Source organism: Arthrobacter sp. CC3 (genome assembly GCF_039907775.1).
GTDB lineage: Bacteria > Actinomycetota > Actinomycetes > Actinomycetales > Micrococcaceae > Arthrobacter.
Genome location: NZ_JARCCY010000037.1, coordinates 1 through 48,626, shown reverse-complemented (window position 1 = coordinate 48,626; position 48,626 = coordinate 1). Strand labels below are relative to the sequence as shown.

General features: G+C 67.2%; 46 protein-coding genes and 1 pseudogene. 24 read left to right on the top strand and 23 right to left on the bottom strand.

What is annotated here, in order from left to right:
* The 3 genes and pseudogenes from aspA to PV761_RS18755 form a co-directional block, all read right to left on the bottom strand.
* A pseudogene (gene aspA / locus PV761_RS18765) lies at positions 1 to 167 on the bottom strand (aspartate ammonia-lyase); the annotation flags it as partial.
* 45 nt (positions 168 to 212) lie between these two features.
* Positions 213 to 1,256, bottom strand: a complete 1,044-nt coding sequence (locus PV761_RS18760; RefSeq protein ID WP_347899085.1) for an asparaginase — start codon at positions 1,254 to 1,256, stop codon at positions 213 to 215.
* 68 nt (positions 1,257 to 1,324) lie between these two features.
* Positions 1,325 to 2,032: a FadR/GntR family transcriptional regulator gene (locus tag PV761_RS18755; protein WP_347899083.1), complete on the bottom strand. Its 708-nt coding sequence runs from the start codon at positions 2,030 to 2,032 to the stop codon at positions 1,325 to 1,327.
* A gap of 168 nt (positions 2,033 to 2,200) precedes the next feature.
* Between PV761_RS18755 and PV761_RS18750 the strand changes: the two genes are divergently transcribed.
* Together PV761_RS18750 and PV761_RS18745 are read left to right on the top strand one after the other, a co-directional pair.
* A complete protein-coding gene (locus PV761_RS18750) occupies positions 2,201 to 2,461 on the top strand; it encodes a type II toxin-antitoxin system Y4mF family antitoxin (RefSeq protein ID WP_347899081.1) in 261 nt (86 codons plus the stop codon).
* The gene (locus PV761_RS18745) at positions 2,458 to 3,687 is read left to right on the top strand and encodes a HipA domain-containing protein (protein ID WP_347899079.1); all 1,230 of its coding nucleotides are present in this window, start codon (positions 2,458 to 2,460) and stop codon (positions 3,685 to 3,687) included. Before PV761_RS18750 ends, PV761_RS18745 begins: the two co-directional genes overlap by 4 nt.
* A 12-nt stretch (positions 3,688 to 3,699) precedes the next feature.
* Here the strand turns inward: PV761_RS18745 and PV761_RS18740 are convergent, their stop codons facing one another.
* Entirely contained in the window at positions 3,700 to 4,317 is a 618-nt protein-coding gene (locus PV761_RS18740) for a uracil-DNA glycosylase (protein ID WP_347899077.1), read from the bottom strand.
* Positions 4,318 to 4,962: 645 nt separating this feature from the next.
* On the opposite strand from PV761_RS18740, the gene PV761_RS18735 reads away from it, so the two are divergent.
* On the top strand, positions 4,963 to 5,469 hold the full coding sequence (locus tag PV761_RS18735) for a hypothetical protein (RefSeq protein WP_347899075.1): 507 nt from the start codon (positions 4,963 to 4,965) through the stop codon (positions 5,467 to 5,469).
* A 97-nt stretch (positions 5,470 to 5,566) separates the two neighbouring features.
* Here PV761_RS18735 and PV761_RS18730 read toward each other — a convergent pair whose 3' ends face one another.
* Both PV761_RS18730 and PV761_RS18725 read right to left on the bottom strand, forming a co-directional pair.
* Entirely contained in the window at positions 5,567 to 7,159 is a 1,593-nt protein-coding gene (locus tag PV761_RS18730; RefSeq protein ID WP_347899073.1) for an amidohydrolase family protein, read from the bottom strand.
* A 78-nt stretch (positions 7,160 to 7,237) separates the two neighbouring features.
* A complete protein-coding gene (locus PV761_RS18725) occupies positions 7,238 to 7,534 on the bottom strand; it encodes a hypothetical protein (protein WP_028272410.1) in 297 nt (98 codons plus the stop codon).
* A gap of 281 nt (positions 7,535 to 7,815) precedes the next feature.
* On the opposite strand from PV761_RS18725, the gene PV761_RS18720 reads away from it, so the two are divergent.
* From PV761_RS18720 to PV761_RS18705, 4 genes are read left to right on the top strand one after another with little or no spacing between them, the layout of a single operon-like run.
* Positions 7,816 to 8,217, top strand: coding sequence for a hypothetical protein (locus PV761_RS18720; RefSeq protein ID WP_156037192.1), 402 nt, complete (start codon positions 7,816 to 7,818; stop codon positions 8,215 to 8,217).
* Positions 8,214 to 9,269 carry a zinc-dependent alcohol dehydrogenase family protein gene (locus tag PV761_RS18715; protein WP_028272408.1) on the top strand — a complete coding sequence of 352 codons (1,056 nt, stop codon included), beginning with the start codon at positions 8,214 to 8,216 and terminating at the stop codon, positions 9,267 to 9,269. The genes PV761_RS18720 and PV761_RS18715 overlap by 4 nt, the downstream gene beginning before the upstream one ends.
* A complete protein-coding gene (locus PV761_RS18710) occupies positions 9,266 to 9,709 on the top strand; it encodes a flavodoxin domain-containing protein (protein WP_347899070.1) in 444 nt (147 codons plus the stop codon). The genes PV761_RS18715 and PV761_RS18710 overlap by 4 nt, the downstream gene beginning before the upstream one ends.
* Before the next feature lie 41 nt (positions 9,710 to 9,750).
* Positions 9,751 to 11,514 carry a DUF4389 domain-containing protein gene (locus PV761_RS18705; protein WP_347899068.1) on the top strand — a complete coding sequence of 588 codons (1,764 nt, stop codon included), beginning with the start codon at positions 9,751 to 9,753 and terminating at the stop codon, positions 11,512 to 11,514.
* Positions 11,515 to 11,527: 13 nt separating this feature from the next.
* On the opposite strand, the gene PV761_RS18700 is transcribed toward PV761_RS18705, so the two are convergent.
* On the bottom strand, positions 11,528 to 11,893 hold the full coding sequence (locus PV761_RS18700; RefSeq protein ID WP_347899066.1) for a VOC family protein: 366 nt from the start codon (positions 11,891 to 11,893) through the stop codon (positions 11,528 to 11,530).
* Between the two features lie 122 nt (positions 11,894 to 12,015).
* Here PV761_RS18700 and PV761_RS18695 point away from each other — a divergent pair, with 122 nt between their 5' ends.
* The gene (locus PV761_RS18695; protein ID WP_028272404.1) at positions 12,016 to 12,798 is read left to right on the top strand and encodes an SDR family oxidoreductase; all 783 of its coding nucleotides are present in this window, start codon (positions 12,016 to 12,018) and stop codon (positions 12,796 to 12,798) included.
* Between the two features lie 40 nt (positions 12,799 to 12,838).
* Here PV761_RS18695 and PV761_RS18690 read toward each other — a convergent pair whose 3' ends face one another.
* From PV761_RS18690 to PV761_RS18675, 4 genes are all read right to left on the bottom strand, one after another.
* The gene (locus tag PV761_RS18690; RefSeq protein ID WP_028272403.1) at positions 12,839 to 13,498 is read right to left on the bottom strand and encodes a GntR family transcriptional regulator; all 660 of its coding nucleotides are present in this window, start codon (positions 13,496 to 13,498) and stop codon (positions 12,839 to 12,841) included.
* Positions 13,499 to 13,646: 148 nt separating this feature from the next.
* Positions 13,647 to 14,669, bottom strand: a complete 1,023-nt coding sequence (locus PV761_RS18685) for a transketolase C-terminal domain-containing protein (RefSeq protein ID WP_347899063.1) — start codon at positions 14,667 to 14,669, stop codon at positions 13,647 to 13,649.
* Positions 14,666 to 15,547 carry a transketolase gene (locus PV761_RS18680; protein ID WP_197025001.1) on the bottom strand — a complete coding sequence of 294 codons (882 nt, stop codon included), beginning with the start codon at positions 15,545 to 15,547 and terminating at the stop codon, positions 14,666 to 14,668. The genes PV761_RS18685 and PV761_RS18680 overlap by 4 nt, the downstream gene beginning before the upstream one ends.
* A gap of 23 nt (positions 15,548 to 15,570) precedes the next feature.
* Positions 15,571 to 16,908: an MFS transporter gene (locus tag PV761_RS18675; RefSeq protein WP_347899061.1), complete on the bottom strand. Its 1,338-nt coding sequence runs from the start codon at positions 16,906 to 16,908 to the stop codon at positions 15,571 to 15,573.
* 186 nt (positions 16,909 to 17,094) lie between these two features.
* Between PV761_RS18675 and PV761_RS18670 the strand changes: the two genes are divergently transcribed.
* The 4 genes from PV761_RS18670 to PV761_RS18655 all read left to right on the top strand — a co-directional run bounded on the left by PV761_RS18670 (position 17,095) and on the right by PV761_RS18655 (position 21,158).
* Positions 17,095 to 17,919 carry a sugar phosphate isomerase/epimerase gene (locus PV761_RS18670; RefSeq protein WP_347899059.1) on the top strand — a complete coding sequence of 275 codons (825 nt, stop codon included), beginning with the start codon at positions 17,095 to 17,097 and terminating at the stop codon, positions 17,917 to 17,919.
* Between the two features lie 100 nt (positions 17,920 to 18,019).
* Positions 18,020 to 18,796 carry an SDR family NAD(P)-dependent oxidoreductase gene (locus tag PV761_RS18665; protein ID WP_347899057.1) on the top strand — a complete coding sequence of 259 codons (777 nt, stop codon included), beginning with the start codon at positions 18,020 to 18,022 and terminating at the stop codon, positions 18,794 to 18,796.
* Positions 18,797 to 18,828: 32 nt separating this feature from the next.
* Positions 18,829 to 20,655 (top strand): dihydroxyacetone kinase family protein, encoded by a 1,827-nt coding sequence (locus PV761_RS18660; protein WP_347899055.1) that lies wholly within the window; start codon positions 18,829 to 18,831, stop codon positions 20,653 to 20,655.
* Entirely contained in the window at positions 20,652 to 21,158 is a 507-nt protein-coding gene (locus PV761_RS18655; RefSeq protein WP_347899053.1) for a ribose-5-phosphate isomerase, read from the top strand. The genes PV761_RS18660 and PV761_RS18655 overlap by 4 nt, the downstream gene beginning before the upstream one ends.
* Before the next feature lie 95 nt (positions 21,159 to 21,253).
* On the opposite strand, the gene PV761_RS18650 is transcribed toward PV761_RS18655, so the two are convergent.
* The 5 genes from PV761_RS18650 to PV761_RS18630 form a co-directional block, all read right to left on the bottom strand.
* Positions 21,254 to 22,363, bottom strand: coding sequence for a sulfite oxidase (locus PV761_RS18650; protein WP_028272396.1), 1,110 nt, complete (start codon positions 22,361 to 22,363; stop codon positions 21,254 to 21,256).
* A gap of 114 nt (positions 22,364 to 22,477) precedes the next feature.
* Entirely contained in the window at positions 22,478 to 23,380 is a 903-nt protein-coding gene (locus PV761_RS18645) for an SDR family oxidoreductase (RefSeq protein ID WP_347899051.1), read from the bottom strand.
* Between the two features lie 2 nt (positions 23,381 to 23,382).
* On the bottom strand, positions 23,383 to 24,387 hold the full coding sequence (locus PV761_RS18640) for an aldo/keto reductase family protein (RefSeq protein ID WP_347899049.1): 1,005 nt from the start codon (positions 24,385 to 24,387) through the stop codon (positions 23,383 to 23,385).
* A gap of 61 nt (positions 24,388 to 24,448) precedes the next feature.
* Entirely contained in the window at positions 24,449 to 25,522 is a 1,074-nt protein-coding gene (locus PV761_RS18635) for an aldo/keto reductase (protein WP_347899047.1), read from the bottom strand.
* Positions 25,523 to 25,673: 151 nt separating this feature from the next.
* On the bottom strand, positions 25,674 to 26,324 hold the full coding sequence (locus tag PV761_RS18630) for a hypothetical protein (protein WP_347899045.1): 651 nt from the start codon (positions 26,322 to 26,324) through the stop codon (positions 25,674 to 25,676).
* Between the two features lie 228 nt (positions 26,325 to 26,552).
* Between PV761_RS18630 and PV761_RS18625 the strand changes: the two genes are divergently transcribed.
* Positions 26,553 to 26,969 (top strand): YchJ family protein, encoded by a 417-nt coding sequence (locus PV761_RS18625; protein ID WP_347899043.1) that lies wholly within the window; start codon positions 26,553 to 26,555, stop codon positions 26,967 to 26,969.
* Here PV761_RS18625 and PV761_RS18620 read toward each other — a convergent pair.
* The 3 genes from PV761_RS18620 to PV761_RS18610 all read right to left on the bottom strand — a co-directional run bounded on the left by PV761_RS18620 (position 26,966) and on the right by PV761_RS18610 (position 30,312).
* Positions 26,966 to 27,802 carry a TIGR04086 family membrane protein gene (locus tag PV761_RS18620; protein ID WP_347899041.1) on the bottom strand — a complete coding sequence of 279 codons (837 nt, stop codon included), beginning with the start codon at positions 27,800 to 27,802 and terminating at the stop codon, positions 26,966 to 26,968. The two genes, PV761_RS18625 and PV761_RS18620, sit on opposite strands and share 4 nt — an antisense overlap.
* Before the next feature lie 157 nt (positions 27,803 to 27,959).
* Positions 27,960 to 29,945 carry an acyl-CoA dehydrogenase family protein gene (locus PV761_RS18615; RefSeq protein ID WP_347899039.1) on the bottom strand — a complete coding sequence of 662 codons (1,986 nt, stop codon included), beginning with the start codon at positions 29,943 to 29,945 and terminating at the stop codon, positions 27,960 to 27,962.
* Positions 29,946 to 30,009: 64 nt separating this feature from the next.
* The gene (locus tag PV761_RS18610) at positions 30,010 to 30,312 is read right to left on the bottom strand and encodes a hypothetical protein (protein ID WP_028272389.1); all 303 of its coding nucleotides are present in this window, start codon (positions 30,310 to 30,312) and stop codon (positions 30,010 to 30,012) included.
* A gap of 360 nt (positions 30,313 to 30,672) precedes the next feature.
* Between PV761_RS18610 and PV761_RS18605 the strand changes: the two genes are divergently transcribed.
* From PV761_RS18605 to PV761_RS18595, 3 genes are read left to right on the top strand one after another with little or no spacing between them, the layout of a single operon-like run.
* Positions 30,673 to 32,121 carry a DUF3375 family protein gene (locus PV761_RS18605; RefSeq protein ID WP_347899037.1) on the top strand — a complete coding sequence of 483 codons (1,449 nt, stop codon included), beginning with the start codon at positions 30,673 to 30,675 and terminating at the stop codon, positions 32,119 to 32,121.
* 2 nt (positions 32,122 to 32,123) lie between these two features.
* Positions 32,124 to 32,969, top strand: a complete 846-nt coding sequence (locus PV761_RS18600; protein ID WP_347899035.1) for a DUF4194 domain-containing protein — start codon at positions 32,124 to 32,126, stop codon at positions 32,967 to 32,969.
* Positions 32,966 to 36,421 (top strand): ATP-binding protein, encoded by a 3,456-nt coding sequence (locus PV761_RS18595; RefSeq protein WP_347899033.1) that lies wholly within the window; start codon positions 32,966 to 32,968, stop codon positions 36,419 to 36,421. Before PV761_RS18600 ends, PV761_RS18595 begins: the two co-directional genes overlap by 4 nt.
* A 151-nt stretch (positions 36,422 to 36,572) precedes the next feature.
* Here the strand turns inward: PV761_RS18595 and PV761_RS18590 are convergent, their stop codons facing one another.
* Positions 36,573 to 37,130, bottom strand: coding sequence for a TetR family transcriptional regulator (locus PV761_RS18590; protein ID WP_347899031.1), 558 nt, complete (start codon positions 37,128 to 37,130; stop codon positions 36,573 to 36,575).
* Positions 37,127 to 39,079 carry an MFS transporter gene (locus PV761_RS18585; protein ID WP_347899029.1) on the bottom strand — a complete coding sequence of 651 codons (1,953 nt, stop codon included), beginning with the start codon at positions 39,077 to 39,079 and terminating at the stop codon, positions 37,127 to 37,129. The genes PV761_RS18590 and PV761_RS18585 overlap by 4 nt, the downstream gene beginning before the upstream one ends.
* A gap of 297 nt (positions 39,080 to 39,376) precedes the next feature.
* On the opposite strand from PV761_RS18585, the gene PV761_RS18580 reads away from it, so the two are divergent.
* From PV761_RS18580 to PV761_RS18555, 6 genes are all read left to right on the top strand, one after another.
* The gene (locus tag PV761_RS18580; protein WP_347899089.1) at positions 39,377 to 40,453 is read left to right on the top strand and encodes an iron-siderophore ABC transporter substrate-binding protein; all 1,077 of its coding nucleotides are present in this window, start codon (positions 39,377 to 39,379) and stop codon (positions 40,451 to 40,453) included.
* A 10-nt stretch (positions 40,454 to 40,463) separates the two neighbouring features.
* Positions 40,464 to 41,600 carry an iron chelate uptake ABC transporter family permease subunit gene (locus PV761_RS18575; RefSeq protein ID WP_347899027.1) on the top strand — a complete coding sequence of 379 codons (1,137 nt, stop codon included), beginning with the start codon at positions 40,464 to 40,466 and terminating at the stop codon, positions 41,598 to 41,600.
* 128 nt (positions 41,601 to 41,728) lie between these two features.
* Positions 41,729 to 42,775, top strand: a complete 1,047-nt coding sequence (locus tag PV761_RS18570) for an iron chelate uptake ABC transporter family permease subunit (protein ID WP_347899087.1) — start codon at positions 41,729 to 41,731, stop codon at positions 42,773 to 42,775.
* Between the two features lies 1 nt (position 42,776).
* On the top strand, positions 42,777 to 43,592 hold the full coding sequence (locus PV761_RS18565) for an ABC transporter ATP-binding protein (RefSeq protein ID WP_347899025.1): 816 nt from the start codon (positions 42,777 to 42,779) through the stop codon (positions 43,590 to 43,592).
* Complete coding sequence (locus PV761_RS18560) at positions 43,589 to 44,629, top strand: siderophore-interacting protein (protein WP_347899023.1); 1,041 nt, start codon at positions 43,589 to 43,591, stop codon at positions 44,627 to 44,629. The genes PV761_RS18565 and PV761_RS18560 overlap by 4 nt, the downstream gene beginning before the upstream one ends.
* Before the next feature lie 211 nt (positions 44,630 to 44,840).
* On the top strand, positions 44,841 to 45,692 hold the full coding sequence (locus PV761_RS18555) for an SGNH/GDSL hydrolase family protein (RefSeq protein WP_051629044.1): 852 nt from the start codon (positions 44,841 to 44,843) through the stop codon (positions 45,690 to 45,692).
* Here PV761_RS18555 and PV761_RS18550 read toward each other — a convergent pair.
* Together PV761_RS18550 and PV761_RS18545 are read right to left on the bottom strand one after the other, a co-directional pair.
* Positions 45,689 to 45,976: a YciI family protein gene (locus PV761_RS18550; protein ID WP_347899021.1), complete on the bottom strand. Its 288-nt coding sequence runs from the start codon at positions 45,974 to 45,976 to the stop codon at positions 45,689 to 45,691. The genes PV761_RS18555 and PV761_RS18550 overlap by 4 nt on opposite strands.
* 63 nt (positions 45,977 to 46,039) lie before the next feature.
* Positions 46,040 to 46,672, bottom strand: coding sequence for an NAD(P)-binding domain-containing protein (locus tag PV761_RS18545; protein ID WP_028272377.1), 633 nt, complete (start codon positions 46,670 to 46,672; stop codon positions 46,040 to 46,042).
* Between the two features lie 78 nt (positions 46,673 to 46,750).
* Between PV761_RS18545 and PV761_RS18540 the strand changes: the two genes are divergently transcribed.
* The gene (locus tag PV761_RS18540; RefSeq protein WP_028272376.1) at positions 46,751 to 47,230 is read left to right on the top strand and encodes a MarR family transcriptional regulator; all 480 of its coding nucleotides are present in this window, start codon (positions 46,751 to 46,753) and stop codon (positions 47,228 to 47,230) included.
* 59 nt (positions 47,231 to 47,289) lie between these two features.
* Positions 47,290 to 48,564, top strand: coding sequence for a glutaminase A (glsA, locus tag PV761_RS18535; protein ID WP_347899018.1), 1,275 nt, complete (start codon positions 47,290 to 47,292; stop codon positions 48,562 to 48,564).
* The last annotated feature ends 62 nt before the right edge of the window (positions 48,565 to 48,626 follow it).

Here is a 48,626-nt window from a genome sequence, read left to right as displayed (position 1 = left end):
AGGCCGCGGACCAGGTACATGTTGGAGGACAGCGGCTGGCCGGTGATGGGGAAGTTCTCCACGGCGCGGAGCGTGTGCACACCCCAGTACGCGGCGGCAGGGACGTCGCGGTCACCCAGCAGGTCATGTTCGGAGCGGAAGTCGGCGGGGGTTGCGGTTGTGGTCATGGATATCCTTGGGACGTAGCTGGGGAGACGGGCTGGTAGGGGCGGCTAGGTTGCCGGGACGAAGTCGGTTGCGGTGAGCGTGCCGACGGGACGGCCGCCGCCCAGGACGGCACCGGCGGCGATGCCCGCCAGCGGTGCGGTGTCGACGTCGAGCGCTTCCAGTGCGCGGACGGTGACCGGCATGCGGGCGCGGTCCCCGCCGTCGGAAATTTTGACGGCCACGGCGCGGCCGTCCGGGAGTCCCACGAGCTGCACGCCTTCGAAGCCGTCCTTGGCCACCGCTCCGGGGAGCAGGCGCATCAGTTCGGTGACGTCGCGGCCCTCGCCCGCCACCATGTCGGGGTGCTGCATCATGGCGCGGCCGACGGCGGCTTCCGGGCTTCCGGGGTCAGTCACCGCAGCGGCGGCGAGGCGGCCGAACGCGCGGGCCATGCCGCGGAGGGTGAGGGCGAACAGCGGCGTGCCGCAGCCGTCGGTGCTGGTGCGCTCGGGCACTTCGCCGGTGAGGTCACGGACGGTGGCCGCCACGAGCTGCTGCAGGGGGTGCTCCGGGCTGAGGTAACCGCGGACCGGCCAGCCGTTGATGACGCATGTTGCGGCCATCGCGGCGTGTTTGCCGGAGCAGTTCTGGGTAACTTGGGTGGCTGTCCCGCCGTGACGGAGCCATTCTTCGCGTTCGTCCGGGCCGTACGGGAGGTCGGTGCTGTTTTCCAGGGCGGCTGCAGTCAGCCCGTGCATTTCGAGGATGCGGAGGGTGCCGTCGCGGTGGATTGCCGCCCCGGAATGGCTGGCTGCGGTGAGGGCAAGGAGATTGGCGGGGAGGTCTAAACCGGCGCGGACCATGGCCACGGCCTGCAGCGGCTTGAGCGATGACCGCGGGTAGAAGGGAGCCAACGGATCGCCGGCGGACACCAGCGTGCGGACGCCGCCGTCGGCGGATTCGTCCGGGGCGGTGGCGATTACTGAGCCGTAGTGGACGCTTTCCACGAGCCCGTCGCGGGTCTGCACGGCAAGCGGGGCGTGCAGCGGCAGGGCTGTCAGGTCCGGGGCCGGAGCGTGGGCATGGACGGGCAAGGCAGGGGAAAGCATGGAGTCCTTGGGGTTACGTGGTTCGGGTTACGTGCGGGCGTCGGTTGTGAGGTGCGCGTGGGTTGCGGCTATTGGCCGAGGATGGAGTCGAGGGCGGCGCCTACGGCCTGCAGGTGCTCCTGCATTGCGGCGCTGGCCTCGGCGGCGTTTCCGGATTCGATGGCGGCCAGGATCCGCTGGTGTTCCAGGTCAGAGGCGTGCTGGCGGTCTGCCACCATGTTGAGGGTTTCGGACTGGTGCGCCAGGGCGTCGCGGATGTCCGCCACCACGTTTTCGAACACCTGGTTGTGGCTGGCGCGGGCAATGGCTGCGTGGAAGCTGGAGTCGAGGGCCACCCAGGCTTCGGGGTCGTCCTCCGCGGCCATGGCGGCCACGATCTCCCGCAGCCCTTCCAGTTCCTCGGCGGTCCGGCGTTGGGCGGCCAGGCCGGCTGCCGGAACCTCGATGTGCGGGCGGGCCTCGGTGAGGTCCAGCGCGGAGTACTGGCCGAGCACCAGATCTTTGGCAACCCGGCTGGCCACGACAAATGTGCCGCGGCCGGTTTTGGTGGTGGTGAGGCCGAGGGCGTTGCAGGAGCGCAGCGCCTCGCGGACCACGGAGCGGCTCACCCCGTACTGCTGGGCGAGGGTGGCTTCGGAGCTGAGTTTGGCGCCGACCTCGAGTTTGCCGGACTCGATGTCCGCGCGGAGGACGTTGAAGACGGCCTCAGCCGCGCTGAGGCGGGCCAGGGGCTGCGGGTCACGTCGTCCGGCTGTCCGGCTGTCTGACAGGTTCACGCTTCAAATATGGCACGGGTCACATGGGGTGTCAACCTGTGACTCCAGGCCGGATTCAAGCCCTCGGCACGTTCGTTCCGATTTTCCCTTTACGCTGGCGGGCGTGCGCTCCTAGACTGGTAATCCAGCAAGAAACGGTACGTTCGTGCCTGTCGAGAGGGGTCCGGGATGACCGAAGCGTTCACCGACAGGCTCGCAGCGGAGGTCCGGGCCCGCCGGACCACCCTGCGGCTGACCCAGCACGACCTTGCCCAGCTTGCGGGAGTCTCGGAGCGGTTTGTCCGCTTTGTGGAACAGGGAAAGCGCAGCGTGCAACTGGATTCACTCCTGGCGCTGCTTGAAACGCTCGGCCTGGAGCTTCAGCTGGGCACCCGGACACGGGCAGCGGCGCGCGCCATCGACGGGCAGCTGCCGGAGGCCCGGCCGTGAGGCACCGCGTCGCGGATGTCTACAAGGCCGGGGTGCTGGCCGCCCGGCTGGAACGGCACGACGGCGGCACCAAGTTCAGCTACCTGCCGGCCTACCTCGCGGCGGGAGGTCCCGCCGTCGCCAGTTCCCTGCCGTTGAGTACCGAGCCGGTGCTGTCCGCGGCGGGGGCGGCACCCCCGTACTTCACGGGGCTCCTGCCGGAGGGCCGGCGGCTGAATGCGCTGCGGCGCTCGGTGAAAACGAGCGTTGACGATGAGCTGTCGCTCCTGATCGCGGCCGGCGCCAACCCGGTGGGTGATGTGCAGATTGTCGGCCACGGCGAGCCGCTGGACCCGGATGAGCACGCCGTCGAGCTGAACCCGAAGGCGCCGGTCGATTTCGACGCGCTGCTGGGCGATTCCGGCCTGATCGATCCCGTGGCGCTGGCCGGCGTGCAGGACAAACTGTCCGCCGGGATGATCTCCATGCCCGTTGCCAGCGCGGGCCGGCGCTACATCCTCAAGCTCAATGCGCCCGAGTTCCCGCATGTGGTGGAAAACGAGCTGGTGATGTTCCGTTACGCGGCCAAGCTGCGGATTCCACTGAGCAGGGTGCGGCTGATCCGGGACGTCGAGGGCCGGCCGGGGCTCCTGGTGGAGCGGTTTGACCGGATCCCGTTGGCCGGCGGTGCGCACGGTGCGGTGCAGCGGCTCGCCGTCGAGGACGGTGCACAGGTGCTGGCGCTGTATCCGGCGGACAAGTACAACGTGGCGTACGGGCGGGTGTGCCACGCCCTGGCAGAGTACTGCGCGGCGCCCTTGCCGGCGTTGCGGAACCTGGCCATCCAGGCTGCCTTTGCATGGTTGAGCGGGAACGGCGATCTGCACGCGAAGAACGTGTCCATGGTGCAGCAGCCGTCGGGGGAGTGGTCCATCGCCCCGGTCTACGACATCCCCTCCACCGTGGTTTACGGGGACAAAACGCTCGCCCTCACGCTGGACGGCAAGCGGACAGGAATCTCGCGGAAGCATTTTCTCGGCTGGGCAACCGGCCTGGGGCTGGCCGAGCGCGCCGCTGTTCAGGTGCTGGAGCTGGGGTTGAAGGCGTCAGGTCCGCTGGTGGCGGACCTGGAGCGGGGCACTGCTTTTGCCGGAACGAACGACGACGGCGCCTCACCGTTTTCGGCGATGGTCACCAGGTCATGGCTCAAGGAGCTCAAGCACCGGCGCAGGCTGCTCGAAGTGTAGGGGAAGCGGCGGCTAGAGGTGCTGGATGCCTGCGCGCTGCATCGCGTCCTTGTAGATTTCCACGCTCTTGCTCAGCAGCTCTTCCTGCTTGTTCGCCGAGACAGCGAACGCCCGGCCACCGAGGGCGCTGGCCTTGTAGATCTTGATGCCGGAGTTCTTCAGGGACTGGTGATAGGTCTTTTCGAAGAGGGTCAGGAAGGTCTGGGCATCCGTGCCATGCGCGATGATGGCCGAGACACGCTTGTTGATCTTCAGGAACTGGCGGAAGGGACGCAGGCCGTCCGTCTTTTCCTGGACGTTAAGGGCGGAGGGCAGATCGGGGTCGCGTACCCAGGGGTAGGCGTTCCACGGCATGACGTAGCGGGGGTCCAGTTCCACGATTTCGTAAATCGAGGTGGCCCTCCGGGCTGCTTCGTCGTCGTTGAAGTGGGACACGAAGCCCGATTCGGTGCCCTTGCCGGGGCTGACGTGGAGACTGACGATCCTGCATTCGTCCTCGTCATGGACGGGGTCGATGTACGGGACAACGGAGCCCGGCTTCTTTTCCATCAGTTCGTCGCAAAGCTGGGTTACAGCAGCGATGTTCGGTTCCTGCAGCAGGGCCTTTTTTTCGTCCCAGTCAATCGTCACGATTTCTCCCTCAGCACACGGCGTCCAGAATCAGGCGTCTGGTTCCACTCTACGCTTTTGGCCGGGGTTGATGTTCTGCGGATTTCCAAAAGCAGAAGTTATGGCGCCCCACCCGGGCTCCGCGGCAAGAGGCTCCCGGCCTATTTTCAGGCGGACCGAGCGGGCGTACGCTTAAAGCGCCTGCAGGTAACCGTTCAGATAACGCGGGCCGTTCGGGACATGTGAATGTCCGGGCCGTCTCCATAGCGAGATCGCGAAGGTACCTGCAGGTCTTTGTTGTTTAAGCGGTTCTTTGTGTTTGGCGCGCTGGCGATTCCCGCCGGGCGAGGGCGATCTGCGCAGCGACGCCCGTGCCGAGTTCTTCGGCGGGGACTCCCGCGCGGGCCTGTTCATGGCGCTGGCTTGGCAGCGGCGCTGGCCTAGCCAGGGCGGCGATCATTTCGGTGATCGACACCCCGTCCGCTGTTTTCGAAGCTCGTTCCGGCTCCTGCCCGCCGTCCATACATCAAGTGTCTCCGCGATCACCGACATTGAAGCAGGCACGGAGATGATGCGCGCACAACGAACGGCCGCCGCGCTCATCCGGCTAGAGTTTCCTTGGCGGCCGACGCCGTTCCCACGTTTACACGAGCCAAGGACCCCATCATGCTGGTCAACAAAAGGGCGCTCCGGGAGGACGGTTTCGCCGGCTTCAGGACCTTCGCGGAAGTCGACATCAACCGGATCCCGCAGGCGCCCGGGGTCTTCGCCGTTATCCAGCCTGAAGGATTCCAGGTCCAGTTCCTTGCCAAGAGCACCGCCGGGGTGTTCAAGAAAAAGGACCCCTCGCTCACCGCCGAAAAGCTCGCGGCCGAATGGGTCGACGGCGCGGAGGTCCTCTACCTCGGAAAGGCCGGGCCGGGAAGCAAAGGCAACCGCGGCCTCCGCCGGCAGATCCAGGAATTCCTGGACTTTGGCAACGGCAAGCCTCCCGGACACTGGGACGGGCGGCTCATCTGGCAACTCGCAAACACCAAGTCCCTGCTCATAGCCTGGAAAGAGTTGCCCGCCGGCGGGCTGAACCAGGCGGAGGCCGTATATCACGCAGCCTTCCGTGAGGAATTCGGCCGCCTGCCGTTCGCCAACCTGGTCCAAGCCCGGGTCAAGGGATAAGCGCCGGGCTTACGCAAGGGCCGTAGGTGTCCGTTCGCGCTGTTGTGGCACGACGGCGGGCGGTCCGTAGGGGCCGTAGGTGTCCGTTCGCGCTTGGTCAGGATCCGGACGCAACCGTCCCTCCGCCATCGAACGTCAAGCCGTCCGCGAACGTGAACCGGCCAGCAATGAGCGTTGCCGCCACCGGCATCGAGGCGAACACTTCGTCCGGGACGCCGAGCGGATCGCCGTCGAGCACCGCGATGTCAGCCGGGTCGTCCACCCTGATCCGGCTGCGCCCGCGGGCAGACGCCACCAGGGCCTCCTTCCGCGTGATTGCCTGTTCCGGGTGCCACGGTGCGCGTCCGTCGAGGCCTGACCTGGTGGTCGCTGCCGACATCGCGGTCCACGGATCCAGCGGTGCCACCGGGGCGTCCGAACCCAGGGCCAGCGTGGCCCCGGCGGCCAGCAGGGACCGCAACGGAAATGCCCTGTCGGTGCGGTCACCCCAGTTGGCGTCGGCGGCGTCGCGGTCATCGAGGGCGTGTGCCGGCTGGACGCTGGCGGTCAGGCCGAGCCGGCCAAAACGCGCGAAGTCCTCCTGCCGCACAAACTGGGCATGTTCGATCCGTCCGGTGATGCGGGCCGCCTCGAAAGCGTTCAGCGCCACCTGGTTGGCGGCATCGCCGATCGCGTGGACCGCAGGAACGAAGCCGGCCTCCCCGGCCCGGGCCAGCAGCGCCAGCAGTTCGGGCTCGCGGACCGTGAGCAGGCCCCGTCCGCCGTGCGGGTATGGATCCACGCAGTAGGCGGTCCGGGTGTTCAGCGAGCCGTCGATCAGCACCTTGAGCGGGCCCACCCGGAGCAGGCCGTTCCCGCCCGGAATGTCCTGCCCTGTCCGCATGGCCTCGAGCCGCGCGCGGTCAAGATGCTCCGGATAGACGCCCGCCTCCACCCGGAGGGAACCGAAGCCGCCAGTGATACGCCGGAGCCACACGTCGCGGTTCCATGTCATCTCGAAGTCCACGATCCCCACCACGCCGCGGGCGGCGGCCTTACGGGCGGCATCGCCCACCCAGGCGTCAACCACGGAGTCCGGCAGCCGGCCCAGCTCACGGGTCAGCGCAAACGCAGCGTCCTCCCGCAGCAGGCCGCCGGCGTCGACCTCCACCCCGTAGCGCCGGGCGGCGGCACTGTTCAGCCAGACGCAGTGGAGGTCGTGGCTGATCAGCGCTGCCGGCACTGCGTGAGTCGCGGCATCGAGCATCGCCAGGCTGGGCACGTCCGCCCAGACGGCGTCGCGGAAGCCGACGCCCACCAGCGTGGGCCCCGCCCCGCCGTCGTTCTCATCCTTGCGGCGATCGCCGCCCGGGCCTTCTTCGATCCTTGAACGAACGACGTCGACCGCGTCCCGCGCCGATGTGGCGTGCGACAGGTCGATCCGGTTGGCGGCCATGGCCCACTGGGTCATGTGCACATGTTCGTCCCACAGGCCCGGAATGACGTTCCGGCCGCCGCAGTCAACGATGCGGGCACCAGTCAGGCTGGCACCACCGGTCCCGGCAGCCGCTGGCCTGCCGCCGTCCGGCCGCTGCTCCGCGGCCGTAATCCGGGTAACAACCCCATTGGCGATGTGAATGTCCGAACAGTCGGTCTCAAGGGGCTGCCGGACGGAGGCCAGGACGAGTTCAGGTGCGGCGGTGACAGGCATGCGGACAGGCTACTAGGAGTTCGCCTCCGCGCGGCTCCTGATCCCGTGCAGCATCCGCCGGGAGGCGAATCACGACTGCTACGGCAGGATTTTGTAGAGATCGACCGTTGTCTCTTCGGGCGGTGCTGCGAAGCCGCCCTCGATGCCCGCCTGCATGCGCGGCATGAGGATGCCGTCCCGGAACGCCTCCCAACTCTCCTTTGATTCGTGGACGGCCATGATGGTCCACCCACCTTCGGACGGGCCTGCTGCATGGAAAAGCTGGCCGTCCGGCAGGAGCCCCTCGCCCGGATGAACCGCGGCAATTGATGCGTCGTACTGGTCCTGCGTGCCCCCAGCGAAAAAATGCACAACTCCGTAGGCATTGGTAGCCATTTCTGCTCCTCAGGTGAAACTTCGGACGGCGGGATTTGCCGGGCAGGGCCCATATTTGACCTGGCAAAGTCTCCTGTCAAGGGCAACGCATCAGGGACTTTCGTCCCTTACAGTTGCTGGGCTGAGCCGCCATCCTTGATGTGGGGCATCTCACGTCTGCGTTACTCACGCACGCACCTTGGGGAGGGGAAATGCTTCGCCGATCAGCAACCGGTCTCGCTAAAAAATTGGGGAAGGGCTGGCGCAGTGCGCCTCCCGGACATAGCAGGAGACCCGGCTTCATGAATCAGCACGCACGAACTGTCCTGGGTACCCGACCCGCCGTCCATTCCCGTCATGGAGCCCCATCCACCACTCATTACGAACATTCAGAGCACCGGCTGAAGATCGTGGTTCGCATTGAAGCGGACCTGGAGGCCGCCAGCTTGGAAGTCCGCGGTGTGGTGACAGGGGCCAGCCTCCGTGCGCTGTATGTGGTGGCGCGGCGAACAACGTCGCTGCTGCACGGCAAGGAGCTAACCATCGATCTTTCCCGTGCACGGGTTACCGACACGGTCCTCGAGCAGCTCCATGAATGTGCGCGCCTATCCCGGCTGGCCACAGGCGTGGACAGCTCGGTTGTGCCGTGCCGCGTGAAAATCGTGGATCCCGGCTTCATCCACAGAGTGAAGGAGTACGCATGAAAGCGCTCGTGTACGGAGGCCCCGGCGAAAAGTCGTGGACCGACGTCCCGGATCCCACGATCCAGAATCCCAGTGACGTGATCGTCAAAGTGGACACCACCACTATCTGTGGAACGGACCTGCACATTCTCAAGGGAGACGTGCCGGCGGTGCAGAAAGGCCGGATCCTGGGCCACGAAGGCGTAGGAACCATCACCGAGGTGGGTTCTTCAGTTACGAGCCTGAAGGTGGGGGACAGGGTCATCATCTCCTGCATCAAATCCTGCGGCCACTGTGCCAACTGCAAGACCGGCCTGTACTCGCACTGCATGGGCGAGGAAGGGGCGGCGGGCATCGGCTGGGTCTTCGGACACCTGATCGATGGCACGCAGGCCGAATACGTGCGCGTGCCGTACGCGGAGAACTCGCTGCACCTCCTCCCTGAAGGGGTCAGCGACGACCAGGCCGTGATGCTCTCCGACATCCTGCCCACCGGCTTTGAAATCGGTGTGCAGTACGGACGCGTCAAGCCGGGGGACACCGTGGCAGTTGTGGGCGCGGGCCCGGTCGGGTTGGCAGCCATCGCCACCGCCGGGCTGTACGGCGCGGCGACCATCATCGCCATCGACCTGGACGCCAACCGGCTGGAAAAGTCCCGCGAGTTCGGCGCCACCAACGTTGTCCTCTCCGGCGACGCCGACTGGAAGGAACAGGTGCTGGCGCTCACGGACGGGCAGGGGGTGGATGTGGCCATCGAAGCGGTGGGCATTCCGGCGACCTTCACCATGTGCGCGGACATCGTCCGTCCCGGCGGGAACGTGGCCAACGTGGGTGTGCACGGCAAGTCCGTGGAACTGCATGTGGAGAACCTCTGGATCCAGAACATCAACATCAGCATGGGCCTGGTCAATGCCAACACCACACCGATGCTCCTGAAGCTCGTGGCCCAGAAGAAGGTGCCAGCGGAGAAATTCGGCACCCACCACTTCACGTTTGACCAGTTCATGGACGCCTACGACACCTTCGCCCGCGCCGCGGAAACCAAGGCGCTCAAAGTGGTGATCAAGGCGTGAAAGCCCTGGTGGTCTACGACTCCGCCTACGGAAACACCAGGCAGGTGGCCGAGGCCATCGTGGCTGGCCTCGGGCCTCAGGCCCAGGCTGTTTCCGTGACGGACTTCCAGGCCACCGCGCTCACAGAGGGAGACCTGCTCGTGGTCGGAAGCCCCATCAACGGCTGGCGGCCGACGCCGAAGATCACCGAGCTGCTGTCCAGCCTCGGCGACGGCCGGCTTGCGGGCGTCAAAGCGGCAGCCTTCGACACCCGAGTGCGGCTGTTCATCCATGGCGACGCGGCCCGGAAGATGACCGAATCGCTGAAGGCCGGCGGCGCGGAGATCATCTCCAAGCCCATGCCCTTTTACGTCAAAGGCAGCGAGGGCCCGCTCCGCAGCGGCGAACTCGACAAAGCGGCCGCATGGGGCGCGGACCTGCTCAAAAGAGTGGGTGGATAGCCGCCGGGGGGCCAGGCAAGAGGCAAGAAAGGACTGCGGCCATGAAACCAGGCCGGATAGTCATGCTGGTGCTCGGCACCCTCGCCGCCCTGATGGGGCTTGGGCTGCTGACTGGTGCCGGCTTTGTCGGATGGGTCAACTTCCAGCAGCGCGACAACGGGTATTTGACCACGCCCACCGAACGCTACGACGTGGCCACCCGGGCCATCACCTCGCCCGGCCTGGACATCCTGGTGGACGAGGAACTGCCGGACGTCCTGCCGGCGGACAGCGCCGGCCGCCTGCTGTTGCGCGGCACGGCGGCGTCCGGAAAGCAGATCTTTATCGGCATCGGACCCCAGGACGACGTGGCCCGGTACCTCGACAACGTCCGGCATTCCGAGATCACCAAGTTGGATTCCTACCCGTTCCGCGTGGAGTACCGTGAGGTCCCCGGCAGCGCCGAGCCCGCTGCGCCCGGGGCGCAGCCATTCTGGTCCACGTCTGCCCAGGGAACCGGGACCCAGCAGATTGAGTGGGACCTCCGCAGCGGCCGCTGGGCTGTGGTGGTCATGAACGCCGACGGCGCCGCTCCTGTTTCCGTTGACCTGCAGGCCGGCGTTCGGTCCGATCTGTTGTGGCCGGTCTTTATCGGGCTGCTGATCGGCGGCATCGCGCTGCTGGCCGTGGGCGTGCCGCTCATCGTTGCCGGCGCCGCCGGACTGGGCAGGCACGGTCCGCCGCCGCATTACCCGGCCGCCGGACACATGGAACCGGCGGGCATGCCCGGAGGCCCGGAAGCCCCGGCGCCGGGGGCCGCCGCACCGTACGCCGCAACGCCGTACCCACCAGGTCCATCCGCCGCCGCACCGTACCCCGCAGCGCCGTATCCCACAGCGGCCGCGGCGGTCCCGCCGGCAGGAGTCCGCACGCCGCTCCCCACGGACCCGCAGCCCTCGGATACCTCCAGATACCCGGTCCGGCTCAACGGCTACCTCGATCCAGGGCTTTCCCGTGGAATGTGGCTGATCAAGTGGTTCCTGGCGATCCCGCACTACATCGTGCTGTTCTTCCTCTGGTTCGCGTTCTTCGTGACCACCATCGTGGCCGGCTTCGCCATCCTGTTCACCGGCCGGTACCCGCGCTCGCTGTTCAACTTCAACGTGGGCGTCCTGCGGTGGAACTGGCGCGTGGCCTTCTACGCCTACGCAGCCATCGGGACGGACCGCTACCCGCCCTTCACGCTGGCGCGGACCGACTACCCGGCGGATTTCGACGTCGAGTACCCCGAGCAACTGTCCCGGGGACTGGTGCTGATCAAATGGTGGCTGTTGGCACTTCCGCAACTCCTCATTGTCTCGGCCTTCTCCGGCGCGGCGAGCACCTGGGGCAGCCGGCGCACGTGGGTGGATGGCAGGTGGGTGGACGGCACCTGGGTTGATGGAACCTGGGTGGGGTACCAGGGCGGCGGCGGGATCTCGCTGATCGGACTGCTGGTGATCGTGGCCGGCTTCAGCCTGCTCTTCACAGGGCGCTTCGGCCGGAGGCTCTTTGACCTGCTGATCGGCCTGAACCGCTGGACGCACCGCGTCATTGCCTACGTGGCCCTGATGCGTGACGAATACCCGCCGTTCCGCCTCGACATGGGCCCGATGGATCCGGCCGACGCCCCGCCAGCCGGCTACCTGCCGCCGCCGGTCCCCGCATCCCAAACGGGAATGCCTCCGGCCACTCCGGAGTCCCCGCGCACCGAGCCGCCGCGCACCGAGCCGCCGCGCACCGAACCGCCGCGCACCGAACCGCCGGGCGAACCCCGCCAGCCCTAGAAACCCGCCAGCCCTAGGAGCCGGTTGCGACCACCACCAGGTTTCCGTCCGGGTCCTGCAGGTATGCCACGCGTTCGCCCCACGGCTGGTCCTGCGGATCCTTGGTGATGGTGGCTCCGCCGCTGCGCAGCGACTCCACGGTGGCGTCGCAGTCGTCGACGTAGAACCACAACGAGATCCGCTGCCCGTCCGGCCCGGTCTTCGTGGCGCTGTCCACGCCGATGCCCAGGGCCATCGAGCCAAGCTGCAGGCCGACGTACACGGGCGGGCCCTCCGCAGGGAATGAGTACGATATTTTCCCGCCCAGCAGGTCCCGGTAGAAGGCGAGCAACCGGTCCAGATCGGGCGTGACAAGAATGGGGAATCCTGACTGCACCATGGTCCGAATCTGCTCCCGGCCAGCCCTGCTGTCAAGGCACACGGAAACGCGATGCCCTTGCCACCTGCCGCCCACAGGCAGATAGTGGGAGGAATCGTCCACTTCCGGGCAGGAGGCCCGCAATGCCGCTGGAAAACGCTACCGGGCCAACCGGTCTCCTGCAGGGCCGAACAGCCCTCGTCTACGGCGCCGGCGGTCCCATCGGAGGCGCTGTCGCCCGGGCCTTCGCAGCGGAAGGCGCGGACGTCTTCCTGGCCGGCCGGACGGAATCCCGCCTCCTCAAAGTAGCCCGGGACATCCGTGAGGCAGGCGGCAGCGCGGACACCGCCGTCGTCGACGCCCTGGACGAAAGCCAAGTGAACGCCTTCGTGGACCAGGCCGCAAAAAAGACCCGGCGGATCGACATCTCCTTCAACCTCATCTCGTACGGGGACGTCCAGCAGCCGCTGATGGACATCTCCGCGGACGACTTCAGCCAGCCCATCACCGCGGCTACCCGGACGCACTTCCTCACCACCCGGGCGGCGGCGCGTCACATGGTCAAGCAGCGTTCCGGCGTCGTGTTGATGTTCGGCGGCTCCGGCCCGCAGACCCTGCACGGGCTGGGCGGGTTCAAGATCGCGCTGGACGCCATGGAGGGGCAGCGCCGGCAGTGGGCGCTGGAACTCGGCAAGGACGGCATCCGGGTGGTCACGATGGTGACGGGCGGGATCGTGGAAACCATTCCCTGGCAAGCAGAGGGCCGGGAAGAGATTGTGGAGGAAATCACCCGGACAGCGCACCTGAACCGGACGGCGACGCTGGAGGACGTGGGCAACGTGGCGGTCTTTATCGCCTCGGACCGGGCGGGCGCCATCACCGACGCCACCGTGAACATTTCCTGTGGCGCGATCGTGGACTACTGAGGCCTTGCCGCGCCGTCCCGGTCCGCCAGGCCAACGGCTCCTAGGCCACCAGGTTATCCGCGGCGGTGTCCATGTGTTCGCGGATCGTCTTGCGTGCCAGGGAGGCATCCCCGGTTTCGATGGCGGCCACAATGTCGTGGTGCCGGTCCACGCTCATGTTCGACACGCCTTTTTCCAGCCCGGCGAACATGATGGACATCCTGATGGAGCCTTCGAGTGATTCCCAGGAGTGGAGCAGTGTCTCGTTGCCGGTGAGGCGGCACAGGGTGCGGTGGAATTCGAGGTCGGATTCGATCCGCTCCTCGAGGGTTCCCTTGGTGGCGGCATCCATGGCGCCGATGGCCGCGCGCAGCGAACCGATGACGTGCTGGCGGTCCGGAAGTTCACACAGGGTGCGGGCAGCCAGTGATTCCAGCGCGGCGCGCACGGAGTAGATGTCCCGGATCTCCTTGGCATCGAGGTGCCGGACGGACAGCCGGCCGCGCGGGCCCGCTGACAGCAGCCCTTCCTGCTCCAGCTGCCGCAGCGCTTCCCGGAGAGTCCCCCGGCTGATCTGGAGCATGTCCGAGAGTTCGGTTTCCACCAGGTGCCGCCCGGGTTCCAGCTCGCCGCTGGTGATGGCGGTGCGCAGCGCGGAAAGGGCCTGCTCGCGGAGGCTCCGCTTTTGCAGTCCCAGCAGGGGTGCTGTTGCTCCGGCCATCGTGGTACGTCCTCAATGTCAGTGTCGACTGAATGTCAGTGGTCGACTGTTTACAGTCGATGTGTTAACTGTTGATGTTACGGCAGAAGCGCGGAACCGTCTCGTGTCCGGTCCGCGCTTCCGCCGTCGGTCTGGCGACCGTCCTGCGCTAGCCCAGTTCCGCGAGGACGTTCGCCACGATCCGCTGGACGGACAGGCCGTAGCGTTCGTGGAGGGTGGGCAGGGCGCCTGCGTCGAGGAACTCGTCCGGCAACGCGACGGGAACCACTTTCTTGCCCAGCCCGGCGGTGACGACGGCGGAGGCCACGGTTTCGAACAGGCCTCCGATCACGCTGTGGTTTTCCAGCGTCACTGCCAGGCGGTCCGTGTTGATTTCGGCGAGGACGGTGGCTGCGTCGAAGGGCTTGATGGTGGGGGTGTGCACGACGGCGACGTCCACGTTGTGCTCCGCCAGTGCCTTGGCGGCCTGCAGTGCACGCATGGTCATGAGTCCGCTGGAGATGAAGACGACGTCGTTCCCGCCGCGCAGGACCTTCGCCTTGCCGAGCTCGAAGGTGTAGCCGTATTCGTCCAGGACCGTGGGCACATTGCCGCGCAGCAGCCGCAGGTACGTGGGGCCGTCGCTGGCCGCGAGCTGGGGGACGGCCTGTTCGATGTCGATCGAGTCGCAGGGGTCAACGATGGTCAGGTTGGGCATGCCGCGGAAGATCGCCATGTCCTCGGTGGCCTGGTGGCTGGGGCCGTAGCCGGTGGTCAGGCCGGGCAGGCCGCCCACGATGTTCACGTTCAGGTTCGGTTCGGCGCTGTCCAGGCAGAGGAAGTCGTAGGCCCGCCGTGCCGCGAACACCGAGTACGTGGACGCAAACGGCACCAGGCCGGTTTCGGCCAGGCCCGCGGCCGCACCGAAGAGCAGCTGTTCGGCCATGCCCATCTGGAAGAACCGTTCCGGGAAGGCCTGCGCGAAGATGTGCATGTCCGTGTATTTGCCCAGGTCCGCGGTGAGGCCAACGATCCTGTCGTTCTCCTGCGCGGCCTTCACCAGGGCGTGGCCGAACGGTGCGGAGGCGGTTTTCTGGCCGGGATCGGCGAAGGACGCGATCATGGCCGAGGTCTTCAGCTTGGGGGCGGTACCCGTTGAAGCCGTGCCCTTCGAAGCGGTGGCGGTGCTCATCGGCTTGCCCTTCCTTCATATCCTGCGGTCAGTTGTTCGCGGCATTGCTGCCATTCGTGTTCCTCGATGCGCATGAAGTGCGCCTTTTCGCGCTCTTCCAGCAGCGGCACTCCGCGGCCCACCTTCGTGTCGCACAGGATCACCGAAGGACGTCCGACGGCGGCGGCCTGGGCGGCGGCGTTGTCGAACGCCTGCAGGAGTTCTGCCATGTTGTTGCCGTCCACCCGCTGGGTGTACCAGCCGAAGGATTCCCATTTTTCCGTCACGGGCTCGGTGCGGAGCACGGTATCCGTTTTCCCGTCAGCCTGCAGGGCGTTGATGTCCACCATGGCGGTCAGGTTGCCCAGCTGGTGGTGGTGCGCGCCCATGGCGGCCTCCCAGGTGGAGCCTTCGTCCAGTTCGCCGTCGGAGAGGAAGTTGTACACCCTCGCCGTGGAGCCCTGGTAGCGGAGTCCGAGGGCCATGCCCACCGCGATGGTGAGGCCGTGGCCCAGGGAACCGCCGGAGATTTCCATGCCCGGGGTGTAGGTGGACATTCCGGACATCGGCAGCCGGGAGTCGTCCGAGCCGTACGTCTCGAGTTCCTCCACCGGGACGATCCCGGCTTCGGCCAGGGCGGCGTAGTGTCCGATCGCGTAGTGCCCGGTGGAGAGCAGGAACCTGTCCCGGCCTTCCCATTCGGGGTCGGCGGCCTGGAAGCGGAGCTGGTCCGCGTAGACGGCGGCCAGCATATCCGCTGCGCCGAGGGCCTGGCCCACGTAGCCCTGGCCCTGGACCTCGCCCATGTTCAGGGCGTGGTGGCGGATCCGGTAGGCCGCGGCTGAAACGTTGTGGATGCGTTCCGCGGCGGTGGCCACGGTTTCCTGCGTGGCGGTCATGCGGGCTTCTTCCGTGGCGGTCATCAGGCGTTCACTGCCTGGGGGGTGCTTTTGGTGGCCTCATCTGCCAGCTGACGTTCGCGCTTGCCCCAGGTTTCCCGGGTGACGAGGGCGGCCCAGAGGCCGATGGCGGCGTAGAAGCTGAAGAGGAGGGCGGGGCCCATCCAGCCGAGGGCCACGAACAGCAGGGTGGTGACGAAGGGCGTGAATCCGGAGACCATGGCGGAGATCTGGTAGGCCAGTGAGGCTCCGGAGGAGCGCGTCTTGGCCTGGAACAGTTCGGGGAACCACGGACCCTGCGCGCCGGCCAGCGAGTTCTGGCAGACCGCGTAGGAGATGACGATGGTGGCGATGATGAAGATGAACATTCCGGTGTTGACCAGCAGGAACATGGGGATGCCGAACAGGAGTGCGAAGGCTGTGGACCAGACGTAGAGGGGCCGGCGGCCGATCCTGTCGGTGAGCCGCGCCCAGGCCATGGTGGCAAATATGCCGATGGCGGAGGCGATGCAGAGGGCAACGAGCGTTTGGGTCTTGTCCGCCAGTTGCTGGGTGTGCAGGTAGGAGATCATGTAGGTGATCGATACGGCGTAGCCCGCGGTCTCGGCGATGCGGAGGCCGATGCCCCGGACGATGCTGCGCCAGTCCGTCTTGATGACCTCGATGATCGGGGACTTGACGATGGAGCCGCTCTCCTTGACCTCGTCGAAAACGGGGGATTCCGGAACCTTGGAGCGGATGATCAGGCCGACGGCGACCAGCACGATGCTGGCAAGGAACGGAACGCGCCAGGCGAGTTCGCCGCCCAGGTTCACGCTGACCAGGAAGACGAGGTTGGCCAGCAGCAGGCCCACGGGGAAGCCGGCCTGGACGATGCCGGTGTACTTGCCCTTGGACTTCCAGGGTGCGTGTTCGTAGCTCATCAGGATGGCGCCGCCCCATTCAGCACCGAAGGCGAGGCCCTGGACAACGCGGACGAAGACCAGCAGCGCGGGTGCCAGGAGGCCAACCTGCTCGTACGTGGGCAGCAGGCCGATGAGGAACGTGGCCACGCCCATGAGGATCAGGGACGCCACCAAGACGGGCTTGCGGCCCACCTTGTCGCCGAGGTGGCCGCCGATGATGCCGCCGATGGGGCGGGCTGCGAAGCCGACGCCGAGAGTGGCGAAGGCTGCCAGCGTTCCGGTGACGGGGTCGCCGGTGGGGAAGAAGGCCGTTCCGAAGTACAGGGCAGCGGCGGTGCCGAAGCCGATGAAGTCATACGTCTCGATGACGGCGCCGACGCCGGACCCGATGGCGACGCGCTTCGCGTCCTTGGTGCCATGCACATGGCCGCGCATTTTCAGAGCTTCGTTGCTCATTGCTGAATCCCTTTCGAAGAGCGGGCAACGCTTCCGCACCGCCGCTGTCGACTGTTAACAAATGATATGCCAGTGTGACCCCGGTCATGCTTCAATGTCAACAGTCAATGTTGGAGGTTGACTGTTGACAATGAAGCGCCTTACAGTGATACACATCACCCCCGCTCTTCCAGAGGATCAACGACGATGTTCAATTCCCGCCTCGGCTGCTCGTCCATCAGCTTCCGCCATCAGGACCTCAGCACTGCCCTGCGGACCATCAGCTCCCTGGGCTTCGACGAAATCGACCTGGGTGCCCTCCCCGGCGTCTGCGACCACGTCCCCTATGAACTTGACGGGGACGCCGTCGAGGCAGTTACCGCTGACGTTCTGGCCTCAGGGCTGCGGGTCCGCTCGGTCAACGGCGATATCGGGGACCTCAACGCAGTGCTCGACGCCGGCCGGCAGGCCTCGCGCGAACGGCACCTGGAAGCCCTGCTCACCCTCACGGCCAACACCGGCGCCAAGGCGCTGGTCCTTCCGTGCGGCGCCCTGGGCCACGACCCCGTCCGGAGCGTGGACGAAGACCTGGACACGATCGCCGCCCAGCTCATCCACGCCGGGCAGCGCGCCGCCGAATTCGGCGTCGAACTCTGGACCGAATCCCTGCACTTCCTGCGGTTCTGCTGGAACCTGGAGCGCGCGGAACTGCTGGCACAGCGGCTGGCAGGTTCCGGCGTCGGAATTGTCATGGACTTCAGCCACATCGTCGCCGCCGGCGAGGACCCGCTCGAATACCTTGACCGGCACGACGGCCGGATTGCCCACGTCCACCTCAGGGACGCCGTGCCGGGAAACATCAACCTCAGCATCGGCAACGGCCAGGCGGACTTCGCCGCCGGGCTCCGCGCACTGGCAGGCCGTCGCTACACCGGCCACTTCTCGCTCGAACTGGAAACCCGGGACGTCACGCACGACGAACGACCCGCCGCCGCCGCCAAAGCGGCCAGCTTCATCACTGACCTCATCTGACCCGTCGATTGCTCCGTAACGGCCCTTTTGACCCCTCAAAACGGCGCTTATGGAGCAACCGATCCCATCACCAGGCACAACACACCAACCAAGGAGCATCATGACTACCACCATCCAGCGCACCGCCGTCCTCACCGGGGCCACCTCGGACCGCGGCATCGGCATCACCACCGCACGCCGCTACGCCAGCCAGGGCTGGGGAGTGGTGATCCTGGACCTCGACGGCGAGAAGTCCGCCAAGGTCGCCGCCGAAATCGGCAACGAATTCAACGTCCCGGCCTACGGCCACGAGGTCGACGTCGCCAATGAGGGCTCCGTCAACGCCGCCTACGCAGCCGTCAAGGCAGAAGTGGGCGCCGGCAATCTTCCCCCGGTGGGCGCACTGGCCAACATCGCCGGCATCACCTCCCCGGTGCCGTTCCTGGAAACCACCCTGGAGCTCTGGCACAAAGTCATGGACGTGAACGCCACCGGCACCTACCTCGTCACCAAGGCGTTCCTGCCGGACATGATCGAGGCCGGCTGGGGCCGGATCGTCAACATGTCCTCCGTTTCCGCGCAGCGCGGCGGCGGCGTGTTCGGCAAGGTCCCCTACTCCGCCGCCAAGGCAGCCATCCTGGGCTTCACCAAGGCCCTGGCCCGTGAAATCGGCGCCACCGGCGTCACCGTCAACGCCATCACCCCGGGCGCCGTGGACACCAACATCCGCGTGGGCAGCACCGAGGAACAGGAAGCCGCCATCAACGCCGGCATCCCCCTGGGCCGGAACGCCACCACCGAGGAAATCGCCGCCGTCATCACCTTCCTGTCCTCCGAGGAATCGGCCTACCTGACCGGTACCACCATCGACATCAACGGCGGAAGCCACATCCACTAGTAGCCGTCCCCGCCGAAGCTAGAGAGCCCACCATGACCAGAATTTTCAACGATCCCTCCGACTTCGCAGAGGAAGCCCTTGCCGGGTTCTGCGACGTCCACGCCGACCTGGTCCGCCAGGTGACCGGCGGGGCCGTGCGCCGGCGCCGCCCTGCCAAGCCCAAAGTGGCGGTCCTCGCGGGCGGCGGTTCAGGCCACTACCCGGCTTTCGCCGGCCTGATCGGCACCGGACTGGCCGACGGCGCCGTGGTGGGCAACATCTTCACCTCGCCATCCGCACAGCAGGCCTATGCCGTGGCCAAGGCCGCGGAGTCGGGCGCCGGAGTCGTGTTCACCTACGGCAACTACGCCGGGGATGTGCTGAATTTCGGCATGGCCAGCGAGCGGCTCGCTTCGGAGGGGATCCAGGTGGAAAACGTCCTGGTGACGGACGACGTCGCCAGCGCCCCGCCGTCGGAATCGGAGAAACGCCGCGGCATCGCGGGTGACTTCACCGTCTTCAAGATCATGGGTGCGGCGGCCGAAGCCGGTGCGGACCTGGCCGACGTCGTGCGTCTTGGCCGCAAAGCCAACAGCCTGACCCGCACCATCGGCAGCGCCTTCCACGGCTGCACCTTCCCGGGCGCCGAAACCCCGCTGTTCACCCTCAAGGACCGGCAGATGGGCCTGGGCCTGGGCATCCACGGCGAGCCCGGCCTGTTCGACACCGAACTTCCTCCCGCCAAAGAGCTGGGCCAGGAATTCGTTGCCCGGCTGCTGGCCGAGACCCCGCACGGAGCTGGCGACCGCATCGCCGTCATCCTTAACGGCCTCGGTTCCACCAAGCACGAGGAACTCTTTGTCCTCTGGCTCACCATTGCCCCGCTGCTCCGCGCCGCCGGCTACACGCTGGTGATGCCGGAAGTGGGCGAACTGGTCACCAGCCTGGACATGTCCGGCGTCTCCCTGACCATCACCTGGCTGGACGACGAACTGGAGCCGCTCTGGACCGCCCCGGCGGAAACGCCCGCCTACCGCAGGGGCAATGCCGCCCTGCAGGCCGGTGCTGCCTCGGCAGAGGAAGAGCCCGACGGCGCCGCCGCACCTGATGCTTTCGACGCAACCGAAGAGTCGCGCGGCTACGCCGCAAACTGCCTCGCGGCCCTCGCTGCCGCCCGGGATTCCCTGCACGGCGCCGAAGCGCGTCTGGGGGACATGGATGCCGTGGCGGGCGACGGAGACCACGGCCGCGGCATGGTCCGCGGTATCGACGCGGCCACCGCTGCGGCGGAGGACGCCGCTGCCCGCGGCGCCGGCGCGGGAGCTGTCCTGGCCGCCGCAGGGGATGCGTGGGCGGATAAAGCCGGCGGGACCTCGGGCGTGCTGTGGGGTGCCGGGCTGAGGTCCTTCGGCGAAGCACTCGGCAACGAGCTGTCTCCCGGACCTTCGGAACTGGCCGCGGCCGTCAGCGCGTTCGCTGCCAGGATCACCGGCCTCGGCAAGGCGGAAATCGGGGACAAGACCATGGTGGACTCCCTGCTGCCCTTCGCGGAAACCTTCAGCCGGCTGCTGGCTGACGGCGCCCGGCACGGCGACCGGCCTGCAGCAGCGGCATGGGCCGAGGCGGCCGCCGTTTCCACCGCCGCGGCGGAAGCCACCGCTTCGCTGCGTCCGCTCAAGGGCCGCGCCCGGCCGCTCGCCGAAAAGAGCGTAGGCACCGCGGACCCCGGGGCAACGTCCCTGGCCATGATCTTCACGGTCATGGGCCCGCACCTGGCCGCACCGGCCGCTGCGCCGGCTGCTGCACCGGCTGCTGCCGAAGCGGCCGGTCCGGCAGCCCACGGCACGGCAACCCGCCAGCCCGCAGGAACACCGTCATGACACATACCGCAACTGCAGGGGAAGGACAGGCCATGGGCATTCGACTCATCCTGGGCGCCGATGAAGCCGGCGTGGACTACAAGGACCGGATCGCGGAGGACCTTCGCAACGATCCCCGGGTCAGCGAAATCATCGATATCGGCGTCAACCGCAGCGATGCCCTCGAGCAGTTCACCAGGCCGTACCCGTATGTGGGGATCGCGGCAGGGGAGATGATCAAGGAGGGCCGCGCGGACCGGGCCATCCTGTTCTGCGGCACCGGAATCGGCGTGGCCATCGCTGCGAACAAGGTGGACGGCATCAGGGCAGCCACGGCCCACGACTCGTTCTCAGTGGAACGCTCGGTGCTCTCCAACGACTGCCAGGTGCTCACCATGGGCCAGCGTGTGGTGGGTGTGGAACTTGCCCGCAGGCTGGCCCGGGAATGGCTGGGCTACACCTTCGACCCCTCGTCCGCCTCGGCGTCCAAGGTGAAGGTCCTGATGGATTTCGAAGGCTGCTGACCCGGCAGTCCGCTACCAGGCTGTCCGCCTGACCAGGCAGTCCGCTACCAGGCTGCCCGCCTGACCCGGCAGTCCGGGAACGTCAAGGTCAGCAGCTATTCGACGCTGACCTTGACGCGCTGCACCACGTTGTTCCCCATGCCCTGGTAGTTCCAGGCCTGTTCCAGCGGCTGCATGGACCCGGTGGCGTCGGTGGCCCGGCAGGCGAGCTCATGCTCGCCCCGGTCCGCCACCCACGGCAGCGTCCATTCGCACCACGCAAACGGGCCGGCCGGATGCCCGAGATGCGCAGGCACCCACTTCCCGTCGATCCCTACCTCCACGCGGACCACGGACCCTTCGCCGGACCATGCCCTGCCCTGGAGCATCACCGGTCCCGGGGACAGGACCCTGCTGCGGGTGTAGAAGTCCGGGATCCCCGGCGGGATCATCAGCGAACGGACCCGGATCCGCGAAACCGGAGTGCCGGCGTCGTCCGCGTCCTGCTGGTAGCGGTAGGACACCGCCTGCTGGAATCCCTCGAAGGGGTGGGTCACCACCTGGATGGACTGCAGCCACTTCACGCTGGCCATGCCGTACCAGCCCGGCACCACAAGACGCAGCGGGTAGCCGTGCTGTGGCGGCAGCTCCCGGCCGTTCATCTCGTAGGCCAGGACGACGTCGGGTCGCATCGCTTCCTTGATCGGCAGGCTCCGTGCATACTGCTGCCGGACCCCGCCCTGGATTCCGGTGTCGGCGCCGGTGAACACCACTTCGACGGCGTCGTCGTCAACTCCGGCCTGGGCCAGCAGGTACGCGAGCGGAACCCCTGTCCACTCGGCGGTGCCCACGCCCTCAAGCCGCCACGGCTGGCTCATCGGCCGCGGATGCAGGAGCGAACGGCCGTTGCCGGCGCACTCCAGCGTGACCGGGATGCTGATGGTCGGGTCACGGCGGAGCGCCCGCAGGCTGATCTCGACGGCACGCTGCACGGCACCGCCGATCCGCAGGTGCCAGGAGTCCGCGTCGATGAACGGGATGTCGAAATGGGTCAGCACGTAGTGCAGGCCCGGCGGGGTGGTGTCCTCCCGCAAGGCCTCCAGCGGCATCGAATGGTTCCGGACCGCCAGCTGCAGTTCCTCTGCGGTGAGCGGGCCGTGCGTAGGTTCTCCTGCATGCGCCGTGGGCTTCACGGACTGACGGCGCCGGGAAATCTGCTTCGTCATGGCACTGTTCTTCTTCGGGTGGGCCGCTTCTTCGGGGCGGGCGGATTCCGCGTGGCTGGCGGTGCCCGTGTTCACAGGTCTACGCCGCCGCCGCCGGTCCGTCAAGCAGGACTCCTACAGGTGATGCGCCTCTTTGAGGAAGTCCGCGAGCCCCTGGGGTTCCCGGCCCGTGAGGCCATGAACGTCCGACGTCGGGCCGGCCAGTTCGCCGTTGGCGATGGCCGTGTAGGTGCTCACCCAGGCATCGAGCTGCCAGGCGGGAGCGCCGTAGGACGCCCGGGAGGCGTAGGCTTCCTCCACGGTTTCATGGTGGAAAGTGATGGTCCGTCCGGTGCCTGCAGTGAGGAGTTCCGCGGCCCGCTCCAGGGAAATGTCCTCGGGGCCGGTCAGGTCGTAGGTCCGGCCCGCGTGGACCGCCGGATCAGCCAGCACGGCCGCGGCGCACCGGGCGACGTCCCCGCGCGTGACGGCCGCCATCACGCCGCCGTTCGCCGGGCCGCGGATGACGCCGTCTTCGCCGGCGAGAAGGGGCAGGAAATCCAGATAGAAGTTGTCCCGCAGGAACGTGTAGTTCATCCCCGACGTCTTGATCCGCTCTTCAGTGGCGTAGTGGTCCCTGCCCAGTGTGAACGTGCAGTCGGCAGAGGCCCCGAAAAAGGACGTGTAGACGATGTGCTCCACGCCGGCCCCGGCGGCAGCATCCACGAACGCGAAATGCGTCTGGAGCCTGTCCTCGGCCTCGGACGCGGACACCATAAACAGGGTCTTCACCCCCGCCAGCGAGGACGAAGCCAGCACGGGGTCGGCATAGGTGGACACCACGGGAACTGCGCCGGGAAGGTCAGGTGCCCGGGCGGCGTCGCGCACCAGCAGCCGCTGCGGCCGCCCGGCGTCGGCGAGGATCCTGGCGACGAGTCCGCCGAGCTGGCCGGTGGAACCGGTGACGGCCAGGGCAGGCAGGGCGTCGGTCGTCTGCCGGGCAGTCCCCGGGTCCGCGGTGCGTTCCCCGTCAGCCATGGCTAGGCCTCCCGGGATGCAGGCGACTTGGTCTGGGCCGGGTCGCGTTCGGCCAGGGATCCGATGGCGTCATCGATCTTGTCCATGATGGCCTGGTCCAGCTTCACGCCGGCGGCCGCCACGTTGCCGGCAATCTGCTCCGGACGGGACGCGCCCATGATGGCGGAAGCAACGTTCTTGTTCTGCAGCACCCACGCGATGCTCAGCTGGGCCATGGTCAGCCCGGCTTCTGCAGCGATCGGCTTGAGGTGCTGGACGCCGGTGAGGACTTCGTCGGACATCCAGCGTTCGATCATCCTGGCGCCGCCCTTGGTATCCGTGGCGCGGCTTCCCTCCGGGGCGGGCTTCCCGGGCCGGTACTTGCCGCTGAGCACACCCTGGGCGATGGGGGACCAGACAATCTGGGACAGGCCAAGCTCTTCTGACGTCGGGACCACCTCCGCTTCGATGACCCGCCACAGCATGGAGTACTGCGGCTGGTTGGAGATCAGCTGGAATCCCAGGTCCTTGGACAGCGCGTGCGCGTCCCGGATCTGGTCCGCCGTCCATTCACTGACGCCGATGTACAGTGCCTTGCCCTGCCGGACAATGTCCGCGAACGCCTGCATGGTCTCTTCCAGCGGCGTCTCATAGTCGTAGCGGTGCGCCTGGTACAGGTCCACGTAATCGGTCTGGAGGCGCGTCAGGGAACCGTTGATGGATTCCATGATGTGCTTGCGGGACAGCCCCACATCATTGTGGCCCTTGGGCCCCGTGGGCCCGAACACCTTGGTGAAAATCTCCAGGGACTCGCGGCGCTCGTCCTTCAACGCCTCGCCCAGCACTTTTTCCGCCGCCGTGTTGGCGTAGACGTCGGCGGTGTCGAAGCTGCTGATTCCTGCGTCCAGCGCCGCCCGCACACACTGGGTGGCCACTTCGTTCTCCACCTGGGAGCCGTGCGTGAGCCAGTTGCCGAAGGTGATTTCGGAGATCTTGAAGCCGCTGTTACCGAGGTATCTGAATTCCATGGTTTTTACCGTAGTCCACTTGGTTGCTCAGGGTAAGGGCTTTCCGCCACCGACCTGCGGATTACCGCCGGCGCAGTTCCGCGTACTCCAATGAGGGGACCACAGCGCCTGCATCGCGTTCCACGAAGTTCGTGCCGGGCGGCACCAGATCGTCAATCGCATCCAGCACGGCTTCGTCGAGTACGGTGTCGGCGGCTTTCAGGTACGCGCGCAGGTGTTCCTCGCTCCGCGGGCCAACGATCACGCTGCTGACGGCAGGATGGTTCAGCGCGAAACCGACCGCGAGGTCCACCAGCGGCAGTTCCAGCTTGTCCGCCAGCCGCGCCAGGGAATCTGCGGCGAGCAGCTTGCGCTCGCTCGCCGGCCCGGAGATGTCGTACCGGCCGGGAAGGGAGTGGACCCGTGTGGGCGGTTTCCCGGCGTCCAGGACAAAACTGCCGGACAGCCAGCCGCCGGCCAGCGGACCATAGGCCAGCACACCCAGGCCGTACTGCTGGGCGATCGGAAGGACATCGCGTTCGGTGCCGCGGACCAGCATCGAATAGGGCACCTGGTTGGCCACCGGCGGGATGAGGTGGTTGGTGGTTGCCAACCACTGGGCCTCCACGAGCTGCGCGGGGGTGAACACGGACGTCCCGTAGTAGAGGATCTTGCCCTGCCGGATGAGGTCGTTCAGCGCCGTGATGGTTTCCAGGACATCCGTGTTGTAGTCCGGACGGTGGGCCTGGTAAAGGTCGATCCGGTCCGTCTGGAGGCGGCGGAGGCTGCCCTCCACGGCCTGCATGATCCAGCGCCTCGAGTTGCCCGAGTGGGCGGGGTTGGCGCTCATCTGGCCGTGGAATTTGGTGGCGATGAAGACGTCGTCCCGGCGGCCCTTGAGGGCGCGGCCCACGACTTGTTCGCTCTGGCCCTGCGAATACACGTCCGCTGTGTCCACCGCGGTGATGCCGGCATCCAGCGCGGCGTTGATGATGCGGATGCTTTCCTCGGCGCCGGTGGGCGCATAGCCCTGGCCGGTGCCGCCGGCGCCAACAGGGTCCGCCGGTGCGCCCTCGCCGAAGTTCATGGTGCCCAAGGTGAGCGGGCTGATCAGGGTCCCGCTGCGCCCGAACACCCTTAACTGGTTGAGGCTCATTCCCGGTTTCCTCACGTCTGACTCCCACGGCTGATTGCTGTGGATCGTCACGAGGCTACACAAAATCGGCCCGGCGGAGGCCTCCGGCGAAGCACTTCTTAGTGTTGCGTAGTCCGGAGTAACGCAGCGGGCGTCAATGACGAATTGTGAATCAGCCGGCGCGGCGGTGCTCAGCCGGCAGGGTGCCCTTCAAAGCGCCAGGATGGCCGGCCAGGGAAACCAGGGAACCGGTGTCCAGCATGGCCATTGGTCCCGGTCCCGGGGGTTTCTCGAAGGAGCGGGGTATGGGCCGGATGGTGGCGTGCTGGTCCGTGGCGGACTCCACCAGGGGCGCTACCGCACTGACCTCTTCCACCGGGGCGTCCGGGCTGGGGAGGTCGCGCACGGTCACCTTCACCTCGGGCGCCGCTGCGGCCTTGGCCCGGGCTGCCGCGCGGGCGTCTGCGCGGGCCACTGCGGCCGCCCAGTCTTCGGCCAGGGCCGGAGTTTCGCGGCGGGGGGTGCTGCCTGTGCGCGGGTGCTTTTCGGATGAGCTGCGCAGCTTCGGCTGCGGGACAGCGGTTTTCGCAGGCGCCCTGACAGGACGAGATGAGCCGGCGGGACGGGCTGACTTAGCCGGACCGGACGACGCAGCGGGACGGCGGCCGAACAGGGCCATAGCGGTGACGGCCACCAGCCGGCCCAGCCCTGCCAGCAGCAGCGTGGCCACAAAAACCAGGAAGAGGCCGATGAACATGACGAACGCCACACCGAGCGTGCCAAAAAAGGTCAGGTTCAGGGCAATGGTGGTGGGATCTTCCATTTACCTCTCCTTACGGCCTGCAGCGCCTGTGTGCCGGCTGTAACCACCCGGCGATAAGCACCCCTTAACAATACGGACTTTTGCGGGGCAACACGCCCGCAGTGAGGTCCGCCCGGGGGTTGTGTCGAAGCTGTTATCGGATATGACAAGGCAGTTTCCGGCCGGTCCCGGCATATAGTCGGAGGCAGCCACCTGGCGCCCTCCAGCCACCCCCGAAAAGGACCCCCTGTGACCCTCTCAGGAAACTGCCCGTGCCTGTCCGGTGAGCAGTACGCGGACTGCTGCGGCCGCTTCCACCGCGGCGACGCCGAGGCCCCGACGGCGGAACAATTGATGCGCTCCCGGTACAGCGCCTTTGTAGTGCAGGATGCCGCCTACTTGCTCCGCACCTGGCACCCGGATACCAGGCCGGCGGAACTCGACCTGGATCCGGACATGCAGTGGCGCCGGCTGGACATTGTCTCCACCCGCCGGGGCGGACCCCTGGATTCGGAAGGGATCGTCGAGTTCAAGGCCTATTTCAGGCACGACGGCGAGCGGGGGGTCCACCACGAAACCAGCCGGTTCCTGCGCGTTGACCGGCGCTGGTACTACCTCAACGAGGTAGGGCTCGACGATGTGGGGCTTGACGAGGCCAGGCCCTAACGGTCCGCGTCGGCTTCAATCGGAGTGAACCCGGCCCGGTCCACCTTGCGGTGGAACCGCATGCCTGCCAGGCCGCCCACTACGGCGCCAATCAGCGCCACCACAGCCACCACGACGGCGGCAATAATTCCGGTGGTGGTCAGCTGGCCTTCGTTGACGGGGATCCGCGGGAAGCTGTTCAGGCTGGCCAGGATGTTGAAGCGCTCGCCGGCGATCATGGCCAGCAACGCAATCAGCACCGCGAAGATCACGGCCCAGACCCACACCATGAATCCCTGCTTGGCCCCGTTGAAGCGTGCCATCCGGCCGGCCACGTAACCGCCGCAGTAGTACGCCACGAACAGGATCACCAGCAGCACGATGATTCCTGCCAGGCCCACAGTCTGGTCAGCGGCGGCCTGGTTCACGGCCTCGTTGACGTCCGTGCTGGTAGCGAGCCCCACTGCTGTTCCTGCCGCAGCCACCAGGGCGGTGAGCAGGACCGCCGTTCCCGTCGCGGCCAGCCAGCCAAAGAACGCCGAGCCGATCTTGATCCCGCCGAACTGCTCCTTCTCGCGGGCAATCACGGTCTCGCGGGTCGCGGCGTTCGGGTCGGCAGCGACAGTGTGCTCGCTCGTGGGCGGCACCGCGTAGGCCCGGGTATCGCCGTCGTAGTCCGTCCCGGTGTCGAAATTACGGCTGGCGCCTGGAGGATCAGCGTAGCTGCGCCGGCCCTCCAGCCTGTCTTCGACGCGGCTGCCGTCCGTACGGTTGCCGGCGTCGATGCCGTCGGCACCCTCGCCGCGGGCGGCGCGGCGGGACTGTCTGTCTTCGGGCCCTACTGTGCTGCTCATCAGGCGTTCTCGCTTTCATCGATTGGACCGCGCCCATTGTTTGGGCCGGCCACCGCTATGCGGAGACGTGCATGGTGGTCCTATGTCCACCTAACCACGGCATGCCGGCGGTAGCAAGGGTGCTTAGCATCTCCGGCGGGTCGAAAATCGGCGAAAATCAGCGGTACTTTCGGTGCAGGTCCTCCTTCACCGATGCCCGCGGAGACGCGTCGGCGATCCACGGTCCGGTGCCTTCGGACTGGTCCAGGACCCCGGCCTCCAGCCAGCTGTAGTCACCGGCGAGCACCTTTTCCGTCAGGTCGCGGTCGGCGTCGTCCGTGTTCCGCCACAGCTGGTCGAAGTACTCGTCCACGCGGACCCGCGCCTGCTCGCAGTATGCCTCGGCGAGTTCGTAGGCGGTGGCTGCCCGCTCCGGGTTGGTATGGAGCATCCCTTCGGCGCGTGAGCAGCACGCCGCCATGGCAAACAGCTCGGCGCCGATGTCCACGATCCGGCCCAGGAACGCCTGTTTGTGCTCGAGCTTGGCTTGCCACCGGCCCATCCCGTAGAAGGTCTGCCGGGCGAGGCGCCGCGAGGACCGCTCCACAAACCGCAGCTGCTTGGCGAGCCTGCCGAACTCGGTGTAGGACCGCGGATCCATGCCGGCGCCCGCCACCAGTTTGGGCAGCCACTTCGCGTAGAACCCGGAAGCGCCGACGGCGGCCCTCGCCTTGTCGGACAGGCTGGCATCCGCGGAGGCAAGGTCCCCGGCGGCGGCGAGGTGCGCATCCACGGCCTCGCGGGCAATGAGGAGCTTCATGATTTCCGAGGAGCCCTCGAAGATGCGGTTGATCCGGAGGTCGCGGAGCTGCTGTTCGGCCGGCACGGCGCGCTCGCCGCGGGCCTCCAGCGAATCCGCCGTCTCGAAGCCGCGTCCGCCTCGGATCTGCACCAGCTCGTCGGCTATACGGCAGCTGATCTCCGTGGACCAGAGCTTGGCGAGGGCGGCCTCGATCCGGACGTCCTTCTGGCCGGCGTCGGCCATTTCGGCGGACAGTTCGAAGACTGCGTCCAGGGCGAAGGCGCTCGCGGCGATGAAGGCGATTTTCTTGCCCACAGCTTCGTGTTTGCCCACCGGTCGGCCCCACTGGGTGCGTGCGTTGGACCATTCACGGGCGATCTTCAGGCTCCACCGGCCGGAGGCCACACAAAGGGCCGGGATGGAGAGCCTGCCCGTGTTGAGGGTGGTGAGGGCGATCTTCAGGCCCTGGCCTTCGCGGCCGAGCCGGTTTGCCGCAGGCACCCTCACCTGGTGGAAGCGCGTCACACCGTTCTCGATGCCGCGCAGCCCCATGAAGGCGTTGCGGTTTTCCACCGTGATGCCGGGGGAGTCCATTTCCACCACGAAGGCGCTGATGCCGCCCTTGTGGATGGTGCCATCGGAATCCGTGTGTTGCGGCACCAGCGCCATGACCACCACCAGTTCGGCGATCACGCCATTGGTGGTCCACAGTTTGACGCCGTCCAAAACGTAAGCGTCGCCGTCGTCCGTGGGAACGGCGGTGCTGCCCATCCGGGCGGGGTCGCTCCCGACGTCGGGTTCGGTGAGCAGGAAAGCCGTGATGGCGCCAGCGGCGCAGCGGGGAAGGTATTCCTGTTTCTGTTCTGCGGTGCCGAACACTTTCACGGGCTCGGGGACGCCGATGGACTGGTGCGCGGAGAGCAGCGCCCCGAGGCTGGGGTGCACCGAACCCAGCAGGGCAAGAGCCCGGCCGTAGTACACGAGCGACAGGCCCAGGCCGCCGTACTCGCGCGGGATCTTCATGCCGAACACGCCCAGCTCGGCCAGGCCGGCGAGGTACTGGTCCGGAATCCTGGCGTCCCGCTCGATCAGGCGGCCGGACATGGTCCTGCAGTAGGCGGTGAGGCGGTCCATGAACTCTTCGCCGCGTTCCACGTCCTCGGTCCTGGCCTCGGGCCAGGGGTGGATCAGCGAGAGATCGAAGCTGCCCAGGTACAGGCCCTTGGCGAAGCTGGGCCGGTCCCAGGTGGTTTCCCGGGCGGCCTCGGTGATGGCCCGGGCATCGGCTTCGGTGGCCTCGGGCCCGATCTTGTCGGGGGCGACGGGAACGTCGGCGGCTGGACTGTCAGTGGCAGAGCTCACGGGGCATCTCCTCTAACCGGGGTGGCCGGCTCGAGCCCTGGGTCCGCCTCGGGTGGGGAACCCTTCAGCTGTCCCTCAATGCTACCCGCGGGTAGGTTCCCGTGCTAGGGGCAGGCTGCCCTTGGAAGTCGCCGGGGAGCTCCACCGTGGAGGCGTGGTGCACCAGCCGGTCCCAGAGGTGGTTGATGCCGTGCACCAGGCCCAGCAGGGTGCCGGCAATGATGAACCAGGCGAACCGGCCCACCCCCACGAGCACCATGGCCAGGAAGCCGGCCGTCATCATAAAAGCCACAATCAGCAGGCCAAACACGAGCGTTCCGATGAACACGAAAGTGCCTGTCTCTACTGCGCTGAGATCGAACTGCATGTTTCCCCCTGCATCATTGCCTGGCTGGATCAAGTAGCACGAGCGTAGGGTGCGGACGGCTCCGCCAACCAGAGCCGCACGGCCGTGGCGCGGGTGTTGATACGGGATCGAAATGCTACCGGCCCGTAGGTCACGGCGCGGTCACTGTAACCCCACCCGTAACACGCGTAACAGGCCGTTGCGGACGTACCGGGAGGTGCGCCGGCGGGGCGCGGGGGTCCCTTTGGGTTCGGCAGGGGTGCCGGTTGCGGGGTGAAACGGCGCCGGGCCGGCTTCCGGGCACACTGCGTTAACCTTGTAGTTGGCAGTTTTCGGGTTTTCCGCTGCCCGACAAGTCCTGTGGCAGCTGAAGGAGAGTGTGTGTCCCGATCCGCCCCGTCCTCCGCGGACGCGATCAATGCCCGGCTCCGGGACCTTGAACTCCTGACCAAAGGACCGGCCTGGGCGCTCACCCGGTCCGCCCCGTGGGTCATCGCAGTCCTGCAGGCTTCCTTTACCCGCACCCGTCCGCAGCTTCCGCTGGAAGAATTCCATGCCGACGTCGATGCCTTCCTTGAGCAGCTCCGCCGCCAGGACCCGGGGTTGGGCGGCGCAGCCAACGGGAAGTCCTTCGGCGATGAATGGACCCGCAAGAATTTCCTGACCCGCCGCAACCAGTCCGGGCAGATCGTCTACGAAGTCACGGAGCCCGCGGCCCGCGTCCTCGCCTTCCTGGACAGCCTCTCCAGCGAACGCTCCACCCTGAACGGTTCCCGGCTGGGGACGCTGCTGGGCGACGTCGAAAAGCTGGCCAATGAGACAAACCCGGACCAGACCGCCCGGCTGGAGTCCCTCGAGGACGAGATCGAGGAGCGGCAGCAGCTCATCGAGGACATCAGCTCCGGCGACTTCGACGGACTGCTGGACGATGACGAGGCCGTGGAGGCGGCCGGAAACATCCTGGACCTCGCGGCCAGCCTGCCGGCCGACTATAAGAAGATGCGTGACCGGATCGAGGAACTGGTGGGCGAGCTCCGCAACCAGATCATCGAGGAATCCCTCAGCAAGGGTGCCACCATGGCGCAGGTGCTGGAGGCGGACAAACGGCTCCGGCAGAGTCCTGAAGGAAGGACGTTCCGGTCCTTCACGGCGTTCCTGGAGGACCCCCAGCAGCAGCTGCGGTTCCGTTCCGCGATCGGAGAAGTGCTCAGCCGCCAGTTCGCGGACGACCTCAGCCACGAGGACCGCGAAACGCTGAAGAACCTGGTGGCCGAACTCCGCACCCAGCACAGCCAGATCCAGCGGATCTACGGCAAGCTCAGCGAAAGCCTCAACACCTACGTCCAGAGCGACGATTTCCGCCAGTCCGTCCGGTTGCGGAAGGTGCTGCGCGAAGCCGAGCAGGCCATTCGCTCGCTGCCGTACGAACGGGAACGCCCCGGGCTGGTGCCCGGACCGGTACTCTTCAACGCCGGCTTCGAGTCCCTGTCCATGGTCAAGCTCTTTGACCCCGACGAGTTCGCGGCCCCGCCCAAGCTGGCCGACCCCATCGCCTTCAGCGACTCGGACCGCGTCCGCTCGCCGCGCACCGGGAAGGCCAAGCCGGCGGCCATCCGCGCCGCGCTCGCCGGGGCCGCCACCCTGCCGGAGGCGTGGGAGCAGCTTCCGCCGGAGGAACGCCACATCAACTCCATCCGCGCCCTGCTGTCCCACGCGCTGCACGACGGCGCCGGCTTCGACCGCGCCGGCTGGGACGCCATCGACTTCGAACAGATAGACGGCACCACCCGCAAGGCATTCCTGCCGGTGGTCACCCTCACAAAGGATTGACGATGACTGAAGAGATGACGACGACGGAAACCCCGGCGGTCGAACCTGCCCCGGTGGTTGAGCCCGTCGAGACCGGGATTTCGACAAGCTCAACCACCGGTGGGGTGACCCCGAGGGATACGTTCGTCGACGGCGCCGCGCTGTTCCCGGGGGACACCGGTGTGCTGCCCATGAAGGTCCGCCAGGCACTGGTGAAGCTGCTGAAGGGGCCGTACATCGACGGCGGCCGGGACGAAAAACTCTGGACCACCCTGCTGGACCACCAGCTGATCCTGCGGAGCCGCCTGTCGGAGCTGTTCCTGACGCTGCAGCTCGACCACGAACGGAAAGTGGCCGTGCTGCGCCCGGTGGACCCGGAAGCGATCGGCGGCAGCACCCGCTCCAGCATCCTGCGCCAGCAGCGTGCGCTCAGCCGGGTGGAGACCATCGTGCTGCTGCGCCTGCGCCTCCTGCTGGACCGCCACGTCACGGCGCAGACGGATCCCACGATCACGAAAGAGGAAATCGCCGAGCTGGTTGCCCACTACCAGCCGTCCGGCCAGCAGGACGCCCTGCGCGACTCCGATGTGGTCAACCGCGCCATCACCAAGCTCCTGGCCCGCCAGCTCCTCATCGCCACCGGCCTCGAGGACGTCTACACCATCTCCAACGCCCTCCCGCTGGCCCTCCCCTTCGAAAACATCGGCGACATCCCCGCCCACATAGAAGCGCTGGTGGCGGCCGCCACCGACCAATCAGGAACAGAACCGCTCCTGGAGTTCGGCGACGACGCCGGTGAGGAACCGAACGACGACGACGGCGATGCCGCCAGCGCCGCGAACACAACCACCGAGGGGGCAGAAGCATGAGCATCCCCACCATGCTGCCCATGGGCGAACTCACCAACCCGGGCCAGATGCGGCTCGCGCTGGTGCAGGTGGTCAACTGGGGCACGTTCCATGGCGCCCACACGATGCACGTGGACCGCAACGGCACCCTGCTGACAGGCAACTCGGGCGTCGGCAAGTCCACGCTGTTTGACGCCATGCTGCGCGTGTTCGACGCCCGGCCGCGGTCCAACGAGGCCGCCGCGCAGCGCTCCGGTGCCGTGGAGGACAAGCGGACCACGTTCACGTACATGCGCGGCAAGGTGGGCGACAAGGCCGTGGGCGAGGGCTCGGCCAGTGCCTTCCAGCGCCCCGGTGCCACGTGGTCCGCCGTCGCCCTGACGTTCGATAACGCGGCCGGCACGAAAGTGACGGTGTCAGCGCTCTTTGACCTGCCGAAAAACGGCACGGAATCGAGCGTCGGGCGGTACTACCTGATCGACAACAAGCCGCTGGACCTTGCCGCCATCGAGGGCATCGCGGAGAAGCGGTTCACCAAGGCTGCACTGGACACCCTCTTCCCGGACGCGCAGGTTTTCGACGTGCACAAGGCGTTTGCGGAGCGGTTCCGGCGGCTGCTGGGCATCAGTTCGGACCAGGCCCTTCCGCTGCTCCGGGTGATCCAGGCCGGCAAGGGACTCGGCGGCAGCGTCAACACCTTCTTCCGGGACCAGGTGCTCGACGCTCCCGCAACGCTGGCCGCGGCGGACGACGTCGTCGAGGAATTCAGCAACCTGATGTCCATCCGGCAGCGGCTGGAGGACGTGCGGCAACAGCGCGACCAGCTGGCTCCGGTACCCGGACTCAACAAGGAGTACGCGCAGTCCCTGCTGGACGCGAACCGCCTGCGGGAGCTGGCCGGCGAAGAGTTTGACGCCTACAAGCAACAGCTCGCGGTGACTGTCCACGAGAAGACCCTGGTCCGATTCAAGGACCTCGCCCACGCAAAAGCCAAGGAGCTCGGCGCGGAGCGTGCGGTCCGGGACGGCCTGGCCAAGGATCTGCGGCAGCTCGAAGCCGACTACAACAACCAGGGCGGCAACGCGATCTCGGCGATCGAGCAGTCGCTGGAGAATGCCCGGGTGGGACTCAAGCTCCGCCAGCAGGTAGAGGAAGCCGCGCGGCAGGCGCTGGCCGATGCCGGGCTGGACCTCGAATGGACGTCCGACGGCTGGGAGCAGGCCCACACGCATGCCGCCGATCGTTCGGCCGAACTCCGGGACGACTCCGAGGCGCTCAAGGAGCTGCGGTTCGAGGCGTTCGACGGCCACGCCACGAAGAAACGCGAGCTGGCCGCGGCCCAGCAGGAACTCGTCTCGCTGAAGACGCGCAAGTCCCTGCTCCCGCCGTCGAGCATTGAAAACCGCACGGCCATCGCGGCGGCAACCGGGGTGCCGGAGGAACGGATGCCGTTCGGCGGCGAGCTGATCGACCTCGCTGACGGGGAGGACCGGTGGCGGCCTGCCGCCGAACGCGCGCTACGGAACCTGGCCACCACGCTGCTGGTTCCCGGCGAGCACTTCGCGGCGGTGACCCGCTACCTGAACGACCACTCCGTCCGCGGCGCACTCCGCGCCGTGGACGTGTCCAAGCCGCTCGCCGGCGGCGCGCTGGCCGTTGAGGACGCGGCCGACGGCGATCTCCTGACCAAGCTGGACATCCTCACCACCGGTCCCGCGGCGGACGCCGGCCAGTGGATCCGTGAGCGGATCGCCGTCGACTTCGCCTACCCGTGCGTCGAGAACCCGGACGACCTGGCTGCGCTGGACAAGGGCCTGAGCCTGGGCGGCGTGGTCAAGCGCAACCGGCACACCGTGGAGAAGGACGACCGCTTCACCAGCAGGCAGGATTACGTCCTCGGCTTCGACAATGCTTCCAAGCTGGAGCTCGTGGCCGTGCAGGTGGAGGACCTCCAGCAGGAACTGGCCAAGGCCGCCGAACTCGCCCAAAGCCGCGAAGAGTCGCACCAGGGAATGACCCGCCAGCTGGAGGCGCTGCGGCGGATCGCCGAGGACCACCGGACCTGGGAACAGGTGTCAGCGGCCGTGGCGGAGGACGAGCTCGGCAGGATCGAGCAGCGCCTCAAGGATGCCCTTGCTGCCCAGGCCGACCTGGAACCGCTGCGGGCCAACATCGAAGCCGCCCGGCACAAGCACCAGTCCAGCACCGAAGCCGCTGCGGTTCTGCAGAGCGAATACAAGGCGCTGGACCAGCAGCTCACGGCCGCGGATTCGCTGCTGGAAGCCGCGCGGATCCGGCTGCGCCAGGCGCCGCCGTCGGATTCCGCCGTCGCCGCACTGGAACCGTACTTCGGCGGCGTTGACGACGTCACGGAGATGCACGAGCTGGACAACCTGGCCAACCAGGTGCGGACCCGGCTGCTTGCCGAACTGCACGCCGCCGAGTCCCGCGGCCAGGCCACTTCGGAGCGCCTTACCCGCATCTTCGAGGGGTTCGTGCGTGACTGGGGGACCGCAATTTCCGCGGACCACGGCACGTCCATCGGCGCTGCCGGGGAGTTCGAGGCCCGCTATCACGCGATCGTCAGCGACGGTCTTCCCGCGCAGATGGCCGAGTTCCGGCAGTTCTTCAACCAGCGCACCCATGAGTCGTTCAGCACGCTGCTGCACCTCCTGGATGAGGAGCGGCGGTCTATCACCAGCCGCATCCTTCCGCTCAACGGAATCCTGTCGGAGGTCAATTTCCATGAGGGCAGCTTTCTGGAACTGGACATCAAGCAGACCCTGCCGCCCACCGCGAAGCAGTTCAAGGACGCCATCCAGAACGCCCTGAAAATTCGGCACACCCGGCCCTCGCGCGCTGCGGGGGCGGCGGCTACCGGAGCTGAAACGGACGACGACGCCGAGCTCACCAACCGCTACAAGTCGCTGGAAACGCTCGTGAAGCGTTTGGGTTCGCAGGCGCCGGAGGACAGGCGCTGGCGGGCCGAAGTGCTGGACGTGCGCGGGCACCTGTTTATCCAGTGCAAGGAGCACCGGGAAGTATCTGGACCTCGTGGCGGCAAGCGGACCGATGTGTTTATGCACGCGGACACGGGCTCCATGTCGGGCGGCGAGCGGCAGCGGTTCACGGCGTTCATCATGGCAGCGGCCCTCAGCTACCAGCTGGGCATCGCGGAACAGGGCTTCACCACCTACGGCACCGTGATGATGGACGAGGCCTTCGTCCTGGCCTCGGAGGAATTTGCGGGTGCGGGTATCAAGGCGCTGCACGAGTTCGGCTTCCAGCTCCTGCTCGCGGCCCCGGAAAACGTCATCGACCTGTCGAGGCACCTCGGCTCCGTCACGGAAATCCTGCGGGACAAGCGCACCAACCGTTCCGGCGTGCTCACGTCTCCGGTGATCGGGCCGCGGGCCGGTGCCGAGGGCCAGTGGAGGTCCGAGGCGAACCCGGTGGACATCGTCCTGCGCTGACCCCGCCCTCCCACCAGGACGCTCTCTCACTTCCTGCGGGGTTTTCACCATCGCTCTCTCCCTTTCTTCAGGAAAGGGAGAGAGCGATGGTGTTTTTCTGCGTTAAGTGATGGAGCGTTCGGGAATTTCCCACGGTAAGTGAGAGAGCGTTTCAGGTGGCGGCTGCGCGGCAGGCGTCGACCTGGGCCTGGACGATCGCCCCGTAGTGGGCCACCAGCTCATCGAAGTCCCAGCCCTCGAACATGCCGAGCGTGCGCACTGCCTCGCCAAAGCCGGTCATCAGCGCCACCACCGTGGACGCGTGGCGCCGGTCCGGCGTCGTGTCCTTCAGCAGGGCGGCCATGCTGGCGAGGTACCGTTCGCGTGTTTCCAGCCGGGCGGCGTCGGGCGTGGGGGAGTCCTGGATGGTGAACGGAAGCATGGCCCACGGTTCCTTCAGCCCGCGCTCCCGGCGCATCAGGACCCGGAACACCAGTGTGGCGCCCAGCTCGGCCGCCGGGACGTCGAGGTCGGACAGCAGCGACTCGTCGGGCTTGGCGGCGGCAAACAGTTTTTCCTTGGAGCCGTACAGCTTCATCACCAGTGCTGCCGAAACACCGGCGTCGGAGGCGATGTCCCGGACGGTCACGCCCCGGTAGCCGCGTTCGCCGAACAGCCTCCCTGCGGCGTCCAGGATGGCGTCGCGGCTGGAAATCCCGGCGGTGCTCACGCGTCCACCAGCTGTCCGGCCGGAGCATCGATCGTCAGGTCCGCCGTCACCGAGCGGTTGTCCACGGCCAGTTTCCGGGCCATGGCCTGGTGGGTCGCCGGGTGCAGCAGGGTCACGATGTAGCGGCCGGCCAGGGGCAGCGGCAGGGAGTACCTGCCCCCGGAATCGGTCCGGGTTGTCGCCACATGTTCGCCGGAGGCCTGCAGGAGGGTCACCACCGCATCGGGCAGGACGGCACCTCCCACGGTGGCGGTTCCGGCCAGCTCCAGGCGGTCCTCCAGGTGGAAATTCTGCTGAAGCGTGCGGCCGTCAAAATCGAACACTTCCGCCATGGGCGCCCAGCCCGCGGCGTTGGCCACCATCAGGTACGTGCCCGCTCCGGGCAGCGCCACGGAGTAGTTGCCGTCGCTGTCCACGCGGCTCCAGTCCACCGGTTCGCCGCTGGTCTGGAGGACGGTGACGACGGCGGGAGTGACGGGGCGGCGGTCGGCCGTCAGGACGCGTCCCTGCACCACAAGCTCGTTGGCGGCCCGTGCGGGGAGCGCTGCCGTGGGGGCGGCCGCGGCCCGGGGAATGAACACCGCGGCCACCATGGAGGCGGCGGATGCGAGGGCGGCCATCCAGAAGACGTCCTTGAAGGCCTCGAAGGACGGCAGCCGGGCGGACCCCACGGTGAGGGTCACGGAGGTGAGGACAGCGGCGACGGCCGCACTCGAGGTCGAGGTTCCGATGGACCGCACCAGGCTGTTGAGTCCGTTGGCCGAGGCTGTCTCGGTGATGGGCACGGCGCCCATGATCAGGGTGGGCATCGCCGCGTAGGCGATCGCCGTACCGATGCTGACCACCGTGGAGCCGATGATCACGGAGGCGATGGAGTCCCAGAAGAAGACGCGGCCCACGTAGCCCACCACCATGACCGCCGCGCCCGCGATCAGCGCGGACTTCCCGCCGAACCGGCGAATGATGCCGCCGGAAACGGGAGCGAAAACCACCATGGCCAGGCCGGACGGAACCATGCAGAGGCCCGCGGTGATCACGCTCAGCTGGAAACCGTAGCCGGTGGAGGCGGGCAGCTGGAGCTGCTGGGTGGTCAGTAGCATGTTGGCGAACATCGCGAAACCCACCAGCAGGGACGCCAGGTTGGTCAGGAGGACGGGGCGCCTGGCGGAGGTGCGGAGGTCCACCATCGGCTGGCTGACCTTCAGTTCGTACGGGAGCCAGGCGGCCAGGAGAACGGCCGCGGCAAGGAACAGCAGCAGTACCGGCTCGGAACCCCAGCCCCACGAACCGCCCTTGGAAATGGCCAGCAGCAGTGCCGCCAGCGCCGCCGAAAGAATCACGGCGCCGAGGTAATCGAACCGGCCCGGCGTGCGCACTTTGGATTCGGGGACCACCAGGACGACGGCGGTGAGCAGCAGGCTGCCGGCTGCGGCGGAGACCCAGAAAATGGATTCCCAGCCCAGGCTTTCGTAGAGCAGCCCGGCGAGCGGGAGGCCCAGGGCGCTGCCGATACCCAGTGTGGCGCTCATCAGGGCGACGGCGGACCCCATCTTTTCCTTGGGCAGCTCATCGCGCATGATGCTGATGCCCACGGGGATCAAGGCCGAGGAGAACCCCTGCAGTGCCCGGCCGACGATGAGCCAGAGGAAACTTCCCCCGACCGCAGCCACGATGGAGCCGGCAACCATGATGGCAAGGCAGATCACCATCATCTTCCGTTTCCCGTACATGTCCGCGCTTCGGGAAACGATCGGGGTGGCCACGGCGCTGGACAGGAGTGTGGCGGTGACCAGCCAGGAGGCGTCGTCGGCGGTCACGCCGAGGATGCCGGGGAAGTCCGGAAGGAGCGGCACCACGAGGGTCTGCATCAGCGCCACCACGGTTCCGCTCAGCGCGAGGACGGCCGTGATGGCGCCGGGGGACAGGGGTTTGCTGCGTGTTTGGGGCATGGGGGCGGAACCTTCGGGGCGTCAGGCGGCCACAAGGGGTGAACGCGCGTTTACTCTGTAACGAGTGAACCACTGTTCACCCCTCGGTTCAAGAAGATTCAGGGTGCAACGCCTCACATTGCGCCACCCCGCCCTCGCGTAATCTCCTCAACCTGGCAATCATTGAGACAATTACGTTACGCAAAGCTTGCTTAATTCACAGAAGGGTAGGCTAGCCTTACTTAGGTTCGCATCATTGACCTAAGGAGTTCCGTGACTTCCCCCCTCTTCTCCGGCCTCGGCGCCGGCCGCAGCGGCATGGCCGCCGGCCCGTCCCGCCGGGTGCTGCTCAAGACCGCTGGCAAGGCAACCGCTGTTCTGGCCGCGGCCGCGCTCTCGCTCACCGCCTGCTCCACCGGTCCGGCGGCATCCGGCACCGGTACTGCAGCGGCCAGCCAGTCCGCGAGCTCGCAGTTCCCCGTCACCATCAAGCACGTCTTCGGTGAAACGACCATCGAGTCGCAGCCGCAGCGCGTCGTCACGGTTTCCTGGGTCAATGACGACGTCGCACTCGCCCTCGGCGTTGTGCCCGTGGGCGTCCCCAAGAATGAATGGGGCGGCAACGACAAGGGCTCCACGCCGTGGAAGGACGCCAAGCTCGAAGAGCTGGGGGCGGGCTTCGGCACCGAGAAGGCTCCGGTCCAGTTCTCCGAGGCCGACGGCATCAACTTCACCGAGATCGCCAAGCTCAACCCGGACGTCATCCTGGGCGCCTACTCCGGCCTGACGGAAGAGGACTACAAGAAGCTGAGCGAAATCGCTCCGGTCGTCGCCCACCCCGAGATCGCCTACGGCACCTCCTGGCAGGATTCCACCAGCATCATCGGCAAGGCCCTGGGCAAGGAAGCGGAGGCCACCAAGCTCGTCTCGGACACCGAAGCCACCATCAAGGACAAGGTCTCCAAGTACCCGCAGCTTGCCGACAAGAGCTTCATCTACGGCAACCTGGAGCCGGCCAAGAGCGACGGCGTCAATGTCTACACGGCCAACGACAACCGGCCTCGGTTCCTGTCGGAGATCGGCATGAAGCTGGCCCCCGTTGTGGAGGCGAACTCGAAGGGCTCCCAGGAGTTCTTCATCCCGTGGTCCGCCGAGAAGGCCAACGAGCTGGAATCGGACATCTTCGTGACCTGGGTTCCCGACTCCGCCACCACTGATTCCATCAAGGCCGACCCGCTGCTGGGCCAGATCCCGGCCATCAAGAACGGCGCCCTGGTTGCCGACTCGGACAACACGCTCACGCTGTCCATCTCCGCTTCTTCGCCCCTGAGCCTGCCGTGGTCGCTGGACACGTTCCTGCCGCAGCTGGCCGGCGCAGCGGACAAAGTGAAGTAAGCACTCCGCCATGACATCAGGTACGACGACGGCGCCCGCCGGCAGTGAGGCCATCTCACCTTCGGCTCCCGGCACCACGCGCGAACGGACACTTGAGGCCCCGATAGCCGCCGAAGCTGCGGCCGGCAAAGGGCCGCAGGTGCCCGTTCGGGCTGCAGGCGAGCAGGCCGCGTGGCTGCTGGCCGCCGTCGTCGTCCTTGTTCTTGTCGCTGGCGTCTCGCTGGCCGTCGGCGCCCGCGGGCTTCCCCTGGAAACCGTGTGGCAGGCGCTCACGCAATTCAATCCCGGCAATGGCGACCACGCCGTAGTCCATGCACGGATCCCGCGCACCGTCCTGGGCCTGCTCGCCGGCGGTGCCCTCGGACTGGCCGGCGCCGCCATGCAGGGCGTGGCCCGCAACCCGCTGGCCGACCCCGGGATCATGGGGGTCAACGCCGGCGCTGCACTGGCCGTGGTCACCGGCATTTACGTTTTTGGGATCTCCTCCCTGACCGGCTACATCTGGTTCGCGTTCATCGGCGCCGCGGCAGCTGCCGCCGTCGTCTACCTGGTCGCCTCACTGGGCAGGGACGGTGCGACGCCGGTGAAGCTCGCCCTCGCGGGCGCCGCCCTGAGCGCCGGCCTGTACTCGCTCATGAACGTCATCCTGGTCTCGAGCCAGGACACCCTGGACCGGTTCCGGTTCTGGCAGGTGGGCGGGATTGCCGGACGCGACTGGTCCGTGGTGCTGCCCGGGGTGCCCTTCCTCATCCTCGGCGCCGGCATTGTGCTGGCCACCGGGCGCATCCTCAATAGCCTGGCCCTGGGCGATGACATCGCGCGCGGACTCGGCCAGCGGGTAGGCCTTGTCCGCGGCGTCACCGCCCTGGGCATTGTGCTGCTCTGCGGAGGCGCCACCGCCCTCGCAGGGCCCATCGGCTTCGTGGGACTCGTCATTCCGCATGCCGTCCGCTTCCTCACCGGGCCCGACTACCGCTGGATCCTGCCCTTTTCCCTCGTCTTTGCCCCGGTGCTCCTGCTCTCCGCCGACATCCTGGGCCGCGTGGTGCTGCTGCCCGGCGAAGTCCCGGCGGGCATCATGACGGCCCTCGTGGGCGCCCCCGTCTTCGTGTGGCTTGTCCGCCGCGGGAAGGGGGCCGGACTGTGAGCACGCCAGACCTCGCCTCCGTTGGGCGCGAACTGGGCGAAAACGCGCCCGGCACCGAGCGCGAACGGGCAGATAACGCCCTCAAAACCGCGAAAACAGGGCATTATCTGCCCGTTCGCGCTACCGCACTGAACCGGACCGCACTGAACCGGACCGCCGTGCTGGCGTTCGCCGTCGTGGTCCTGTTCGCCGTCAGTGTGCTGCTGGGAAGCTACACCGTGACCATCCCCGACTTCGTCAAAATCCTGCTCGCCCACCTCACGGGCGGCGAGAAGATCCCCGGCGCAAGCTTCATCGTGATGGAAAACAAGCTTCCCCGCGCGGTAATCGGCACCATGATCGGGGCCGGGTTCGGCCTGGCCGGCGCCCTCTTCCAGACCATGCTCCGCAATCCGCTGGCCAGTCCGGACGTCATCGGCATCAGCTACGGGGCCAGCGCCGCAGCCGTCACGGCCATCGTTGTTTTCGGCGCGTCCGGGGCCGTTGTCTCCGGCGCCGCCCTCGCCGGCGCGCTGGGTGTGGCCGCGCTCATCTATGCCATCTCCCGCGGCGGCTCACTGGGTTCCGGGGGGTCCGGCGGCGGAAACCGCGGCAATGCGGCCGGCAGCCGGCTGATCCTGGCGGGCGTGGGCATCGCGGCCGCCCTCCACGCCGTGGTCAGCTTCCTCATGACCCGGGCGGACATCCGCACGGCAGCCGACGCCCTGGTATGGCTCAACGGCTCCCTCAACTCCGCCAGCTGGGACCGCGCCGGAGTCCTCAGCCTTGCCCTGGTGGTCCTCGTCCCCGCCGTCGCGGCATTGTCCGGCCCGCTGCGCATCCTGGAACTCGGCGACGACGCCGCCGCCGGACTCGGCATCAGGGTCGGCTTCACCCGGCTGGCCGTGGTGGTTGTCGCCGTGGCACTCGCTGCGGTGGCGACGGCGGCGGCGGGGCCGGTTGCCTTCGTCGCGTTCCTGGCCGGTCCCATCGCCCGACGCTTCACTGCCAAAGCCAGCCTCCCGGCGTCGGCCTTCGTCGGGGCACTGATTGTGCTGGCCGCAGACTACTTCGCGGCGAATATCGCACCCCTGCTGCTGGACGGCACCGTGCTGCCGGTAGGCGTGGTCACCGGTGCCCTGGGCGCCCCGTTCCTGCTGTGGCTGCTGGTCACTTCCAATCGAAAGGATGCCTGAGATGGCTGTTCTGCGCGCCACGGACCTCACCCTCAAGTACGCCCAACGCACGGTGGTTGACGGGCTGCAGGCGGAGATCCCCGAAGGCAAAGTGACCATGATCGTGGGCGCCAACGCCTGCGGCAAGTCCACCCTGCTCCGCGGACTCTCCCGGTTGCTGAAGCCCGCGGCGGGCGCAGTGACCCTGGACGGCAAGGACATCCACAGCCGCTCCGCCCGCGACGTCGCCCGGACCCTTGGCCTCCTGCCCCAGCACCCCACAGCACCGGACGGCATCACCGTCCGCGACCTGCTGGGACGCGGACGGTACCCGCACCAGGGCTTCTTCCGCAGCTGGTCAGATCATGACGACGCCGCGGTGCAGCGCGCGCTGGAGGCCACCGAAACGCTGGAACTCGCCGGGCGCTACGTGGACGAGCTGTCCGGCGGCCAGCGCCAGCGCGTCTGGATCGCGATGGCGCTCGCCCAGGAAACCGACGTGCTGCTGCTGGACGAGCCCACCACGTACCTGGACCTGGCACACCAGGTGGAAGTGCTGGACCTTGTCACGGACCTCAACCGCACGCGCGGCACCACCGTGGCCATCGTTCTGCACGACCTGAACCTCGCCGCGCGGTACGCGGACCACGTGATCGCCATGAAGGGCGGCCGGATCGTCGCCGAAGGTGCATCCACTGACGTGGTCACGGAGGACCTGGTCCGGGACGTCTTCGGCCTGGAATCGAGGGTGCTTCCCGATCCCGTTTCCGGCACTCCTCTGATCATTCCGCTCGGCCGGCACCACACCACTGCAACTGAACTGGAGCTCGTTTCATGAAAACCCGCGACATTGCCACCACCGAACCCATGACCTTGGCGTTCGAGGTGACGGTCACCGCCGTCCAGGAACTGAGCCCCAACTTCCGCCGCATCACCTTCGGCGGGTATTCCCTGCGCGACTTCGGTGTCCACGGCGGCACCCTGGACCTGCGCGTGAAGCTGATGATCCCGTCGCTTGCCGCCGACGGCACCCGGCTGCCGCTGCCTGTTTTCCAAATGGAGCAGACCGGCTGGTACCGGGAATGGCTGGCCATGGATCCGGCCACCCGCGGCTCCATGCGGACCTACACCGTCAGGCAGGAACGGCTCGACGCCGTCTACCCCGAAATCGACGTGGACTTCGTGATGCACTTCGACGCCGCGGGCAACGGCGGCCCCGCAGCCAACTGGGCCCTGAACGCCAACCCCGGGGACACGCTCACCATCATCGGCCCCAACAACCGTGCCGCGCACTGCGTCACGGCGGAGATCTACTCCGGCATCGAGTGGCGGCCGGGCCTGGCCCAGCGCGTCCTGCTGGCAGGAGACGAGACCGCTGTTCCCGCCATCAGCGCCATCCTCGAAAGCCTTCCGGCCTATATGAGCGGGCACGCGTTCCTTGAGGTCCCCGAGGCCGGCGATTTCCTGGACTTGAAGTCGGACGCCGACGTCGAAGTCACCTGGCTGGCACGCGGCGCCTCGATCGGACGCTCACGTCCGCACGGCGAACTCCTGCAGGAAGCCGTCCGCGCCGCCGTTCCCGAGCCGGGCTGGGTGGGCATCAAGGCCGCGTCCGGCGGGGCCGGTCCGGAACCGGAAGACGTGGACGTGGACCAGGACATCCTCTGGGAAACGCCCGCGAGGATGGAAACCGCGGCCATCGCTGCAACGAAGAACCCCGGGATGCCCGCGGGCGCCATGCCGTTCTACGCCTGGATTGCCGGCGAGGCGGGCGTCATTAAGGACATGCGCCGCTACCTGGTCCGCGACGTAGGCATCGACCGCAAACAGGTCGCGTTCATGGGCTACTGGCGTCAGGGGAAAGCGGAGCTCTAAGCGTTGGTGCGGCCGCGCTGAGTCCGCCTCCACTGCTGACCTTGCCGTCGCTTAGACACCTCCCGCCGCTGCGCTCGGCCGCGGACGGCCTTGCTCCGCTCTGGTCGGCGATGCGCTCCTTAGCAAGCCAACAGTTGCGGCTCGAGGGTCGGTCACCTCAGATTCACCCCGTCTTTCCCTGACGGCTTTTTGGGTTGGGTATCGTGCCGGGATGGGTTCATTTCCTTTGCTTCCGGACAGGAACGGGCGACGGCGGTTTGTTGCCTTGGGGGATTCGTTCACCGAGGGCGTGGGGGACCGGAGCAAGCGGCTGCCCAACGGCGTGCGCGGCTGGGCCGACCGGGTGGCGGAGAAGCTGGCCAAGGCCGAACCCGGGTGGGAGTACGCCAACCTCGCTATCCGCAGCAAGAGGCTCCGGCACGTCATCGACGAGCAGCTGGAGCCGGCGCTCGCCATGGAGCCCACCCTGGTGACCCTGTACGCCGGGGGCAATGACATCCTGGATTTCGGTACCGATGTGGATGCGCTCATGGCCGAGTACGAATCGCTCGTGGCCCGGCTGGCAGCCACGGGTGCCACCGTGGTGCTGTTTACCGGTTTCGACGTCAAGGTGTCCGCTGTCCTGGAGCCCCTCAAGAAGCGCAACACCGCCTACAACCGCCACGTCCGGGAAATCGCCGCCAGGTACAACGCGGTGCTGGTGGATTACTGGTGCTTCGATGCGTTCCACGATCGGCGGATGTGGGACTCAGACCGGCTGCACATGTCCAAAGCGGGCCACAAATACCTGGCCGGTCAAGTCCTGGACCAGCTGGGCGTGCCGCACAAGATCAGCCCGCTGGAGTGGGAACCGCCGTCGAAACTGAGCCTGCGGGAGTGGGAACAGGCGCAGCGGCGCTGGGTGCACGACTGGGTGTTGCCTCTTTTTGGCCGCAAGCTGCGCGGCGTCACCCTCGGGGACAGGCTCAGCCCGCGCTGGCCGCAACCGGTGAAGGTCCCGCGGAAGGGCGGGCTCAAGAAACTCCTCGAGAAGGAACCGTCAGCTGCGTCTGAGGGGAACTAGCTGTCTAGGAGGTTTTCGTAGCCCGGAGCAACCCTGCCGGCGTGGAATTCCTCGACGTCGAACTCGGCGACCCCGTTCGTGTAGAAGGGGTCCTGGACCAGGGTCGCGTCCAGGCTGGCGCGGTCCGCGTTGGACAGCAGCAATGCGCCGGTCCGGGGGATCTTCCGGCCGGCGACAATAAAGATCCCCTGGTCGAAAGCGTCCTGCAGCCACGCGACGTGCGCCTTGAGGTGGAAATCGACGATCTCTTCGGGAACCTTATAAGTCAGGGAGACTACGTACATGCGGCCAGCCTACCGGTTTCACCGCCGGCCCGGCGAGGAGTCCCCGGCCCCGGCCGGGAAGGCTTAGGGAAGCAGTTTCAGCGCGCTGTTCCAGTTGTACCCAGGGTGGGCGTTGCCACCCTGCAGCCCTATGATCAGCAGCTGAAAGGCTTCCAGCTCCCGGGCGCGGCGCAACGGCCCCACATCGACGGCACGCAAACCGGAGTCATTGATGAAGCTGGCCACTGCAGCCTTGGCGTCGGCGGAATCGCCGGCCAGCAGGACGTCCAGCGTCTGTCCGGCCACTTCACCGGCAGCCAGCGTGGAGGCGAAGACCGTGTTGAAGCCCTTAACCACGGTTGCGCCGGGAACCAGCGCCTGGAGTTCCTCTGCCGCGGAGCTCCCGGCGGGCACGGTCAGGGAGTCGAAGGTTTCCGTGTCCACAGGGTTGCAGACGTCCACGATCGTCTTGCCGTTGAGCGCCTCGCCGTAGTGGCCGACGATGTCCCTGGACACCTCGAAGTGGGTTGCAAGGACAACAATGCTGCCCTCAATTTCCTGGCCCGTTGTTCCGGCGGAGGCGTTCGTCCCGGACGCCAGGGCGGACGCGGCCACGGCATCCCGGCTAAGGATCTGGATGCTGCGGCCGGCGCTGGCTGCGCGGGCGGCGATGGCTGCCGCCATGTTGCCGGTGCCGATGATCGTGATGTCAGTCATGACGCTTCCTTAGATCGGAACCGCTGCTCGGACAGCGGGGCTTGAACTGTCAATGATTTTTTCTCCTAGGATGTATCCATGACCGAACCCCGCTGGCTCAACGCTGACGAACGCCGCGCCTGGCTGGCCCAGCTGAGCATCAACACCTTGCTGCCGGCAGCGCTGGACACCAAAATGCACGCCGCGGGTAAGCTTTCGCTCTTCGACTACAACGTACTCGCCATGCTCTCCGAAGCGGAAGGCCGATTCCTCCCGATGAGCGAACTCGCCGCCCGGACCAGCGCCTCGCTGTCGCGGCTGTCCCATGTGGTCACCAAGCTGCAGAACCGCGGGTGGGTGGAACGCCGTCCGCATCCGCGCGATGCGCGCGTCACCACCGCCCATCTGACCGACGACGGCATGGCGACGATCGTGGAGTTGGCGCCCGGCCACGTGGAGGCCGTCCGCTCGCTGTTCCTCGATGCACTCTCCGAGCGGGACGTCGCCGACCTGGCCCGCATTGGCGAGAAGATCGTGGGCCGGCTGGACGCCGACCACTGGATCCTGCGCGAGTCCTGACCCGCGAGTCCTGACGAGCGCCGCGGCCCGTCGCGGTCCGCGGCCGTAGTGTTGGGTCCATGGAATCGCCCATCCAGAGCTACCTGCAGCAGATCCACACCGAGATCGCCCGGCTCAAGGGTGGCAAGCCTTACAGCACCATCCCGGCCATGGCCAACGTGGATCCGGAGCGCTTCGGCATTGCGCTGGCCACCGTCGACGGCCAGGTCTATGAGGTGGGGGACACCCGCGCGGAATTCACCATCCAGTCCATCTCGAAGCCGTTCACCTACGGGCTGGCCCTTGAGGACCTCGGCAACGACGCCGTGGATGCGAAGGTGGATGTCGAACCCTCCGGCGACTCCTTCAACGAGATCTCCTTGGCGGAGGGGACGGGCCGCCCGGCGAACGCCATGATCAACGCGGGAGCACTCACCGCTACATCGCTGATCCGGGGATCCGGCGGCCAGTCCAGCTTCAAACGGATTCTCAGCACCTATTCGGCATTCGCGGGCCGTCAGCTTTCCGTGGACCGGAAGGTCTTCGAGTCTGAGCTGAAACACGGGCACCGCAACACGGCGCTGGCCCACCTGCTGCGCTCCTTCAACATCATCGAGGACGACCCCACGCCAGTCCTGGAGGACTATTTCCGCCAGTGCTCGGTCCTGGTGAACAGCTTCGACCTCGCCATTATGGCCGCCACCCTAGCCAACGGCGGGAAGAATCCGCTGACCCACAGGCAGGTGCTGGGGATCGGTCCGGTGGAACGGGTGTTGTCGGTGATGATGACATCCGGCATGTACGACGACGCCGGTGCCTGGATCAGCAGCGTGGGCATGCCCGGCAAGAGCGGTGTTGCCGGTGGCATCATCGCCGTCCTGCCGGGCCAGGTGGGGCTGGCGGTCTACTCTCCGCCGCTCGATGAACACGGCGGCAGCGTCCGGGGCCTGGCCACTGCCCAGAGGCTCTCCCGGGACATGGAGCTGCACTTCGTCAGGGCTGCGCGCGCGGGGCGTTCGGCCATCCTTGCCTCGTACGACGTCACCGAAACGCCCTCGGGCATCCGGCGCAATGCTGAAGCGGCCGACGTCCTCCGTGCACACGGACACCGGGCACGCGTCGTTGAACTCAACGGTGACCTTCTCTTCGCCGGGACCGAATCAATGGTGCGCGAGCTCAGCAGCCTGGACGACGACGTCGAGCTGGTTGTTCTGGACCTTCGCCGGACCGATCAGGTCAGCGGCGTCGCGGTGCGCATGCTCGATGAAGCGCGGACGGGGCTGTCCAGCGCGGGCCGCGAGCTGGTGCTGATCGAAGCGGACGGCGCGGTGTCGGAGTCCCTAGGAGGCTGCTGAACAACGCGGTTGCGGGGCGGGTGGAACGCCACCAATGGCCGTCTAGCGACGTGTTCTGGTCA

Excerpts from the sequence above, each read along its gene's own strand:
- PV761_RS18645 (WP_347899051.1), bottom strand. The coding sequence starts at position 23,380 with ATGGCTGACGGGGAACGCACCGCGGACCCGGGGACTGCCCGGCAGACG.
- PV761_RS18730 (WP_347899073.1), bottom strand. The coding sequence starts at position 7,159 with ATGCCTGTCACCGCCGCACCTGAACTCGTCCTGGCCTCCGTCCGGCAG.
- PV761_RS18650 (WP_028272396.1), bottom strand. The coding sequence starts at position 22,363 with ATGACGAAGCAGATTTCCCGGCGCCGTCAGTCCGTGAAGCCCACGGCG.
- PV761_RS18635 (WP_347899047.1), bottom strand. The coding sequence starts at position 25,522 with ATGAGCCTCAACCAGTTAAGGGTGTTCGGGCGCAGCGGGACCCTGATC.
- PV761_RS18545 (WP_028272377.1), bottom strand. The coding sequence starts at position 46,672 with ATGACTGACATCACGATCATCGGCACCGGCAACATGGCGGCAGCCATC.
- PV761_RS18700 (WP_347899066.1), bottom strand. The coding sequence starts at position 11,893 with ATGGTGCAGTCAGGATTCCCCATTCTTGTCACGCCCGATCTGGACCGG.
- PV761_RS18565 (WP_347899025.1), top strand. The coding sequence starts at position 42,777 with ATGGCTGTTCTGCGCGCCACGGACCTCACCCTCAAGTACGCCCAACGC.
- glsA (WP_347899018.1), top strand. The coding sequence starts at position 47,290 with ATGGAATCGCCCATCCAGAGCTACCTGCAGCAGATCCACACCGAGATC.
- PV761_RS18655 (WP_347899053.1), top strand. The coding sequence starts at position 20,652 with ATGACACATACCGCAACTGCAGGGGAAGGACAGGCCATGGGCATTCGA.
- PV761_RS18580 (WP_347899089.1), top strand. The coding sequence starts at position 39,377 with ATGGCCGCCGGCCCGTCCCGCCGGGTGCTGCTCAAGACCGCTGGCAAG.
- PV761_RS18695 (WP_028272404.1), top strand. The coding sequence starts at position 12,016 with ATGCCGCTGGAAAACGCTACCGGGCCAACCGGTCTCCTGCAGGGCCGA.
- PV761_RS18715 (WP_028272408.1), top strand. The coding sequence starts at position 8,214 with ATGAAAGCGCTCGTGTACGGAGGCCCCGGCGAAAAGTCGTGGACCGAC.
- PV761_RS18725 (WP_028272410.1), bottom strand. The coding sequence starts at position 7,534 with ATGGCTACCAATGCCTACGGAGTTGTGCATTTTTTCGCTGGGGGCACG.
- PV761_RS18630 (WP_347899045.1), bottom strand. The coding sequence starts at position 26,324 with ATGGAAGATCCCACCACCATTGCCCTGAACCTGACCTTTTTTGGCACG.
- PV761_RS18585 (WP_347899029.1), bottom strand. The coding sequence starts at position 39,079 with ATGCCCCAAACACGCAGCAAACCCCTGTCCCCCGGCGCCATCACGGCC.
- PV761_RS18705 (WP_347899068.1), top strand. The coding sequence starts at position 9,751 with ATGAAACCAGGCCGGATAGTCATGCTGGTGCTCGGCACCCTCGCCGCC.
- PV761_RS18620 (WP_347899041.1), bottom strand. The coding sequence starts at position 27,802 with ATGAGCAGCACAGTAGGGCCCGAAGACAGACAGTCCCGCCGCGCCGCC.
- PV761_RS18610 (WP_028272389.1), bottom strand. The coding sequence starts at position 30,312 with ATGCAGTTCGATCTCAGCGCAGTAGAGACAGGCACTTTCGTGTTCATC.
- PV761_RS18690 (WP_028272403.1), bottom strand. The coding sequence starts at position 13,498 with ATGGCCGGAGCAACAGCACCCCTGCTGGGACTGCAAAAGCGGAGCCTC.
- PV761_RS18675 (WP_347899061.1), bottom strand. The coding sequence starts at position 16,908 with ATGAGCAACGAAGCTCTGAAAATGCGCGGCCATGTGCATGGCACCAAG.
- PV761_RS18540 (WP_028272376.1), top strand. The coding sequence starts at position 46,751 with ATGACCGAACCCCGCTGGCTCAACGCTGACGAACGCCGCGCCTGGCTG.
- PV761_RS18640 (WP_347899049.1), bottom strand. The coding sequence starts at position 24,387 with ATGGAATTCAGATACCTCGGTAACAGCGGCTTCAAGATCTCCGAAATC.
- PV761_RS18720 (WP_156037192.1), top strand. The coding sequence starts at position 7,816 with ATGAATCAGCACGCACGAACTGTCCTGGGTACCCGACCCGCCGTCCAT.
- PV761_RS18555 (WP_051629044.1), top strand. The coding sequence starts at position 44,841 with ATGGGTTCATTTCCTTTGCTTCCGGACAGGAACGGGCGACGGCGGTTT.
- PV761_RS18685 (WP_347899063.1), bottom strand. The coding sequence starts at position 14,669 with ATGAGCACCGCCACCGCTTCGAAGGGCACGGCTTCAACGGGTACCGCC.
- PV761_RS18600 (WP_347899035.1), top strand. The coding sequence starts at position 32,124 with ATGACTGAAGAGATGACGACGACGGAAACCCCGGCGGTCGAACCTGCC.
- PV761_RS18660 (WP_347899055.1), top strand. The coding sequence starts at position 18,829 with ATGACCAGAATTTTCAACGATCCCTCCGACTTCGCAGAGGAAGCCCTT.
- PV761_RS18670 (WP_347899059.1), top strand. The coding sequence starts at position 17,095 with ATGTTCAATTCCCGCCTCGGCTGCTCGTCCATCAGCTTCCGCCATCAG.
- PV761_RS18760 (WP_347899085.1), bottom strand. The coding sequence starts at position 1,256 with ATGCTTTCCCCTGCCTTGCCCGTCCATGCCCACGCTCCGGCCCCGGAC.
- PV761_RS18595 (WP_347899033.1), top strand. The coding sequence starts at position 32,966 with ATGAGCATCCCCACCATGCTGCCCATGGGCGAACTCACCAACCCGGGC.
- PV761_RS18665 (WP_347899057.1), top strand. The coding sequence starts at position 18,020 with ATGACTACCACCATCCAGCGCACCGCCGTCCTCACCGGGGCCACCTCG.
- PV761_RS18750 (WP_347899081.1), top strand. The coding sequence starts at position 2,201 with ATGACCGAAGCGTTCACCGACAGGCTCGCAGCGGAGGTCCGGGCCCGC.
- PV761_RS18575 (WP_347899027.1), top strand. The coding sequence starts at position 40,464 with ATGACATCAGGTACGACGACGGCGCCCGCCGGCAGTGAGGCCATCTCA.
- PV761_RS18735 (WP_347899075.1), top strand. The coding sequence starts at position 4,963 with ATGCTGGTCAACAAAAGGGCGCTCCGGGAGGACGGTTTCGCCGGCTTC.
- PV761_RS18560 (WP_347899023.1), top strand. The coding sequence starts at position 43,589 with ATGAAAACCCGCGACATTGCCACCACCGAACCCATGACCTTGGCGTTC.
- PV761_RS18680 (WP_197025001.1), bottom strand. The coding sequence starts at position 15,547 with ATGACCGCCACGCAGGAAACCGTGGCCACCGCCGCGGAACGCATCCAC.
- PV761_RS18550 (WP_347899021.1), bottom strand. The coding sequence starts at position 45,976 with ATGTACGTAGTCTCCCTGACTTATAAGGTTCCCGAAGAGATCGTCGAT.